General features: G+C 64.7%; 51 protein-coding genes (1 of these 51 running past the window's edge). 32 read left to right on the top strand and 19 right to left on the bottom strand.

Going from position 1 to position 57,385, the window contains the following annotated elements:
• From J2Y48_RS01605 to J2Y48_RS01590, 4 genes are all read right to left on the bottom strand, one after another.
• On the bottom strand, positions 1–364 hold the start of the coding sequence (locus J2Y48_RS01605; RefSeq protein ID WP_405030141.1) for a potassium channel family protein. 437 nt of this gene lie to the left of the window's left edge; 364 of the gene's 801 nt are visible here — the first part of the coding sequence; it begins with the start codon at positions 362–364; the stop codon falls past the left edge of the window.
• A 157-nt stretch (positions 365–521) separates the two neighbouring features.
• On the bottom strand, positions 522–1,844 hold the full coding sequence (locus tag J2Y48_RS01600; RefSeq protein WP_310411688.1) for a calcium-binding protein: 1,323 nt from the start codon (positions 1,842–1,844) through the stop codon (positions 522–524).
• 95 nt (positions 1,845–1,939) lie between these two features.
• Complete coding sequence (locus J2Y48_RS01595) at positions 1,940–3,028, bottom strand: helix-turn-helix transcriptional regulator (RefSeq protein WP_310411685.1); 1,089 nt, start codon at positions 3,026–3,028, stop codon at positions 1,940–1,942.
• Between the two features lie 448 nt (positions 3,029–3,476).
• Positions 3,477–4,583, bottom strand: a complete 1,107-nt coding sequence (locus J2Y48_RS01590) for a hypothetical protein (RefSeq protein ID WP_310411681.1) — start codon at positions 4,581–4,583, stop codon at positions 3,477–3,479.
• A gap of 448 nt (positions 4,584–5,031) precedes the next feature.
• On the opposite strand from J2Y48_RS01590, the gene J2Y48_RS01585 reads away from it, so the two are divergent.
• Both J2Y48_RS01585 and J2Y48_RS01580 read left to right on the top strand, forming a co-directional pair.
• A complete protein-coding gene (locus J2Y48_RS01585; RefSeq protein WP_310411679.1) occupies positions 5,032–6,426 on the top strand; it encodes a selenium-binding family protein in 1,395 nt (464 codons plus the stop codon).
• 107 nt (positions 6,427–6,533) lie between these two features.
• The gene (locus tag J2Y48_RS01580; RefSeq protein ID WP_310411676.1) at positions 6,534–7,160 is read left to right on the top strand and encodes a hypothetical protein; all 627 of its coding nucleotides are present in this window, start codon (positions 6,534–6,536) and stop codon (positions 7,158–7,160) included.
• A gap of 15 nt (positions 7,161–7,175) precedes the next feature.
• On the opposite strand, the gene ubiB is transcribed toward J2Y48_RS01580, so the two are convergent.
• Together ubiB and ubiE are read right to left on the bottom strand one after the other, a co-directional pair.
• A complete protein-coding gene (gene ubiB, locus J2Y48_RS01575; protein ID WP_310411673.1) occupies positions 7,176–8,750 on the bottom strand; it encodes a 2-polyprenylphenol 6-hydroxylase in 1,575 nt (524 codons plus the stop codon).
• Positions 8,751–8,835: 85 nt separating this feature from the next.
• The gene (gene ubiE / locus J2Y48_RS01570; protein ID WP_310411671.1) at positions 8,836–9,615 is read right to left on the bottom strand and encodes a bifunctional demethylmenaquinone methyltransferase/2-methoxy-6-polyprenyl-1,4-benzoquinol methylase UbiE; all 780 of its coding nucleotides are present in this window, start codon (positions 9,613–9,615) and stop codon (positions 8,836–8,838) included.
• Between the two features lie 175 nt (positions 9,616–9,790).
• Here ubiE and mutM point away from each other — a divergent pair, with 175 nt between their 5' ends.
• The 3 genes from mutM (at position 9,791) to dnaA (ending at position 13,655) form a co-directional block, all read left to right on the top strand.
• Positions 9,791–10,681, top strand: coding sequence for a bifunctional DNA-formamidopyrimidine glycosylase/DNA-(apurinic or apyrimidinic site) lyase (gene mutM, locus J2Y48_RS01565; protein WP_310411668.1), 891 nt, complete (start codon positions 9,791–9,793; stop codon positions 10,679–10,681).
• 286 nt (positions 10,682–10,967) lie between these two features.
• Positions 10,968–11,234 (top strand): 30S ribosomal protein S20, encoded by a 267-nt coding sequence (rpsT, locus tag J2Y48_RS01560; RefSeq protein ID WP_310411665.1) that lies wholly within the window; start codon positions 10,968–10,970, stop codon positions 11,232–11,234.
• Positions 11,235–12,101: 867 nt separating this feature from the next.
• Positions 12,102–13,655, top strand: a complete 1,554-nt coding sequence (gene dnaA / locus J2Y48_RS01555) for a chromosomal replication initiator protein DnaA (RefSeq protein WP_310411662.1) — start codon at positions 12,102–12,104, stop codon at positions 13,653–13,655.
• 341 nt (positions 13,656–13,996) lie between these two features.
• Here dnaA and J2Y48_RS01550 read toward each other — a convergent pair whose 3' ends face one another.
• On the bottom strand, positions 13,997–16,282 hold the full coding sequence (locus J2Y48_RS01550; protein ID WP_310411659.1) for an NADP-dependent malic enzyme: 2,286 nt from the start codon (positions 16,280–16,282) through the stop codon (positions 13,997–13,999).
• Positions 16,283–16,406: 124 nt separating this feature from the next.
• On the opposite strand from J2Y48_RS01550, the gene mutS reads away from it, so the two are divergent.
• The 3 genes from mutS (at position 16,407) to murJ (ending at position 23,722) form a co-directional block, all read left to right on the top strand.
• Positions 16,407–19,151, top strand: coding sequence for a DNA mismatch repair protein MutS (gene mutS, locus J2Y48_RS01545; RefSeq protein WP_310411657.1), 2,745 nt, complete (start codon positions 16,407–16,409; stop codon positions 19,149–19,151).
• Positions 19,152–19,292: 141 nt separating this feature from the next.
• On the top strand, positions 19,293–22,130 hold the full coding sequence (locus J2Y48_RS01540; protein WP_310412690.1) for a [protein-PII] uridylyltransferase: 2,838 nt from the start codon (positions 19,293–19,295) through the stop codon (positions 22,128–22,130).
• Positions 22,127–23,722, top strand: a complete 1,596-nt coding sequence (gene murJ / locus J2Y48_RS01535) for a murein biosynthesis integral membrane protein MurJ (RefSeq protein WP_310411654.1) — start codon at positions 22,127–22,129, stop codon at positions 23,720–23,722. Before J2Y48_RS01540 ends, murJ begins: the two co-directional genes overlap by 4 nt.
• 36 nt (positions 23,723–23,758) lie before the next feature.
• Here the strand turns inward: murJ and J2Y48_RS01530 are convergent, their stop codons facing one another.
• A complete protein-coding gene (locus J2Y48_RS01530) occupies positions 23,759–24,247 on the bottom strand; it encodes a DUF882 domain-containing protein (protein ID WP_310411651.1) in 489 nt (162 codons plus the stop codon).
• Positions 24,248–24,533: 286 nt separating this feature from the next.
• On the opposite strand from J2Y48_RS01530, the gene trpS reads away from it, so the two are divergent.
• From trpS to J2Y48_RS01455, 15 genes are all read left to right on the top strand, one after another.
• The gene (gene trpS / locus J2Y48_RS01525; protein WP_310411648.1) at positions 24,534–25,598 is read left to right on the top strand and encodes a tryptophan--tRNA ligase; all 1,065 of its coding nucleotides are present in this window, start codon (positions 24,534–24,536) and stop codon (positions 25,596–25,598) included.
• 162 nt (positions 25,599–25,760) lie between these two features.
• A complete protein-coding gene (locus J2Y48_RS01520) occupies positions 25,761–26,252 on the top strand; it encodes a universal stress protein (protein ID WP_310411646.1) in 492 nt (163 codons plus the stop codon).
• A gap of 132 nt (positions 26,253–26,384) precedes the next feature.
• Entirely contained in the window at positions 26,385–26,954 is a 570-nt protein-coding gene (locus tag J2Y48_RS01515) for a NifU family protein (protein WP_310411643.1), read from the top strand.
• A gap of 30 nt (positions 26,955–26,984) precedes the next feature.
• Positions 26,985–27,644 (top strand): tRNA (adenosine(37)-N6)-threonylcarbamoyltransferase complex dimerization subunit type 1 TsaB, encoded by a 660-nt coding sequence (gene tsaB / locus J2Y48_RS01510; RefSeq protein ID WP_310411640.1) that lies wholly within the window; start codon positions 26,985–26,987, stop codon positions 27,642–27,644.
• A gap of 5 nt (positions 27,645–27,649) precedes the next feature.
• On the top strand, positions 27,650–28,141 hold the full coding sequence (locus tag J2Y48_RS01505) for a GNAT family N-acetyltransferase (protein WP_310411637.1): 492 nt from the start codon (positions 27,650–27,652) through the stop codon (positions 28,139–28,141).
• Between the two features lie 64 nt (positions 28,142–28,205).
• Positions 28,206–28,634 (top strand): Fur family transcriptional regulator, encoded by a 429-nt coding sequence (locus tag J2Y48_RS01500; protein WP_310411635.1) that lies wholly within the window; start codon positions 28,206–28,208, stop codon positions 28,632–28,634.
• A 38-nt stretch (positions 28,635–28,672) separates the two neighbouring features.
• Positions 28,673–29,461 carry a 1-acyl-sn-glycerol-3-phosphate acyltransferase gene (locus J2Y48_RS01495; protein WP_310411632.1) on the top strand — a complete coding sequence of 263 codons (789 nt, stop codon included), beginning with the start codon at positions 28,673–28,675 and terminating at the stop codon, positions 29,459–29,461.
• A 41-nt stretch (positions 29,462–29,502) separates the two neighbouring features.
• Positions 29,503–30,903, top strand: coding sequence for a tRNA (N6-isopentenyl adenosine(37)-C2)-methylthiotransferase MiaB (gene miaB, locus J2Y48_RS01490; RefSeq protein WP_310411629.1), 1,401 nt, complete (start codon positions 29,503–29,505; stop codon positions 30,901–30,903).
• 28 nt (positions 30,904–30,931) lie between these two features.
• A complete protein-coding gene (locus tag J2Y48_RS01485; protein ID WP_310411625.1) occupies positions 30,932–31,987 on the top strand; it encodes a PhoH family protein in 1,056 nt (351 codons plus the stop codon).
• Between the two features lie 16 nt (positions 31,988–32,003).
• The gene (ybeY, locus tag J2Y48_RS01480) at positions 32,004–32,510 is read left to right on the top strand and encodes an rRNA maturation RNase YbeY (RefSeq protein ID WP_310411622.1); all 507 of its coding nucleotides are present in this window, start codon (positions 32,004–32,006) and stop codon (positions 32,508–32,510) included.
• Between the two features lie 9 nt (positions 32,511–32,519).
• On the top strand, positions 32,520–33,680 hold the full coding sequence (locus J2Y48_RS01475; RefSeq protein WP_310411619.1) for a hemolysin family protein: 1,161 nt from the start codon (positions 32,520–32,522) through the stop codon (positions 33,678–33,680).
• 145 nt (positions 33,681–33,825) lie between these two features.
• A complete protein-coding gene (gene lnt / locus J2Y48_RS01470) occupies positions 33,826–35,412 on the top strand; it encodes an apolipoprotein N-acyltransferase (RefSeq protein ID WP_310411616.1) in 1,587 nt (528 codons plus the stop codon).
• A 145-nt stretch (positions 35,413–35,557) separates the two neighbouring features.
• Entirely contained in the window at positions 35,558–35,974 is a 417-nt protein-coding gene (locus J2Y48_RS01465) for a helix-turn-helix domain-containing protein (protein WP_310411612.1), read from the top strand.
• Positions 35,975–36,150: 176 nt separating this feature from the next.
• Positions 36,151–37,410 (top strand): methionine adenosyltransferase, encoded by a 1,260-nt coding sequence (gene metK / locus J2Y48_RS01460; protein ID WP_310411604.1) that lies wholly within the window; start codon positions 36,151–36,153, stop codon positions 37,408–37,410.
• A gap of 121 nt (positions 37,411–37,531) precedes the next feature.
• Complete coding sequence (locus J2Y48_RS01455) at positions 37,532–38,233, top strand: tRNA (guanosine(46)-N(7))-methyltransferase TrmB (protein WP_310411603.1); 702 nt, start codon at positions 37,532–37,534, stop codon at positions 38,231–38,233.
• 105 nt (positions 38,234–38,338) lie between these two features.
• Here the strand turns inward: J2Y48_RS01455 and J2Y48_RS01450 are convergent, their stop codons facing one another.
• Together J2Y48_RS01450 and J2Y48_RS01445 are read right to left on the bottom strand one after the other, a co-directional pair.
• Positions 38,339–38,596, bottom strand: a complete 258-nt coding sequence (locus J2Y48_RS01450; RefSeq protein WP_310411600.1) for a DUF1150 family protein — start codon at positions 38,594–38,596, stop codon at positions 38,339–38,341.
• A gap of 140 nt (positions 38,597–38,736) precedes the next feature.
• Positions 38,737–39,168 carry an Hsp20 family protein gene (locus tag J2Y48_RS01445; RefSeq protein ID WP_310411597.1) on the bottom strand — a complete coding sequence of 144 codons (432 nt, stop codon included), beginning with the start codon at positions 39,166–39,168 and terminating at the stop codon, positions 38,737–38,739.
• Between the two features lie 179 nt (positions 39,169–39,347).
• On the opposite strand from J2Y48_RS01445, the gene J2Y48_RS01440 reads away from it, so the two are divergent.
• On the top strand, positions 39,348–40,292 hold the full coding sequence (locus tag J2Y48_RS01440; protein ID WP_310411595.1) for a nucleoside hydrolase: 945 nt from the start codon (positions 39,348–39,350) through the stop codon (positions 40,290–40,292).
• Positions 40,293–40,397: 105 nt separating this feature from the next.
• Here the strand turns inward: J2Y48_RS01440 and J2Y48_RS01435 are convergent, their stop codons facing one another.
• The gene (locus J2Y48_RS01435; protein WP_310411592.1) at positions 40,398–42,719 is read right to left on the bottom strand and encodes a methyl-accepting chemotaxis protein; all 2,322 of its coding nucleotides are present in this window, start codon (positions 42,717–42,719) and stop codon (positions 40,398–40,400) included.
• A gap of 233 nt (positions 42,720–42,952) precedes the next feature.
• On the opposite strand from J2Y48_RS01435, the gene J2Y48_RS01430 reads away from it, so the two are divergent.
• A complete protein-coding gene (locus J2Y48_RS01430; RefSeq protein ID WP_310411589.1) occupies positions 42,953–43,621 on the top strand; it encodes a phosphoribosyltransferase family protein in 669 nt (222 codons plus the stop codon).
• A gap of 103 nt (positions 43,622–43,724) precedes the next feature.
• Here the strand turns inward: J2Y48_RS01430 and J2Y48_RS01425 are convergent, their stop codons facing one another.
• The 6 genes from J2Y48_RS01425 to J2Y48_RS01400 all read right to left on the bottom strand — a co-directional run bounded on the left by J2Y48_RS01425 (position 43,725) and on the right by J2Y48_RS01400 (position 48,437).
• A complete protein-coding gene (locus tag J2Y48_RS01425) occupies positions 43,725–44,363 on the bottom strand; it encodes a DUF1236 domain-containing protein (RefSeq protein ID WP_310411586.1) in 639 nt (212 codons plus the stop codon).
• Positions 44,364–44,463: 100 nt separating this feature from the next.
• Positions 44,464–45,267: a phosphodiesterase gene (locus J2Y48_RS01420; protein WP_310411583.1), complete on the bottom strand. Its 804-nt coding sequence runs from the start codon at positions 45,265–45,267 to the stop codon at positions 44,464–44,466.
• Between the two features lie 103 nt (positions 45,268–45,370).
• Entirely contained in the window at positions 45,371–45,784 is a 414-nt protein-coding gene (locus tag J2Y48_RS01415) for a hypothetical protein (protein WP_310411579.1), read from the bottom strand.
• Entirely contained in the window at positions 45,781–47,154 is a 1,374-nt protein-coding gene (gene accC / locus J2Y48_RS01410; RefSeq protein ID WP_310411576.1) for an acetyl-CoA carboxylase biotin carboxylase subunit, read from the bottom strand. Before accC ends, J2Y48_RS01415 begins: the two co-directional genes overlap by 4 nt.
• 46 nt (positions 47,155–47,200) lie before the next feature.
• Complete coding sequence (gene accB / locus J2Y48_RS01405) at positions 47,201–47,650, bottom strand: acetyl-CoA carboxylase biotin carboxyl carrier protein (RefSeq protein ID WP_310411573.1); 450 nt, start codon at positions 47,648–47,650, stop codon at positions 47,201–47,203.
• A 13-nt stretch (positions 47,651–47,663) separates the two neighbouring features.
• On the bottom strand, positions 47,664–48,437 hold the full coding sequence (locus tag J2Y48_RS01400) for a 5-oxoprolinase subunit PxpA (protein ID WP_310411570.1): 774 nt from the start codon (positions 48,435–48,437) through the stop codon (positions 47,664–47,666).
• Positions 48,438–48,618: 181 nt separating this feature from the next.
• Here J2Y48_RS01400 and pxpB point away from each other — a divergent pair, with 181 nt between their 5' ends.
• The 4 genes from pxpB to J2Y48_RS01380 all read left to right on the top strand — a co-directional run bounded on the left by pxpB (position 48,619) and on the right by J2Y48_RS01380 (position 52,132).
• Complete coding sequence (pxpB, locus tag J2Y48_RS01395) at positions 48,619–49,287, top strand: 5-oxoprolinase subunit PxpB (RefSeq protein ID WP_310411567.1); 669 nt, start codon at positions 48,619–48,621, stop codon at positions 49,285–49,287.
• Positions 49,284–50,294: a biotin-dependent carboxyltransferase family protein gene (locus J2Y48_RS01390; protein ID WP_310411564.1), complete on the top strand. Its 1,011-nt coding sequence runs from the start codon at positions 49,284–49,286 to the stop codon at positions 50,292–50,294. Before pxpB ends, J2Y48_RS01390 begins: the two co-directional genes overlap by 4 nt.
• A 4-nt stretch (positions 50,295–50,298) precedes the next feature.
• A complete protein-coding gene (locus tag J2Y48_RS01385; protein WP_310411561.1) occupies positions 50,299–51,333 on the top strand; it encodes a proline racemase family protein in 1,035 nt (344 codons plus the stop codon).
• A 178-nt stretch (positions 51,334–51,511) separates the two neighbouring features.
• On the top strand, positions 51,512–52,132 hold the full coding sequence (locus J2Y48_RS01380) for a FecR family protein (protein ID WP_310412686.1): 621 nt from the start codon (positions 51,512–51,514) through the stop codon (positions 52,130–52,132).
• 28 nt (positions 52,133–52,160) lie between these two features.
• Here J2Y48_RS01380 and J2Y48_RS01375 read toward each other — a convergent pair whose 3' ends face one another.
• On the bottom strand, positions 52,161–54,026 hold the full coding sequence (locus J2Y48_RS01375; protein ID WP_310411559.1) for a CHASE2 domain-containing protein: 1,866 nt from the start codon (positions 54,024–54,026) through the stop codon (positions 52,161–52,163).
• A gap of 5 nt (positions 54,027–54,031) precedes the next feature.
• Positions 54,032–54,736: a Crp/Fnr family transcriptional regulator gene (locus J2Y48_RS01370; protein ID WP_310411556.1), complete on the bottom strand. Its 705-nt coding sequence runs from the start codon at positions 54,734–54,736 to the stop codon at positions 54,032–54,034.
• A gap of 235 nt (positions 54,737–54,971) precedes the next feature.
• Here J2Y48_RS01370 and J2Y48_RS01365 point away from each other — a divergent pair, with 235 nt between their 5' ends.
• The 3 genes from J2Y48_RS01365 to J2Y48_RS01355 all read left to right on the top strand — a co-directional run bounded on the left by J2Y48_RS01365 (position 54,972) and on the right by J2Y48_RS01355 (position 57,249).
• Positions 54,972–55,412 carry a DoxX family protein gene (locus tag J2Y48_RS01365; protein ID WP_310411553.1) on the top strand — a complete coding sequence of 147 codons (441 nt, stop codon included), beginning with the start codon at positions 54,972–54,974 and terminating at the stop codon, positions 55,410–55,412.
• A 147-nt stretch (positions 55,413–55,559) separates the two neighbouring features.
• Entirely contained in the window at positions 55,560–56,258 is a 699-nt protein-coding gene (locus J2Y48_RS01360; RefSeq protein WP_310411550.1) for an orotate phosphoribosyltransferase, read from the top strand.
• 64 nt (positions 56,259–56,322) lie between these two features.
• Positions 56,323–57,249 (top strand): carbohydrate kinase, encoded by a 927-nt coding sequence (locus tag J2Y48_RS01355; RefSeq protein WP_310411547.1) that lies wholly within the window; start codon positions 56,323–56,325, stop codon positions 57,247–57,249.
• The last annotated feature ends 136 nt before the right edge of the window (positions 57,250–57,385 follow it).

Here is a 57,385-nt window from a genome sequence, read left to right as displayed (position 1 = left end):
GCGCCCGCAGGAAGGCGAAGTTGGCGAGTTGGTTGGGAAAGAGCAGCGTGGCGAGGATGAAGAGGTCGACCCAGGTCATCGGCCGGCCGAGCCAGTAGCGCAAGCTCGGCGCCACCAGCATTCGCGCGACCAGCTCGAGCGCGATGATGACGGTGACGACGTAGTCGACCAGCAGATAGGCGTTGCCGGCGCGCAGGTACGGACCCATCAGGAAGAAGACGATGATGGCGAGGTCGACCATCATCATGACGAACTGGAACGCAAGCGCGCGGGGGTGGCTGCCGTAGTAGAGACTGCGCAGATGACGACGAAGTGCTGCCATCAACGGCACGGCCGCCTCGTCAATGTTCCGTCGCTCAGCCATGCAGCCAATCTAGCCGTCGCCGTATCCCGGTCAAGCGGGCCCGCCGGGATGCGCGGGTCTCCGTAACCTCGCTCCGGATGTCGTTGGATCCGATTACCCGGGCCTGCGGCCCCCGGCGCTCCCTGCATCGAGGGCCTGAGCGCAATGCGTCTCGACCTCAGAGGATGAAGTCCGACTTGCTCATCGCCAGGCTCAAGTCGAGCATGATGGAGATATCGGCCTTTCCATCGCCGTTGACGTCGCCATAGATAAAGGTGTCGCCGTTCTTATTTTCGTAGCGCAGCTCACCGGCGGTCTTCGTGAATTTCTTGGTCCCGATGAAATCGAAAGCCTGGTTGCCGGCGCCCTTGGTGCTGGCGTCGATCACGGAAAGATCGATCTTGTCCTTCTGGGACCTGCTGAAGTCGTAGATCGTGTCCCGACCGGAAGACGATACCGTCGAATCCTTGACGGACTTGAAGACGAATGTGTCTGCGCCGGCGCCCCCGTAGAGCTTGTCGGCGCCGAGGCCTCCTTCGATCCGGTCGTTTCCAGCGCCGCCCTTGAGAACATTGTTGCCGCTGTTGCCTACTAGCGTGTCGCTGCCCTGGCCGCCGGTGGCATTCTCGAAGTTCCGGATCAGGAAGTTACCGTAGCCGGACTTGACGGTGTAAGCACCGTTGAGGTTGACCGCCACTTTCGAGGAGAAGGCGGAGAAGTCGACCGTATCGAAATCCTTGTGCGACGGACTGGAAATCTGAGAGCCGCCGTCAATCACAACCGTCATGGTCTTGTCGGCAAGGCGGCTGAGCCTGATCGTGTCGGAATCGCGCCCGAGGCTGACGTAGCTGGCGCCGCCGCTGCCCAGCACGACCGTATCGTTACCCCGGTCTGCGTCGATCGTGCCGACCCAACCCGCACCCGTCCGGATGGTGTCGTTTCCGTGGCCGGCAAGCAGACTGTCCACATCTCCGGCGACCGCGATATTGTCTTGGCCCGTTCCGGCGAAGATGATGCCCGCACCGCCAGTTCCAACGGTAACGGTGTTATTGCCGCCACCGACGTTGATGGTTTCGACAAAGCCGCTTCTGGTGACCACGGTGTCATTGCCCTCTGCGAGATGCAGGGCTCCGACGAATGTCGCGCCGACGGTAATCTTGTCGATCCCGGAACTGCCGGTGATGACGCCCACATGCGCCTTGTTGAGAGTGACCGTATTGCCGCCCGCGTTGCTCAGGGCGATGTGCTCGATGTGCCTGTCCCCACCGGTGGTGGCGTCATTGATGACGGCCCGTGCGTTGCCGGCAACGCGCAGGAGCGCGATGCCCCAATCGGAACCGTCAAGGGTAAACGTTGCGGTGCTTGCATTCGCGTTCAGTGGGATCCAGACGTCGGCGATAAGGAGATGGCCGTCAGCACTCCAGGAATAGGCATCCGCCCCGATCGAAAAGCTCGAAGAGCCATTCAGTTCTATTTCCACGTTCGATGAAATCTGCCCCATCTGCAATCCTCTCAGAACCATGCCGCGCCGATCGTTGCGTTAGATTGCATGCCGATCGACGACACATCCCCCGATCGGGGGATGCTTGGCTCTGCTTATCGAGAGATACCCGCGGCAAGCCGTATGATGTCCTTTTGGCTCGTCGTTCCCGTCTTGGTGAAGATCGATTTCAGCTGCGAACGGATCGTTTCGCGTTTGACGCCGGCACTTCGGGCTATTTCTGTGATGCTCTGGCCGCCCACGATCCCGGAAAACACCCGTGTTTCGGCCAGGGAAAGTCCATGGGACGCTGCGACCTCCAGAAGGGTCGGCTTCAGGTTGCCGCGCGCGTCGCCGATCAAAATGGCGACCATCGGTCCCGCAAAAAACTGCAGAACTCGGCTTCCGCCAAACCGTATGAAGCGCATACCGGGTTGCGGCGCGTAAGTGACCTCTGTCGTCTGCCCGGAGCGGCCGTGATTAAACATGGCCTGCAATGACGTCTGCAGATCACGATCCTGGAATCGTATCCGACCCATCACATCGAGGCCAACCGGCTCACCGGCAGCAAGCACCTGTTGGCCTGCAGCCGAAGCCCTCACCACTCTCAGATCGTCATTGACGACAATCAGTCCCAGACCGCTGGCATCGCCGACGCCTTCCCCGAGATCCAGTGCTGCGGCGTGGAACTCACCCGAGCGATAATAACGAAACGCCCGCTTCAAATGTGGCGCGATCTGCGTGAGCGTGTCGGCGCGGGCAAGGTTGCGGTCAACATCCTTGTCGTCTGTCAGCGTGCTCAGCAGGAAGTAGCAGGCGTTGTCCCTGTGCAGGGTCAGGCCGAGGCCGGTCTCAAGTCCGTTGCGGCGAATGTAGTCATTATAATATTCACTTCGATTGAATTCGTCGCGGGACACAATCGCTTCACCGATGATACCCCTGCCGATTGGAGTTACAGCGACCTTTCTCATCCACGGATTGAGATTGCTGTAGTAGCTCTCATAGTCGCCCAGAGCCTTCTCGCGACCCTCCGATCCGGATACGTAGGCCATGGCCCCGGCGTTCGCGCGCATGTCATGAAAGAACAGGGTGGAAAGCGCCCCGGGAGAGGCGCCGTTCAGTTCGTCCAGAAAGCTCTGCCAGCTTGTTTCCCCCAGTAGCGCCGCATAGATCGTCGCAACCAGTTCATCTGTCCGTCCTTCCACACCTCTCAAATCTTCTACCCTCCGCAGAAGCGTGTTGCGCTCTGGGTTCCTGACGCCCAACGCAGCGATCACGCGAACAGTTCGTCAAAGTCACGCCAGATTCGCGACTTTACTTTAAATTGAAATAAGGTGTGGTCGACAATCAAATTGACGAGGGCCAGACGATCGAACGGGATCGCGCGTGTCAGCAAGATTCGTTGTCTTCAAGGAGGCGGCATACGGCGCATCTGCTTGCTGAACGGCTCCCCGGCAGCACGGGGCTAAACTCGTCGCGCAACCAGATGCCTGATCCCAAGCCGGACGCCCACAAGGCGATTGCCAAGGTGGGCCCCTGCTGGGCAGTTCGCGGCTTCAACTCCCGGAAAAAAACGGCAGGGGCGCGTTTGCGCCCCTGCCTTGGTGGTCCGTGGTTCCCGCCTGCAGCCGGGATGACCGGCATAGGCCGGTGCTATTCGACAATGGCCGCCTGTTCGGTTTCCGTGGGCAGGTCGGTGCCCGGCTCGGTCGGTTGCTCGACGACGTCTGTCGGTTGTTCGACGTCCGGCTCGGTCGGTTGCTCGACGACATCTGTCGGCTGTTCGACGTCGGGTTCGGTCGGCTGCTCGACGACGTTTGTCGGTTGCTCGGTGTCCGGTTCGGTCGGCTGCTCCACGACGTCCGTCGGCTGCTCGGGGTCCGGCTCGGTGACCACATCCGTTGGCTGTCGGGATGCCAGTTCCTCGCGCACCTGGTCGATCTTGCCGACCGAGGGGCCGACGCCGAGAACGCCCTTCGCCCAGTCCATCACTTGCGGATCGACAACCGCCGGTTCGCCCGGAAGCGCCGTATTGATGTTCTTGTTGGTGGCCGAAAGCAGGGCGGCGCTCAGGGCCTCGTCGCTCAGCGCCGGATCGACCGGCACGGCGTCAACGCCGTTTACCAGCTCGAATTGTGCATAGGCCGTCACATAGGCGCGGATTGCGGCCATGCGCGGATCCTGCGAATTCATGTAGGCGTGGTAGTTGCGCTTCAGCGAATTCAGGCTGCCAAGCTTGGCCGACAGCGGTTTTTCCGCCGGCGCCTGTTTCAGCTTGGCGGTCGTCGTGGTGGGGCTTGTCGCCTTCCCGACCGACTTGGACGGTTTGGATTTTTCCACCGACGCCAGCTTGGTCTTTCCCTTGGCGTCATCTTTGCCGAAGAGCTTGCCGAACGCCCTGGCGATCGGATCCTTCTTTTCCTTGGTGTCGGCCCTTGCGTGCGCGGTTTCGGACTTGCCACGGGCGGAAGTGTTCTTGCTGCCGCTCTTTTCGCCGCCGCGGCCCTTGTCGCTACCGCCGCTCTTGTCGCTGCCGCCGCTCTTGTCGCTGCCGCCGCTTTTAGAGCCGCCATTGCCGCCGCTTTTACCGCCGCCATTACCGCCACCATTACCACCACCATTACCACCACCGTTGCCGTTCTTGGCGAAGGCGGATGTGGTTGTGAGCTTGGACGGATCCTTCAGGTCGAGACCGACCGGCACGGCGGCAAGCGTCGTCGAGATGCAGGCCGCGAGGGCGAGGTTACTGATTCTGCGCATGGCGCATTCCTCCGAATCATGGTGTTGCACGCCCCGGTGGCATTGGAGCGGCATTTGTTGCCGAATTTGTGGCGGGCCGATGCGGTGCGCGCTGCCCGTGACGAATCGAAGCCTGCTCCCTGAACCGCGACCAACTCGATAATATGAAACTGTTAATTTTAGCGATCTCGAAGTTAGTAAATCCGCAAGGAAGAAAGGCAGTCGACGCAAGCTGCGGTCGCGACGACACCGGCGCTGCGAGGCTTCCGCCAGAACGCGGAAAAAGGTTGCCGAAGGCCGCGCTAATCTGAGACAATCGCAAGTGGGAGATCCCGGCGCCCAGGCGCGCCTTCAGGACGCATCCCGGTATCCTGTTGAAGCATCGCTGATCCTGCCGTCCCGCAATGCCGGAGCGGCGGACAGTCGGCATTCCAGTTGTTTTGCAAACGCGAAGCCAGGAGGCCTTCACATGGTCACGTGGAAACCCGATCCAAGCTTCTATCCCTCGCCGCGCATGGCGATGAAAGCCGCACCCGAGACGCTGGCCTATGTGGCCGCGTTCGACCCGAAGCGGGCCGTCCCGGACGAACTTGCCGTCGTCGACGTCGATCCGGCATCGTCGACCTACGGGCAGATCGTTCACACGGTTCCGATGCCCAATGTCGGCGACGAACTGCACCATTTCGGCTGGAACGCCTGCTCCTCCTGTCTCTGTCCCAACGCGCCGCATCCGCACGCCGAACGGCGCTACCTGGTGGTGCCGGGGCTGAAATCGTCGCGCATCCACATCCTCGACACCAAGCCTGACGGTCGCAGGCCGGCGATCGTCAAGGTGATCGAGCCGGGCGAGGTGGCCGAGCGGGCCGGCTACACGCGACCCCACACCATTCACTGCGGCCCGGAGGGCATCTATGTCGCAGCGCTCGGCAACCGCGAGGGAAAGGCGCCGGGCGGCGTCTTCCTGATGGATCACGAGACGTTCGAGGTCCGGGGACAATGGGAAATGGACCGCGGGCCGCAGGAGCTTTCCTATGATGTCTGGTGGCACCTCGGCCACGACACGCTCGTCACCAGCGAGTGGGGGACGCCCGACACCTTCGAAAACGGTCTCGTGCCGGAAATCCTGCTCGGTGCGAAATACGGGCGCCGGCTGCATTTCTGGGACCTGCACAAGCGCAAGCACCTGCAGACGATCGATCTCGGCGACAAGTACCAACTGGTGTTCGAGCTGCGTCCGGCGCACGACCCGACCAAGGCCTATGGCTTCGTCAATTCCGTGGTGTGCCTGGAGGACCTGTCCTCCTCGATCTGGGTCTGGCATCGCGACGGCGACAAGTGGGCGGTCACCAAGGTGATCGACATCCCCGCCGAGCCGGCCGATCCGGCACAGCTGCCGCCGATGCTGCAGGGCTTCAAGGCGGTGCCGCCGCTCGTCACCGACATCGACCTGTCGATGGACGACCGGTTTCTCTACGTCTCCTGCTGGGGCACCGGCGACCTGCTGCAGTATGACGTCTCCGATCCGTTCAAGCCGAAGCAGACGGGCAAGGTGCGGATCGGCGGCATCGTCTCGCGCGCATCCCATCCGGGCGCCAAGAACGGTGGCCTGAACGGCGGGCCGCAGATGGTGGAAATCAGCCGCGACGGTCGGCGCGTCTATTTCACCAACTCGCTCTACGGCGCAATCGACGAGCAGTTCTATCCCGACGGTGTCTCCGGCTGGATGGTCAAGCTCGACGCGGGGCCGGATGGCGGTATAGCCTTCGACGAAAAGTTCTTCGTCGAATGGCCGAAGTCGCATCGGCCGCACCAGGTTCGCCTGCAGGGCGGCGACTGCTCGTCGGACTCCTACTGCTACCCCTAGAGCATGTCTTCCGAAATTGGGAACCGGTTTCGGGACAAAGACATGCGAAAGAGCCTAGAGCGTGACAAGCGTATCTGCGCGACACACTTTAAAGCGAGAAGCTGGCGATGAACGTTCTGTGGCCATGGCTGCTGCTGGCGGGGCTCGGGGCCTTTCACGGCCTCAACCCGGCGATGGGCTGGCTTTTCGCCGTCGCGCTCGGCCTGCACCGGCAAAGCGCGGCGGCGGTGGTGGGGGCGGTGCCGGCCATCGCCCTTGGCCATGCGGCTTCGGTCGGCCTGGTCGTCGGAGCCGTGGTCATGGCGGGCCTGTTCGTCGACCCGACGTTGGTGCGGACGGCAACGGGAGCCGTCCTCGTTGGCTGGGCCGTCTGGCATTATCTATTCGGGCATCGCCAGCGCGTGCGCGTCGGCATGACGACGGGGCTGGCGGGGCTGGCGCTCTGGTCCTTCCTGATGGCGACCGCGCATGGCGCCGGGCTGATGGTGCTGCCGGCGCTGACGCCGATCTGCCTTGCGGCCTCGCCGTTGGCGGCCGCGGGCGGCGGAAGCACAGCGGCGATGCTGGCGGCAGTCGCCGTGCACACCGGCGCGATGCTTTGTGCCATGGGCCTGACCGCGCTTGCCGTCTACCGCTTCGTCGGGCTCGGCATCCTGCGCAGCGCCTGGGTCAATGTCGATGCCGTCTGGAGCGCGGTGCTGCTGCTGACGGGGGCGATGCTGATTCTATGGTAGCCGCGACGGCCACCGCTACCCGACCACCCAGGCAATATAGATGAGTGCGGCTGCGATCACCCAGAGGGCGATCCGGCCCGAGCGGCTGTAGCGAGCCTCGGACTTGCCGATCGCCTCCGCCGTGGCTGCGTCGAAGCGCAGGCCGCTCTCGGCCATGGCGGTGAGGTCGCGGGAGAATTTTTCGGTCTTGGCGGCGATCTCGGGTGCGGCCTCGGCCAGCCGCAGAGCGGCATGCGCGCCTTCGCGCAGGTCGGCGAGGATGCGCTTTGGCCCGAGATTGTCGCGGATCCAGCCGCCGACGACAGGCTCCGACGCCTTCCACATGTTGAAGCGCGGGTTCAGCGTGCGCGCCACGCCCTCGACGACGACCATCGTCTTCTGCAGCATGACGAGCTCGGTGCGCGTCTCCATGTCGAACAGTTCCGTCACCTCGAAGAGGAGCGTCAGCAGCTTCGCCATCGAGATCGTTTCGGCCGGCTGGCCGTGGATCGGCTCGCCGATCGCGCGGATCGCCTGCGCAAAGCTCGACACGTCGTGGCGCGCGGGCACGTAGCCGGCCTCGAAATGCACGTTGGCCACCCGCACATAGTCGCGGGTGATGAAGCCGAAGAGGATTTCGGCGAGGAAGCGGCGCTCCTTGTGCCCGAGCCGGCCGACGATGCCCATGTCGACGGCGACGATATGGCCTTGCGCATCGACGAACAGATTGCCTTGGTGCATGTCGGCATGGAAGAAGCCATCGCGCAGCGTGTGGCGCAGGAAGGACTGGATCAGCGTGTCGGCGAGCGCGTCGAGGTTGTGGCCGGCGGCGCGCAGTCCTTCGATGTCCGACATCTTCACGCCGTCGATCCATTCCATGGTGACGACGTCGCGCCCTGTGCGCTCCCAGTCGACAACAGGTACGCGGAAGCCGGGATCGTCCTTCGTGTTTTCGCCAAGCTCCGAGATGGCGGCGGCCTCCAGCCGCAGATCCATCTCGACGCGCGTCGTCTGCTCGAGCGTGCGCGTCACCTCGACAGGCTTCAGCCGTCGCGTCTGCGGCAGGAAGCGCTCCTGCAGGTGCGAGGCGGCGTACATCGCCTGAAGGTCGTGGGTGAAGCGCTGGCGCACGCCGGGGCGAATGACCTTGACAGCGACGCGACGCTCGCCGGTCGCGTCGCGGACGGTCGCTGGATGCACCTGGGCGATCGAGGCGGCGGCGATCGGTTCGCCGAAGCTTACATAGAGGTCGGAAACCGGACGGCCGAGCGAGCCCTCGACGGTGGCGACGGCGTCCGCCATCGGGAAGGTCGCCATGCGGTCCTGTAGCGCCGAAAGGTCGTCGGCGATGGCGACGCCGACCACGTCCGGCCGGGTGGCGAGAAACTGACCCATCTTGACGTAGGACGGGCCGAGCCGTTCGATCGCGTGCGCGAGCCGGGCGCTGCGGCCTTCCTTGGTCGAGCGGCGGCGGGCGAACAGGCCGGCGACCTTCGAGAGGAACCGCGCCGAGGGCGGCATTTCCTGTACCGGCAGCTCCGAGACAACGCCTTCGCGCAATAATACCCAGCCGACGCGGGCCAGGCGGAAATAGGCGGCAGGCGGGGTCATGCGCGGCCACCGCGGGCGTCGGAGGCGCGGATGCGCGCGCGGCGCGAGAGGAGCGAGGCGGTCGACGTGACGAAATCTGACCGCATCAGAGCTTCCAGCCGGAATGAAGGGCGGCGATGCCGCCGGTATAGTTGGTGAAGGAGACCCGCGAGAACCCGGCCTTGCGGATCATCTCGGCAAAGTCCTGCTGGTTCGGAAACTTGCGGATGGATTCGACCAGGTACTGGTAGGGCTCGGCCTCGCCGGTGATCATCTTGCCGAACTGCGGGATCGCCTTGAACGACCAGGCGTCGTAGAAGCGGTCGAGCAGCGGCACCTCGACTTCGGAGAATTCCAGCACGAGCAGCCGGCCGCCGCGCTTGAGCACGCGGTGGGCCTCCGAGAGGGCGACGTCGATGCGCGGCACGTTGCGGATGCCGAAGGCGATTGTGTAGGCGTCGAAGGAATTGGCCTCGAAGGGCAGTTCCTCGGCATTGGCCTCGACGAAATCGAGATTGGCGGAAAGCCCCTTCTTCGCCGCGCGATCGGCGCCGACGGCGAGCATCGAGCCGTTGATGTCGAGCACGGTGGCGTGCGCCAGCCGATCCGAGGCCTCGATGATGCGAAACGCGATGTCGCCGGTGCCGCCGGCGACGTCGAGCGTGCGGTAGGCCGGGTCCTTGCGCGGGTTGAGGGCGGCGATCATTGCGTCCTTCCAGGCCCGGTGCAGGCCGGCGGACATGATGTCGTTCATGATGTCGTATCGCTTGGCGACCTTGTGGAAGACGTCGTTGACGAGCGCCTGCTTCTCGCCCGCACCCACCTGGCGGAAACCGTAGGAAGTTTCCATGCCGCCATTCGCCGACGTGCGTTCCCGATCGCTCATGCCTGTCTCCACCTGATGCGCCGCCGGCGGTGTGCCGCTCGCGCCGCGGTTGCGCGCCGGCGCGATTTCGGCCTGCGGCATCGTCGCGCTGGTATATAGAATAAAGATGGGCGATAGGGAATTGCCGGGCTGCGGCAAATGCGCCGCACGGTTAAATCCCTTCAAGGAGCTGACGATGCCGGAATTGCCGGAGGTGGAGACGGTCAGGCGCGGGCTGGCGCCGGTGATGGAGGGGGCGGTGATCGCGCGCGCCGAGCTTAGGCGACCGGACCTGCGCTTTCCGTTTCCCGATCGTTTCGCCGAGGTCGTCACCGGGCGAAGGGTGCTCGCGCTTGGGCGACGGGCGAAGTATCTGCTGATCGATCTCGAGGGTGGCGATGTCATCATCGCCCATCTCGGCATGTCGGGCTCCTTCCGCGTGGTGGAGGAAAGGGGCGAGGCGGTGCCCGGCGATTTCCATGTGCCGCGCGGCAAGGACGAGCGGCACGACCATGTGGTGCTGCATCTTCAGGCCGAGGGTGGCCCGCGCCGTGTCATCTATAATGACCCGCGCCGCTTCGGATTCATGGATCTCGCCCGGCGCGAGGCGCTCACCGAACATCCCTATCTGCGCGATCTCGGCGAGGAGCCAACCGGCAACGCGCTCGACGCGCTCTATCTCGCCGCGCGCTTCCGCGGCAGGAGCCTGCCGTTGAAGGCGGCGCTGCTCGACCAGAAGACGATCGCCGGCCTCGGCAATATCTATGTGTGCGAGGCGCTGTGGCGGGCGCATCTGTCGCCGGAGCGGGCCGCAGGCACGCTGGTGACGGCGGCGGGCAAGCCGAGAAAGGAACTCTCGCTCTTGACGGAGGCGATCCGCGCGGTGATCGCCGAGGCAATCGAGGCGGGCGGTTCGACGCTCCGCGACCACATCCGCGCCGACGGCTCGCTCGGCTACTTCCAGCACTCGTTTTCGGTCTACGATCGGGAGGGGCAAGCCTGCCGCACGCTCGGCTGCAAGGGCACCATCGGCCGCATCGTCCAGAGCGGGCGCTCGACATTCCAGTGTGCGGCCTGCCAGAAATAGCGTCTTGGTACGGACAAAAGGCGGCTCGGTTGGGCGGCAGTCGTGCCGCCCGGCCAAAAGTGCAGAAAAGCCCGAATTCTGAATCGGTCCAGCGCGTATGCCGGTGTGGCATTTCTTCAATTTGCGCGTTGACGTGCCTGCCAATTCCCGCTATACGCCGGCCACAGTTTTGGAAAGCCCCTTCCAAGGTTTTCCGATATTGCTCCCGAATTGCTTGAATGACAGGTCGCAGTGACCCGGCACGGCGAAGGCGGAGTTTGTGTCTGGTATCTGAAGAGAGGCATCCATGGCCAATACCACTTCGGCGAAGAAGGCGACCCGCAAGATCGCTCGCCGCACCGCAGTCAACAAGGCTCGCCGTTCGCGCGTCCGCACCTTCGTCCGTCAGGTCGAGGAGGCAATCGCCTCCGGCGATGCTGCCGCGGCCGCTGCGGCGCTGAAGGCAGCCCAGCCGGAATTGATGCGCGCCGCCACGAAGGGCGTGCTGCATTCCAACACCGCTTCGCGCAAGGTTTCGCGACTCGCCAACCGCGTGAAGGCCCTCTCGGCCTGATATCACAGCGCGAGCTATGCAAATTTGGAGGAGCCCGGCGGATTCGCCGGGCTTTTTCTTTGCCTTTTTGTCGCCGCTATGGTTAACGTGCAAAGCTGCTCCATGTCAGCGTGATGACAGAAGAAATGCTTTAAAAACAATAGCTTGCACGAGGATGTTGGTTGCGATGCCACCTGAGGTGGGGGCAATTGCGGCGGCTTATGAGTCAAGCGAATAATTATTTTTTTTGATTCGCGCAGTCGTTGAAACCCCGGAAAAATCAAAGCCATTGATTCATAACAGATTCTTCGAAACGCCCGGTTTCCTGAGTCAAATTGCGTCACCAGAGTCAACGGCCACGGCTTAATTTTGCGTAAAATAGGGCATTGATTCTACCGTTTGATCCTGCCTAAATGCCTTCCACAGGGGGCGCACACGCAAGCATATAGAAACGCCAAACACTGCTCGTTCGGGTGGTGGGGGACGGTTCGACCCTGTAGCGGAGTGCATAGCTCCGTCTCATCTGACACCGGAAGCAGCTGACCGGCCGCCGCGCAAAGGGGGCCGGAACGGTAATTTTTTGCCGTCCAACAGCTGTGTCCGGTGGAGCCGCGAGGACGGCAGCCACGAGGAGGCCGGATGAGGGAATGCCGCGCGCGATCGGTACGAGGAGTTCGCGTCGTGGAAGGGCAGTTTGGACGGCGCGACCGATGGCCGCGACCGCTGGATCTGCCCAAAAAATGTTGGCCGCGTCCGGCAGTGGGGGCGACGCGACCGGCAATAACCGAGACCGCCTGCCGATGGCTCCGGCAGAGGCGGTGGAGGATGGACATTAAAGGGTGCCGGCATGACTTGCCGGCGCATCGACTGAACTTGAAAGGCGGCAAAATGCAAACGAACACGGCTACGTCTGTAGGTGCATTCGGAAACGGGGATCACGCACTTAATGCAATCGCGGAAGGAAGCGATAAGCCAGGGGACAAGTCCGAGACCAAGCATGACGCCCTCTTTGAGCGGGTCAGCGCGCGCCTCAAGGCGCAGGTCGGCCAGGATGTCTATGCCAGCTGGTTCGGCCGGCTGAAGCTTCACTCCCAGTCCAAGAGCGTCGTGCGGCTGTCCGTGCCGACGACCTTCCTCAAATCCTGGATCAACAACCGCTATCTCGACCTCATCACCTCGCTCTTCCAGCAGGAAGACGCGGAAATCCTGAAGGTTGAAATCCTGGTCCGTACCGCGATGCGTGGCACCCGCCCCGGCGCGGAGGAGGTTGCGACGGCAACCGAAGTCGCGCCGGCCGTCCAGCCGCGCCGCGCCGCCGGTCCGCAGCCGATCGCCCAGGTCGCCGCCGGTATCACGCCGCCGGCCGCGCCGCAGCGCCAGCCGACGCAAGCCGGCACGCTCTTCGGGTCGCCGCTCGACCCGCGCTACACGTTCGATGGCTTCGTCGAGGGTTCGTCCAACCGGGTGGCGCTCGCCGCTGCCAAGACGATCGCGGAAGCCGGCGCCGGTGCCGTGCGGTTCAATCCGCTGTTCATCCATTCCAGCGTCGGCCTCGGCAAGACCCATCTCCTGCAGGCGATCGCCAATGCGGCCCTTTCGAGCGCCCGCAGCCCGCGCGTCGTCTACCTGACCGCCGAATACTTCATGTGGCGCTTTGCCACCGCGATCCGCGACAACGACGCGCTGTCGCTGAAGGAGACGCTGCGCAACATCGACCTGCTGGTCATCGACGACATGCAGTTCCTGCAGGGCAATTCGATCCAGAACGAGTTCTGTCACCTGCTCAACATGCTGCTCGATTCTGCCAAGCAGGTCGTCGTCGCGGCCGATCGGGCACCCTGGGAACTGGAATCGCTCGACCCGCGCGTGCGCTCCCGCCTGCAGGGCGGCGTGGCGATCGAAATGGAGGCGCCGGACTACGAGATGCGTCTTGATATCCTCAAGCGTCGCCTCGAAGTCGCCCGCCAGGAGGACGCATCGCTCGACATCCCGGCCGACATCCTCAGCCATGTCGCCCGCAACATCACCGCGAGCGGCCGCGAGCTTGAGGGAGCCTTCAACCAGCTCCTGTTCCGCCGCACCTTCGAGCCGCAGCTGACAGTCGAGCGCGTCGACGAGCTGCTGGCGCATCTGGTTGCCGCCGGCGAGCCGCGCCGGGTGCGCATCGAGGACATCCAGCGGGTCGTCGCCAAGCACTACAACGTCTCGCGCCAGGAACTGGTGTCGAGCCGGCGCACGCGCGTCGTCGTGATGCCGCGCCAGATCGCCATGTATCTGTCGAAGACCTTGACGCCGCGCTCCTTCCCGGAGATCGGCCGGCGTTTCGGCGGTCGTGACCACACGACGGTGCTGCACGCCGTGCGCAAGATCGAGGATCTGATCGCTGGCGACACCAAGCTCAGCCACGAGATCGAGCTGCTGAAGCGCCTGATCAACGAATAAGTCGGAGCCCGCCTGGGGGTGCGGCCCTTGAGCCCGGGGAGTACGAGGCCCCGGGCTTCTTTTTGCCTATTGCTTGCATAGCCGGCTAAAAGCGCGGAGAGTGGAGCCCTTCTGGGCTGGTCGCCGCGTTTTCGATTTCTTTGGCTTGTCGCACGTCTCGTCCCAAACCGGCTGCACTTTCGGCGGCATGCCTTGGCACCGGAGGTCTGCGCGCGAATCTGGCTGTTGTTTGCTGTCGCCTGCGACGGACGCGGGTCGCAGCAACCGGGCGCAATCGCTTGCGCCCGGGCTGGTGGGAACCGTTACGCCCTCGTCTCACCAGACGGGGCGGCCGCCAGCGGTCAAACGCCTGCGTTATAGGCGGCCAGCGCCGCCATGTTGACGATGTCGCTATCCTTTGCGCCCATCGAGACGATCTGGACCGGCTTGTCGAGGCCGACCAGCAGCGGGCCGATCACGGTCGAGCCGCCGAGTTCCTGCAGCATCTTGGTCGAGATCGATGCGGAGTGGAACGCCGGCATGACCAGCACGTTGCCAGGCCCGGAGAGGCGGCAGAACGGATACTGCTCCATGATCTTCGGGTTCAGTGCCACGTCGGCGGCCATTTCGCCGTCGAATTCGAAGTCGACGCGGCGCTTGTCGAGGATCTTCACCGCTTCGCGCACACGCTCGGAACGCTCGCCCGTCGGGTGGCCGAAGGTCGAATAGGCGAGCATGGCGACGCGCGGCTCGTAGCCGAGCTTGCGGGCAAGGCCGGCGGCCTCCTCGGCGATGTCGGCCAGTTCCTCCGCCGAGGGCATGTCGTGCACGGCGGTGTCGGCGACCAGGACGGTGCGGCCGCGGCAGAGCGCCAGCGAGGCGCCGATCACGCGGTGGCCGGGCTTGGGGTCGATGCAGCGACGCACGTCCTCGAGCGCGGTGGAGTAGTTGCGCGTCAGCCCGGTGACCATCCCGTCCGCATCGCCGAGCGCCACCATGCAGGCGGCGAAATGGTTGCGGTCGTTGTTGATCAGCCGCTGAGCGTCGCGGAAGAGGTAGCCCTTCCGCTGCAGGCGGGCGTAGAGGTAGTCGGTATAGGCGTCATTGCGCTTGGAGATGCGGGCGTTGAGCAGTTCGATCCCCGGCCGGTCGAGAACGATGCCGGCCTTTTCGGCGACGCTGCGCATGCGATCCTCGCGGCCGAGCAGGATGGCGGTACCGAGCTGCTGGTTGGCGTAGGAGACGGCCGCCCGCATCATCTGCTCTTCCTCGCCCTCGGCGAAGACGACGCGCTTCGGATGCCGGCGCACGCGGGCGTAGATGTTCTGCAGGGTCGAGGCGATCGGATCGCGTCGTGCCTTCAGCTCGCGCGCATAGGCGTCGAGGTCGAGCAGCGGCCGGCGGGCGACGCCCGTGTCCATCGCAGCCTTCGCCACGGCGACGGGAATGGCCGAGATCAGGCGCGGGTCGAACGGAACCGGGATGATGTATTGCGCGCCGAAGCGCGGGCGGTTGCCCTGATAGGCGGCGGCGACGTCGTCGGGCACGTCCTGCTTGGCCAGGCTCGCCAGCGCCTCGGCCGCGGCGATCTTCATCGCGTCATTGATCGTCGTGGCGCGCACGTCGAGTGCGCCGCGGAAGATATAGGGGAAGCCGAGGACGTTGTTGACCTGGTTCGGATAGTCCGACCGTCCCGTTGCGACGATGGCGTCGTTGCGGATGCGGGCGACCTCTTCCGGGGTGATCTCCGGATCGGGGTTGGCCATGGCGAAGATGATCGGCTGCGGCGCCATCGACTTCACCATCTCCGCCGTCAGCGCCCCCTTGGCCGACAGGCCGAAGAACACGTCGGCGCCCTCCAGCGCCTCTTTCAGGCTGCGGCGGTCGGTCTTGACCGCATGCGCCGACTTCCACTGGTTCATGCCTTCTTCGCGGCCCTGGTAGATGACGCCCTTGGTGTCGCAGAGGATGACGTTGTCCGGGGTGAAGCCCATCGCCTTGATCAGCTCGATGCAGGCGATCGCCGCCGCTCCGGCGCCGTTGCAGACGAGCTTCGTCGTCTTGAAGTCGCGCCCCGTCAGCGCCAGCGCGTTGATCAGGCCGGCAGCGGCGATGATGGCGGTGCCGTGCTGGTCGTCGTGGAAGACCGGGATGTCCATCAGCTCGCGCAGTCGCTGCTCGATGATGAAGCAGTCCGGCGCCTTGATGTCCTCGAGGTTGATGCCGCCGAAGGAGGGGCCGAGATAGCGGACGCAGTTGATGAACTCGTCGACGTTCTCGGTGTCGACCTCGAGATCGATCGAATCGACGTCGGCGAAGCGCTTGAAGAGGACGGACTTGCCTTCCATCACCGGCTTGGAGGCGAGTGCGCCGAGATTGCCGAGGCCGAGGATCGCCGTGCCGTTGGAGATGACGGCGACCATGTTGCCACGCGTCGTGTAGTCATAGGCCCGCGAGGGATCTTCGGCGATCGCCTTGACTGGAGCGGCGACGCCCGGCGAATAGGCAAGCGACAGGTCGCGCTGCGTCGCCATCGGTTTGGTCGGCGTGATTTCCAGCTTTCCGGGCCGGCCATGGACGTGAAAATCCAGTGCTTCCTGATCGGTTACGCTCGCAACTGCCCGTTTCGTCTTGCTGGTGTCCGCCATCGGTCTCCCCATGTCTTGAAGTAAGCTCCTGTGGGAAGCGTGCGTGCGACACCCCTCAGGTGTTGTGTTCTATAGCGACCCGCGGCTAGGGTGACACTTCTTTTTTTCGTTGAACAGTCTTTCCGTGAACGACCAAATCCTGCGTAACAGCGACATACTGACGACCGCCGAGCTCGCCAGCCAGGCAAGCCGCGCATCGGCGACGCCGATGATGGAGCAGTATATCGAAATCAAGGCGAACAATCCCGACAGTCTGCTCTTCTACCGCATGGGCGATTTCTACGAGCTGTTCTTCCAGGACGCCGTGGACGCGGCGCGGGCGCTGGGGATCACCCTGACAAAGCGCGGCCAGCACATGGGGCAGGATATCCCGATGTGCGGCGTGCCGATGCATGCGGCCGACGATTACCTACAGAAGCTGATCGCGCTCGGCTTTCGCGTTGCCGTCTGCGAGCAGGTGGAGGATCCGGCCGAGGCGAAGAAGCGCGGTTCGAAATCGGTGGTCCGCCGCGACGTGGTGCGGCTCGTCACGCCCGGCACGCTGACGGAGGAGAAGCTACTCTCGCCGTCGGACGCCAACTACCTGATGACGCTGTCGCGTATCCGCGGCGGCGCGGAACCGGCGCTTGCGCTGGCCTGGATCGACATCTCGACCGGTGTTTTCCGGCTGGCCGAGACCACGCAGCAGCGGCTGCTCGCCGACATCCTGCGCATCGAGCCGCGCGAACTGATCGTGCCCGACACGCTGTTCCACGATCCGGAATTCCGCCCGGTGATCGACGTGCTTGGCCGGGTCGCCGTGCCCCAGCCGGCGGTGCAGTTCGACAGTGCCACGGCGGAAGCGCGGATCGCCCGTTACTTCGACGTCGGCACGCTCGACGGCTTCGGCACATTCTCGCGCGCCGAGCTTTCGGCGGCGTCCGCGGCGGTCGCCTATGTCGAGAAGACTCAGATTGCCGAGCGCCCGCCGCTGGGGCCGCCGGAGCGCGAAAGCTCGGCCTCGACGCTCTTCATCGACCCGGCGACGCGGGCCAACCTGGAGCTGGTGCGTACGCTGTCGGGCGAAAAGAGCGGCACGCTGCTGAAGGCGCTCGACCGTACCGTGACGAGCGGCGGCGCCCGGCTGCTGGCCGAGCGGCTGATGTCGCCGCTGACCGACCCGGAGCCGGTCAACGAACGGCTCGATTCGATCGCCGCGCTCTTGGAGCGGCCGTCGTTTGCCTCCGACCTTCGCGATATGCTCAAGCTCTTGCCGGACATGCCGCGGGCACTGTCGCGGCTGGCACTCGGCCGCGGCGGACCGCGCGACCTCGGCGCCCTGCTGCACGGCCTGCGGGCCGCGGATGCCGTGGCGCGGATGATGGCCGGGCAGGGGCTGGAAGGGGAACTGGACGCAGCCCTGGCCGCGATCGCCGCACTGCCCTCTGCCCTCACGCAGCAGCTTGAAGCCATGCTCGGCGACGAGCTGCCGCTCCTGAAGCGAGACGGCGGCTTCATCCGCGAGGGCGCGGATGCAGAACTCGACGAGATGCGGGCCTTGCGCGACCAGTCGCGCCGGGTGATCGCCGGGCTGCAGCTGCAATATGCCGAGGAGACCGGCGTCAAGTCGCTGAAGATCAAGCATAACAACGTGCTCGGCTATTTCATCGAGGTTTCGGCGGGCAACGCTTCGGCGCTGACGGATGGCGACGAGGCGAAGGCCCGCTTCATCCATCGCCAGACGATGGCCGGCGCGATGCGCTTCACGACGACGGTGCTCTCCGAACTGGAGACGAAGATCGCCAATGCGGCCGACCGGGCGCTGGCGATCGAGCTTGCCGCCTTCGATGCTCTCACCGCGGCCGTCGTCGCCGAGGCCGATGCGATCAAGGCAGCAGCGCGTGCCCTTTCGGTGGTCGATGTCTCGCAAGGTCTGGCGGTGCTCGCCGAGGAGCAGGCCTATTGCCGGCCGGTCGTCGACCGCTCGAAGATGTTTGCCATCGTCGGTGGCCGCCATCCGGTGGTCGAGCAGGCGCTGCGCAAGCAGGCCGGCAATCCCTTCGTCGCCAATTCCTGCGACCTGTCGCCGAAGGGCGGCACGGGTACCAAGGGGGATGGTGCGATCTGGCTCCTGACCGGTCCGAACATGGGCGGTAAGTCGACCTTCCTGCGCCAGAATGCGCTGATCGCCATCCTGGCGCAGATGGGCTGCTACGTGCCCGCCGAAAGCGCGCATATCGGCATTGTCGACCGGCTGTTTTCGCGCGTCGGCGCCTCGGACGACCTGGCACGCGGGCGCTCGACCTTCATGGTCGAGATGGTCGAGACGGCGGCGATCCTCAACCAGGCGACCGAGCATTCGCTCGTCATCCTCGACGAGATCGGACGTGGCACGGCGACCTTCGACGGGCTTTCGATCGCCTGGGCGGCAGTCGAGCACCTGCACGAGGCCAACCGCTGCCGCGGCCTGTTCGCCACCCATTTCCACGAGCTGACGGTGCTGTCGGAAAAGCTCGCCCGCCTTTCCAATGCCACGATGCGGGTGAAGGAGTGGGACGGCGAAGTGATCTTCCTGCACGAGGTCGGACCGGGTGCGGCCGACCGCTCCTACGGCATTCAGGTGGCCCGGCTTGCCGGGCTGCCGGCGTCGGTGGTCGCGCGCGCCAAGGACGTGCTCGCCAAGCTGGAGGACGCCGACCGCAAGAACCCGGCAAGCCAGCTGATCGACGACCTGCCGCTGTTCCAGGTGGCGGTGCGCCGCGAAGAGGCGAAGAGCGCCGGCGTGTCGAAGGTGGACGAGATGCTGAAAGGGCTCAGCCCGGACGACATGTCGCCGCGCGAGGCTCTGGAGGCGCTCTATGCCCTGAAGCGGGAGGTCGGCAACGGGTAGGTGTCGAGCCCGGTTGCCCCCAGCGCCGGGAACGACTGTCGCGGCGCGCCGAAAAAGGCTATACGCCTTGCACACCCAGGGGCGATGACCTGGCACTGAAGGGTGACGATGGAGCAACAGAAAGCGGGCGACCGGCATTCGATGGACAGCAAGGTTACTGCTCCGGGCCATTCGGGCCTGCTCGATATCGCCGCTCTCAAGGGGCGTTGCGAATTCATCGCAAGCGCGCATGCCGACTACCGCGACCAGATGCGCAAGGCACTCCTTGGCGAACTGAAGAAAGCCTATACGGAAGGGCGCGAGCAGGCGCGCGAACTGCTGTCCGTCGATGGAAGCGGCCTTGCGTGTGCCGCGCGGCTCTCCTGGCTGCAGGACCAGATCATCACGGTGCTGCACGATTTTGCCTTGAACCACATCTTCAACGCCGCGATGGCGCCCGAGGCCGCGCGCATCACTGTGACCGCCGTCGGCGGTTACGGACGCGGCACGCTGGCGCCCGGCTCGGATATCGATCTTCTCTTCCTGCTGCCGGCCAAGCCGGCGTCGTGGAGCGCGCCGGCGATCGAGTTCATGCTCTACATCCTGTGGGACATGGGGTTCAAGGTCGGCCATGCGACCCGCAATATCGAGGAGAGCGTCCAGCTCTCCAAGGGGGACATGACGATCCGCACCGCGATCCTCGAGGCCCGCTATCTCTGCGGCTCGCGCCCGCTGTTTGACGAGCTGTGGACGCGCTTTACGCGCGAGATCATGCGCGGCACCGGCCCGGAATTCATCGCCGCCAAGCTCACCGAACGGGACGAGCGGCATCGCAAGGCGGGCGACACGCGCTACCTGGTGGAGCCGAACATCAAGGAGGGCAAGGGAGGGCTACGCGACCTGCACACGCTCTTCTGGATCGCCAAGTACCATTATCACGTCCGCGACACCGAGGAGCTGGTGAAGCTCGGCGTGCTCTCCCGTCACGAGTTCAAGCTGTTCCAGAAGGCGGAAGACTTTCTCTGGGCCGTGCGCTGCCAACTGCACTTCCTGACGGGCAAGGCCGAGGAACGGCTTTCCTTCGACGTCCAGCCGGAAATCGCCGCCTCCCTCGGCTATCAGCCGCACCCCGGCTTGTCGGCGGTGGAGCGCTTCATGAAGCATTATTTCCTGGTGGCCAAGGACGTCGGCGACCTGACGCGGATCTTCTGCGCCACGCTGGAGGACCAGCAGGCCAAGGAAGCGCCGGGGATTTCGGCGGCGATCAATCGCTTTGCCCGCCGCAACCGCAAGATCCCGGGTACGCTCGATTTCGTCGACGATCGCGGGCGCATCACCATCGCCGACCCGGAGGTGTTCAAGCGTGATCCGGTCAACCTGATCCGGCTGTTTCACATCGCCGATATCAATGGGCTCGAGTTTCATCCCGACGCGCTGAAGCTCGTCACCCGGTCGCTGAAGCTGGTGAACAACGCGCTGCGCGAGAACGACGAGGCGAACCGGCTGTTCCTGTCGATCCTGACCTCGCCGCGCGATCCGACGCTGAGCCTCAGGCGCATGAACGAGTCGGGCGTGTTGGGCCGCTTCATCCCCGATTTCGGCAAGATCGTCGCGATGATGCAGTTCAACATGTATCACCACTATACGGTCGACGAGCACCTGATCCGCTCCGTCGGCGTGCTGTCTGCGATCGACCAGGGCCGCGAGGCCGAGGCGCATCCGCTCACCGCGCAGATCATGCCGGCGATCGAGGACCGCGTCTCGCTTTATGTGGCGGTGCTGCTGCACGACATCGCCAAGGGCCGGCCGGAGGACCATTCCGTTGCCGGCGCCCGGGTGGCGCGCAAGCTCTGCCAGCGCTTCGGGCTTTCACCGAAGCAGACCGAGACGGTCGTCTGGCTGATCGAAGAGCATCTGGTCATGTCGATGGTGGCGCAGACGCGCGACCTCAACGACCGCAAGACCATCGTCGACTTCGCCGACAAGGTGCGCTCGATGGAGCGGCTGAAGATGCTGCTCATCCTGACCGTCTGCGATATCCGCGCGGTGGGGCCCGGCGTCTGGAACGGCTGGAAGGGCCAGTTGCTGCGCACGCTCTACTACGAGACCGAACTGTTGCTTTCGGGCGGCTTTTCCGAAGTCTCCCGCAAAGAGCGCGCCAGGTTCGCGCGCGAGAGGCTGCACGAGGCGCTGGTCGACTGGAGCCAGAAGGATCGCGATGCCTATACCCAGCTGCACTACGATCCCTACCTTTTGACTGTGCCGCTGGAGGACCAGGTGCGCCACGCCGCGTTCATCCGCGGCGCCGACAAGGTGGGCCAGGCGCTCGCCACAATGGTGCGCACCGATTCCTTCCACGCCATCACGGAAATCACGGTACTGTCGCCGGACCACCCGCGGCTCTTGACGGTGATCGCCGGCGCCTGCGCCGCAGCCGGGGCAAACATCGTCGATGCGCAGATCTTCACCACCTCGGACGGGCGCGCGCTCGACACGATCCTGGTCAACCGCGAGTTTCCAAACGATTCCGACGAGATGCGCCGCGCCGCCAGCATCGGCAAGATGATCGAGGACGTGCTCTCCGGCCGCAAGCGGCTGCCGGAAGTGATCGCGACGCGAACGCGCGGCCGCAAGCGCGCCAAGACCTTCGTTGTTCCGCCGGCGGTGACGATCTCGAACACGCTGTCGAACAAGTTCACCGTCATCGAGATCGAGTGCCTCGACCGTCCGGGCCTGCTCTCGGAGGTGACGGCGGTGCTCTCCGACCTGTCGCTCGACATCGCCTCGGCGCACATCACCACCTTCGGCGAGAAGGTGATCGACACCTTCTACGTGACCGATCTGCTCGGCCACAAGATCACCAACGAGAACCGGCAGAACAACATCGCCGCCCGCCTCAAGGCCGTCATGGCCGAGGAGGCGGACGAGGCGCGCGACCGGATGCCATCCGGCATTCTCGCGCCGGTCGGTACGCAGGCAGGGACAAGAACCAAAGAATGAGTCTGGTCAAGAAATTCGCGACGGTCGGCGGGGCAACGCTCGGCAGCCGCATCCTCGGCTTCGCCCGCGAGACCCTGATGGCCGCCGCCCTCGGCACCGGCCCGATGGCCGACGCCTTCTATGCGGCGTTCCGCTTCCCCAACCTCTTCCGCCGGCTTTTTGCCGAAGGCGCTTTCAATGCCGCCTTCGTGCCGCTGTTCGCCAAGGAGATCGAGGCGGGCGGCATCGAGGGCGCCAAGCGCTTCTCCGAGGAGGTGTTCGGCGTCCTGTTCACGGTGCTGATGATCATCACCATCGCCATGGAACTGGCGATGCCGTGGCTGGTGGCCTGGATCATCGCGCCGGGCTTCGTCGGCGAACCGGAAAAGTTCGACGTGACGGTGGAACTGGCGATCGTCATGTTCCCCTACCTGATGTGCATGTCGCTGACGGCGATGCTGTCGGGCATGCTGAACTCCCTGCATCATTATTTCGCCGCGGCCGTGGCGCCGGTGTTCCTCAACGTCGTGCTGATCGGTGCGCTCGGCCTTGCGCTCTACACCGGGGCCGCGCCGCTCGAAACCGCCTGGTATCTGTCCTGGGGCGTGCTTGCGGCCGGCGTGCTGCAGATGGCGGTGCTCTATGCCGGGGTGCGGCACGCAGGGATGCGCATCGGCTTCCGCCGGCCGCGGATGACGCCCAACGTCAAGCGGCTCCTGTGGCTGGCGCTGCCGGCGGCGGTGACTGGCGGCATCACCCAGATCAACCAGATCATCGGCCAGATGATCGCCTCCACCAAGGACGGGGCGATCTCGGTGCTGCAATATGCCGATCGCGTCTACCAGCTGCCGCTCGGCGTCGTCGGCATCGCCGTCGGCGTCGTGCTGTTGCCCGAGCTGGCGCGGGCGCTGAAGGCGGGCCATGAAAAGGAAGCCGGCAATCTGCAGAACCGCTCGATGGAGTTCGTGCTGTTTCTGACGCTGCCGGCGGCCGGCGCGCTCTGGGTGATCTCCGACGAGATCGTGCGGGTTCTCTACGAACGTGGTGCGTTTTCGCCGGAAACGACCTCCGTCGTTGCCGGGACGCTCGCGATCTACGGTTTGGGACTTCCCGGCTTCGTGATGATCAAGGCGCTCAATCCGGGCTTCTTCGCCCGCGAGGACACGAAGACGCCGATGCGCATCACCATGGCCTCGGTCGTCGTCAACTGCGTGCTCGCCGTGTCGCTCTTTCCCTTCTTCTACGAGCGCGGGATTGCCACGGCGGAGGCGACCTCCGGCTGGCTGACGGCGATCTTTCTGTTCGCAACCCTTGTCCGACGCGGCCACTGGCCGCTGGAGAAGGCGCTGGCCTGGCGCGTGGCGCGGCTTGTGATCGCGACGGTGATCATGGCGGTCTGCCTCGACTACGCCTCCGAGGCGCTCGCCGGCTGGCTGGCGCCGACGTCGCCGCTGCTCGACCAGGTCACAGCGCTCGGTGCGCTGGTCGCGCTTGCCATGGGGGTCTATTTCGGCGTGGCCTTCCTCATCGGCGGCGCCGATCTCGGCATGATCCGACGCAACATCGGGCGCAAGGCCGCGACAAAGCCGGACGCGCCTAAAGGCGGCAACTGAGGGCAGATCGCCCCTCATCGCCCCTGCCGCGCTTGCTTAACGCATGGCCACCGTCGTCGTTGTCTTCTGCTTCTTCGAGCGCGCCCGACCGCCGCCGCAATAGTTCCAGCGCCGGCTTGGTCCGACGTCGACATGGACGAGGCCATTGCAGTAGGTCCCGATGCCGCCGATGCCCGGCGCCGCCATCGCCGCGGCGACGATCTTGCTCACCGAGACGCCGGGGACCCGGATGTCGGCCGCCATGCATTTGCGGTGATAGGAGCCGCGCCGCCCGCCGGTGCGATGACCGGAGGTAACGAGCGGGCGCCGACCGGTCTTGGCGGAGATATACGCCAGGACCGCCTGCAGTTTGCCCGGGAAGCAGCTGTGCCGAACGCGTGGCGTCTGTGTCGCATAGGCCAGCGTGACCCGGGCCTTCGGCGTTCGCAACGGTGCCTTCGTGTGTTCGCCGGCCTGCGCCTCGCCCATGACGAGCGACGAGAGCGTGAACAGACCAGCCAGCAGGATGGAACAGGCATTTCGCATGATACCTCTCCCTTTGCCCGTCAGGCGTGCTGATCGGAGTCCCCCTTCTGCCCAAGCGAGAACTAAAATCCAGAAAAAGGCTTTTCTGCGGATAAAATTGCTAATATTAGATAATACTTAAGAAGTAGATTAAACGCGGTGTCCGCTTGGCGCGATTACGCGCGCGGCCGGTGTTCTCTCCCAAGTGTCGCCCCTTGATTGTGGCTTTGTCGCCGTGCATAAGCGCCGGCGTGAACCTGTTGCAGCGATCGCTGCTTGGGCCCTCCACCAGCCTCACGAGGACAACATGACCACTTTCAAGCCGCTCGTCTTTTCCGGCGTCCAGCCGACGGGCAATCTCCATCTCGGCAACTACCTCGGCGCGATTCGCAAGTTCGTCACCCTGCAGGAAAGCAACGACTGCATCTACTGCGTCGTCGACCTGCATTCGATCACCGCGCAACTGGTCCACGACGACCTGCCCGGCCAGATCCGCTCGATCGCCGCCGCCTTCATTGCCTCCGGCATCGATCCGGAAAAGCATATTGTTTTCAATCAGTCAGCGGTGCCGCACCATGCCGAACTGGCATGGGTCTTCAATTGCGTCGCCCGCATCGGCTGGATGAACCGGATGACCCAATTCAAGGACAAGGCCGGCAAGGACCGCGAGAACGCCTCGCTCGGCCTGCTGGCCTATCCGAGCCTGATGGCGGCCGACATTCTCGTCTATCGCGCCACCCACGTGCCGGTCGGCGACGACCAGAAGCAGCATCTGGAGCTGGCCCGCGACATCGCCATGAAGTTCAACCTGGACTTCCAGGAGAAGATCCGCCGCACCGGAACCGGCATCGACATCACGGTCGGCGACGAGCCGGTGCATGCCTATTTTCCGATGGTCGAGCCGCTGATCGGCGGGCCGGCGCCACGCGTCATGAGCCTGCGCGACGGTACGAAGAAGATGTCGAAATCCGATCCGTCCGACCTGTCGCGCATCAACCTGATGGATGATGCCGATACGATCTCGAAGAAGATCCGCAAGGCCAAGACCGATCCGGACGCGCTGCCGAGCGAGGTCGAAGGACTGAAGGGCCGCCCCGAGGCGGAGAACCTCGTCGGCATCTACGCCGCCCTTTCCGACCGATCGAAGGCGGACGTTCTGGCTGAGTTCGGCGGCCAACAGTTTTCCGCCTTCAAGCCGGCGCTGGTCGACCTCGCCGTCAGCGTACTTTCGCCGATCACGGAGGAGATGCGCCGGTTGATGGATGACACCAGCCACATCGACGCCATCCTACGTAGCGGCGGCGAGCGAGCGCGCGAGCGGGCGGAGAAGACAATGGGCGAAGTCTCCGACATCATCGGCTTCTTGCGCTGAGGCTGCAGTGCCTGCGCCCTTTTCCGGCGTGCCGGGAGAGGGCGAGGCTGGGCGTCGAAGGCAAGCGCTACGTGGCCGGTCGCCTGACGTTGACGCTTGCCAATTCCCATTGTCGCGATTTGGTATAAGCTGCAATGGAATCGGCCGGAAGGTGAATGCACAATGGTATCGCAACGACTTTCACGCCTGGACGGCCATCGCCGGAAGTTCCTGGCGATCGTCGACGAAACGCCCGAGTGCCGGCGTGCGACCCACTATGCCGCCTCACGGGCGAAGAATTCCAACGGTGCCGTGGTGCTGCTCTACGTCATTCCCGCCGGCGATTTTCGCGAGTGGCTCGGGGTTGAAGAGATCATGCGGGCGGAAGCGCGCGAGGAAGCCGAAGCAATCCTTGCAAAGGTCGCCCAGTCGCTGCGCGAAACGCTCGGCATCGAACCGGAAACGGTGATCCGCGAGGGAAACGCAACCGAGCAGATCAACGCCCAGATCGAAGACGACCGGGACATCGCGATCCTGGTGCTGGCAGCCGGCGCGACGAAGGAGGGGCCGGGGCCGCTGGTCTCCTCGCTCGCCGGTCGCAGCGCGACCTTTGCGATCCCCGTGACGGTCATTCCGCAAGACCTGACAGACGAGGAGCTCGACGCGCTGAGCTGATCGGCTCACGGCTGGCGAGCGCGTGAATTTGCCGCCGGTCCCTTGATGCGGCGCAGGGAAAAGTCTATCTTTCTTTTGAATAATTCTAAACAGTTCGCCGCGGGCACGGCCCAGCAGCATGGAGACGAAACGATGTTCATCCAGACCGAAACCACGCCGAACCCGGCGACCTTGAAGTTCTTGCCCGGCAAGATCGTGCTGGAGCAGGGCACGGCCGAGTTTCGCAGCGAGACGGAAGCCGCCGCCGCCTCGCCGCTCGCCGCGCGCCTATTTGCCGTACCGGGCGTCACCGGTGTGTTCTTCGGCTACGACTTCATCACGGTGACCAAGGAAGACGCGGACTGGCAGCATCTGAAGCCGGCGATCCTCGGCACGATCATGGAGCATTTCATGTCCGGGCAGCCCATTCTTGCCGATGGGGCGTTGGGTGCCGAGGAGAACGAGGAAGGCGAATTCTACGACGAGGGCGACGAGGCGATCGTTGCCACCATCAAGGAGTTGCTGGCCACTCGCGTCCGTCCCGCGGTCGCGCAGGACGGCGGCGACATCACCTTCAAGGGTTATCGCGACGGCCGCGTCTATCTCAACATGAAAGGCGCCTGCTCCGGGTGCCCGTCGTCCACCGCCACGCTGAAACACGGTGTGCAGAAGCTGTTGCACCATTTCATACCGGAAGTTCAGGAAGTTGAAGCTGTCATGTAAATTCCGGCACCCGCCGACCGGGTGCCTCCGATGATCCTGCTGGCAATCGACACCTCCGGCAGCGGCTGCAACGCGGCCATCTACGACAGTGATGCGGACAAGACGCTTGGCGCTGCCGGCGAGGATATCGGCCGCGGCCATGCCGAGCGCCTGATGGAGTTCATCGACCTGGCGCTGGGCAATGCCGGTGTCGACCTGCCGCAGATCGAGCGGGTCGCCGTTACGATCGGCCCGGGTTCCTTCACCGGCATTCGTGTGGGGGTCGCGGCCGCGCGCGGCCTGTCGCTGGCGCTCGGCATTCCCTCCGTCGGCGTCACGACGCTCGCCTGTCTGGCCGCGCAGCATCTGCGTGACCGGCCGGGGATGCCGGTGTTCGTCGCGATCGACGCCAAGCGCGGCGAAGCCTATTGCCAGCCCTTTTCGGCCGACGGCCAGCCCGGCGGCCAAGCGGCCGTGCTCTCCCTCGATGAAGCACGGATCGCTGCGGCCAAGGCAGGAGGCGCCGTCATCGGTTCGGCTGCGCCGCTGCTCGGCGACGGCGCCACGGTCGGCTCCGCGGACATTCTCTCCATCGACATGGTCGCGCGGCTTGGCGCGCTTGCCGATCCCGCGGCCGATCGGCCGAAACCACTCTATCTTCGCGGCCCGGACGCCAAGCCCCAGGCCGGCTTTGCCATTGCGAGGGCCTGATTGCCGTGGCGCTGACCGACTTTTTCATTCGCAAGCCGGAGTTCGAAATCTTTCCGATAGCGGTGGGCGATCGCGGCGTGGCAGCAAGCCTGCACAAGGCGCGCTTCGCCCGCGCCTGGAGTGACGGTGAGTTTCATTCGCTGCTCGCCCAGGACACCGTCTTCGGCTTCGTCGCCTGGCAGGTGAACACATCCGGTCGGTCGGCCGGCGGCTTCGTGCTGGCGCGGGCCGCGGCAGGCGAGGCGGAGATCCTGACGATTGGCGTCGATGCGCGCTTCGAGCGCGCCGGCCTCGGCTGGCGGCTGATGCTGGCGGCATTGCGCGAGGCGCGCATGCGCGGCGCCGACGAGATTTTCCTCGAGGTGGATGAGGGCAACATCGCGGCGCTGAGGCTCTACGACAAGCTCGGCTTCATCAAGGTCGGCGAACGGAAAGCCTACTATGAGGGGGCCGGCGGACGGTCCACGGCGCTTGTCATGAGGCGCGATCTTCGCTAGTCCCCTTGTGAGCGGTGTCGCATTTCGATGCACACCGGCATGCTTGCGACGGGAATAATGCGAAATGACAGAACCGGAGAAAACGCTGGAAGAGCTTTGCGTCGAGCGCGGCATGCGCATGACCGAGCAACGCCGCGTCATCGCCCGCGTGCTGGAGAGTTCTGCCGACCATCCCGACGTGGAGGAACTCTATCGCCGCTCGGCGGAGGTCGATCCGCGCATCTCGATCTCGACGGTCTACCGCACGGTGAAGCTGTTCGAGGATGCCGGCATCATCGAGCGTCATGATTTCCGCGACGGACGGTCGCGCTACGAGACGGTTCCCGAGGAACACCACGATCATCTAATCGACCTGAAGAGCGGCCGGGTGATCGAGTTCCACTCTCCGGAAATCGAGGCGCTGCAGGAACGGATCGCGCGCGAGCATGGCTTCAAGCTCGTCGATCACCGGCTGGAGCTTTATGGCGTGCCCTTGAAGAAGGAGGGCGAGTAGGGCGGTCTGACGAGGCGCCGTCTGCTCGCAAGACCCGCTTGATCGCCTGGCTCCGCATCGTCCTTGCCCTTTCCTGCCTGGCGCTCGTGACATTGGCGCTGCTGCCGGTCCAACTCGTCGCCCTCCGCTTCGACCTGAAACTCCGCCGGCGCATTCCGCGGCTCTGGCATCGCGCAGCTTGCCGGCTGATCGGGCTGCGGGTGCGCGTGCACGGAACGCTGGAGCGGCGCCGGCCGCTGATGCTGGCGGCAAACCATGCTTCCTGGAAGGATATTCTTGTGCTCGGCTCGCTCGCCGACGTCGTCTATATCGCAAAGGCCGAGGTGCGAGACTGGCCGGTCTTCGGCCTTCTCGCCCGTCTCCAGGCATCGATCTTCGTCGTGCGCGAGGAGAAGCGCAAGACCGGTGAGCAGGTCAACGACATCGCCGGGCGTCTCGCCGGCGGCGAGATTGTCGTCCTGTTTCCGGAGGGCACGACCTCGGACGGCAACCGGCTCTTGGAGATCAAGACCTCGCTGTTCGGTGCCGCCGCCACCGCCGCCTCCGCAGCACCGGGCGGTACGGTCTTCATCCAGCCGGTATCGATCGCCTATACCGGTGTTCACGGCATGGCGATGGGGCGCTATCATCGCCCGATCGCCGCCTGGCCCGGCGACATTGCCATGATCCCGCATCTGCTCGGCATCCTGAAGGAGGGTGCGCTCGACGTGGATGTCGATTTTGGCGAGATGATCGTCTACGGCCCGTCGAGCAACCGCAAGGTCGTCAGCCGCGAGGTGGAGGCACGAATCCGCAAGATGCTCGGCGATCGGCTGCGTGGGCGGTGAAAGGGCTTCATTTTCCGGGCCATTTCGACTAAAGAGCCGCCATGACCGACCAGATTTCCGCCACCGAGGTGACCGAGCAGCAGCCGCCAGCGATCGCCAACACCCGCAAGGTGTTCGTGAAGACCTATGGCTGCCAGATGAACGTCTACGACAGTGAGCGCATGACGGATGCGCTGTCGAAGGACGGCTACGAGGCGACAACCACGCTCGAGGACGCCGATCTCGTCCTGCTCAACACCTGCCACATCCGCGAGAAGGCGGCGGAAAAGGTCTACTCGCAGCTCGGCCGCCTGCGCGACATGAAGAAGGCGCGCGCCAAGGAAGGCCGCGAATTCATGATCGGCGTCACCGGCTGCGTCGCCCAGGCCGAAGGCGACGAGATCCTGCGCCGCGCCCCGGCGGTCGATCTCGTCATCGGCCCGCAGACCTATCATCGCCTGCCCGAGGCGCTCAAGCGCGCCAAGCAGGGCGAGCGCGTCGTCGAGACCGACTATGCGATCGAGGACAAGTTCGACCACCTGCCCGCACCGCAGAAGGCACAGACCCGCGCGCGCGGCGTCACGGCGTTCCTGACGGTGCAGGAGGGCTGCGACAAGTTCTGCACCTTCTGCGTCGTGCCCTATACCCGCGGCTCCGAAGTCTCCCGCCCGATGGCCAAGATCGTCGCCGAAGCGGAGAGACTGGTCGAGGCCGGCGTGCGCGAGATCACCCTGCTCGGCCAGAACGTCAATGCCTGGCACGGGATCGGCCCCGACGGCGTCGAACTGGGGCTCGGCGCCCTGCTTGGCCGCTTGTCCGAGATCGACGGGCTGGCGCGCATCCGCTACACGACCAGCCATCCGCGCGACATGGACGACGCTTTGATTGGCGCCCACCGCGACCTGCCGAAGTTGATGCCCTATCTGCACCTGCCGGTGCAGTCGGGCTCGGACCGCATCCTCAAGGCGATGAACCGGCGTCACACGGCGGCCGAGTATGTCGCGCTGATCGAGCGCATCCGTGCCGTCCAGCCCGATCTCGCCATTTCCGGTGACTTCATCGTCGGCTTCCCCGGCGAGAGCGAGGTGGACTTCGAGGACACGATGGCGCTCGTGCGCAAGGTCGGCTACGCGCAGGCCTTCTCGTTCAAGTATTCGACCCGGCCGGGCACACCGGGCGCGGAGATGGACGGGCAGGTCCCGGAAGGTGTAAAGTCCGAACGCCTTGAAAGATTGCAGGCCCTGCTGTTCGAACAGCAGACGGCCTTCGCCGCAGGTTGCGTCGGCAAGAACATCGACCTTCTGCTTGAAAAACCGGGGCGCATGCCCGGCCAACTCGTCGGACGTTCGCCCTGGTTGCAGCCTGTTAATATTGATGCAAAAGGTTCCGAAATCGGTGACATTATAAGGGTGCGAATCACCGGTGCCGGCCCCAACAGCCTCTTCGCTGAGGCGATCGGTTGATGGGCGGACAACTAGGGAGCCTTGCCGCTTGAACGGACACGAATTGATGACGACATCGCCGCGCCAGTCGAAGCCGCCTGCGACAGACGCAAATCACTTCGTGCTAACCTTCGAGAATAATCGATACGCCAGCGAGCTGTTCGGCCAGTTCGACCAGAATCTGAAGCTGCTGGAACAGCGGCTGCAGATCGACGCCCGCGCCCGCGGCAACTCCGTCGTCATTTCCGGCGACGTGGTGGCGACCAACCAGGCCCGCCGCGCGCTCGACTATCTCTACGGCCGGCTGCAGAGCGGCGGGTCGGTGGAGCTGTCCGACGTCGAGGGCGCGATCCGGATGGCGGTCGCCGCCGATGACCAGCTTTCCTTGCCGACGATGGAGCGCAAGGCCAAGCTGACCATGACGCAGATTTCCACCCGCAAGAAGACGATCGCGGCGCGCACGCCGATGCAGGATGCCTATATCCGTGCGCTGGAGCGTTCCGAGCTCGTCTTCGGTGTCGGGCCAGCCGGCACCGGCAAGACCTATCTGGCGGTCGCTTATGCCGCCCAGCTTCTCGAGCGCGGCGCCGTCGACCGGATCGTCCTGTCGCGACCGGCCGTGGAAGCCGGCGAACGGCTCGGCTTTTTGCCGGGCGACATGAAGGAGAAGGTCGACCCCTACCTTCGCCCGCTCTACGACGCGCTTTACGACATGATGCCCGGCGACAAGGTCGAGCGGGCGATCGCGGCCGGCGTCATCGAGATCGCGCCGCTGGCGTTCATGCGCGGGCGCACGCTCGCCAATGCGGCGGTGATCCTGGACGAGGCGCAGAACACCACCTCCATGCAGATGAAGATGTTCCTCACCCGCCTCGGCGAGAACGGGCGCATGATCGTCACCGGCGATCCCAGCCAGATCGATCTGCCGCGCGGGATGAAGTCCGGCCTGGTGGAGGCGCTGCACATTCTGCAAGGGGTCGAAGGCGTGTCGGTGGTGCGCTTCAAGGATGCCGACGTCGTTCGCCATCCGATGGTGGCGCGCATCGTCCGGGCCTACGAATCCCAGAGCGCCGTCCAGGACGAAAGCGAGCTGATGGACCGCTGAGGCGGTCCCTTGTCCCATGACTGAAATCGACATCCAGATCAGCGTCGAAGGGGGCTCCTGGCCCGACGAGACGGCGCTCCTTGCCCAGAGCGCGCGGGTGATCGGCGCGGCAGCCGGCCATCTGGCCAGGGCGGAAGGGCAGCCCTTCCCAAAACAGCCGCCGGAACTGTCGCTGCTTTTCACCGACGACGCGTCGATCCAGGCGATCAATGCCGAATGGCGGGGGCAGGACAAGCCGACGAACGTCCTGTCTTTCCCTGCCTATCCCCTGGCGCCCGGCGACACGCCCGGCCCGATGCTGGGCGATATCATCCTGGCATACGAGACCTTGCAGCGGGAGGCCGGCGAACTGGGCAAGCCGTTCGACGAGCATCTGACGCATCTTCTAGTGCATGGATTTCTGCACCTCTTCGGTTATGATCATATGGAAACCGACGAGGCCGAAGAAATGGAGGGGCTGGAGACTCGCATTTTGGGCGAGCTTGGCCTATCTGACCCCTACGGGGACGACCCGGTTCAATAGTTTGGAACGATGAGCGATTTGAGAACACAGCCGCTGACGGCTGACACGAACGAGGCCGGCGCCTCAGAGCAGGACGACGGGGGCAGTACGCCCAAGCCGGAACCTCAGTCGAGACCGGCACGATCCTTCTGGGCGCGCGCCACGCGCTTCTTCCGCAACCAGGACGCTTCGACGCTGCGCCATGACCTGGCTGAGGCGCTGAAGACCTCGGACCTGTCCGACGACGCGGCCTTTTCGCCCGAAGAGCGGGCGATGCTGCACAACATCCTGCGCTTCCGCGAGATCCGCGTCGAGGACGTGATGGTCCCGCGCGCCGACATCGAGGCAGTGGAGCAGGACGTCACCATCGGTGAGTTGATGGTGATCTTCGAGGAATCGGGCCATTCACGCATGCCCGTCTATTGCGACAGCCTCGACGACCCGCGCGGCATGGTGCACATCCGCGACCTTCTCGCCTATGTGACGAAGCAGGCGCGCAACAAGCGGCGCAACGGAGCGAAGAACGGCGCCGCCACGGCGGTCCCGGCTGCCGCCGGTGAAAAACCGGCCAAGGCGCCGAAGCCGCAGTTCGATCTCGCCCGAGCCGACCTGAGCAAGACGGTGCTGGAGGCGGGCATCATCCGGCCGGTGCTGTTCGTACCACCCTCGATGCTCGCATCGGACCTGATGGGACGCATGCAGGCCGCCCGCACGCAGATGGCGCTCGTCATCGACGAATATGGCGGAACTGACGGTCTTGCGTCGCTGGAAGACATCGTCGAGATGGTCGTCGGCAACATCGAGGACGAGCACGACGACGACGAGGCGATGATTACGCCGGTCTCCGACGACGTCTTCATCGCCGACGCGCGGGCCGAACTCGAGGAGTTGGCCGAGACGATCGGCGGCGATTTCGACATTCGCGAGCAGCTTGAGGATGCCGACACGCTGGGTGGCCTCATCTTCAACTCGCTTGGTCGCATCCCGGTTCGCGGCCAGGTCGTGCAGGCCTTGCCCGGCTTCGAGTTCCACGTGCTCGACGCCGATCCCCGTCGCGTCAAGCGGGTGCGGATCACCCGCAAGCGCCCGCCCGCCCAGCGCCGCCGACAGGCGAAGCCGGAGAGCGAGAATGTTGTCGCCGTACCCGAGCACGCCCCTGTTGAAGGCGACAAGACCCAAGGCAACGCCTGACCCGGCGTATTGTGCTGAATTGGCGTGTCAGGGGCCTTTCGCCGTCGATCTTTTGCCATCTTCCCGACATCTAGCGGTGCGCGACAAGTGCGCCGTTTTTTGAAAGACTTGGCGCGCTGATTCGCGCGAGGTTCGAGGGAGCGGTATGGAGCGACTGGCAGGCAAGGTCATGCTGATGTCCGGTTGGACTCGGGCATTGGCAGCATTCCTGGCGGGCCTGGTCGGGGTGCTGGCGCTGCAGCCGTTTGGCTTCTTTGCCGCCCTGTTTGTCTCGTTTTCGGTCCTGGTCTGGTTGATCGACGGGGCGAGCGGTGATCCGGACGCCGGCCTCCTGCGCCGGCTGGCCCCGGCCTTCCGCATTGGCTGGTGCTTCGGGTTCGGCTATTTCCTCGGTGGGCTTTGGTGGCTCGGCAATGCGTTGCTGGTCGAGGCGGATGAGTTTGCCTGGGCGCTGCCGCTGGCGGTGCTGGGCCTGCCGGCATTCCTTGCCTTCTTCTACGGCCTTGCGGCGGCGCTGGCGCGGCTCTTCTGGTCCGACGGCCTGGGGCGCATTTTTGCGCTCGCCGCCGCCTTCGGGCTTGCCGAGTGGCTGCGGTCCTGGATGTTCACCGGCTTTCCCTGGAATGCGGTCGGTTACGGCGCAATGCCGGTGGCGCTGATGATGCAGCCGGCGCGCATCGTCGGCATTGCCGGCATGAACGTTTTGGCTGTTTTCGTCTTCGCTGCGCCTGCGCTTTTCTGGACCGGCCGCGGCAAGCGGCTGGGTCTTTCGCTGGCGGTCCTGCTCCTGGCGCTGCAGACCGGATACGGCTTCTACGTGCTGCACCTGCAGCCCGATCCGGCCGATACGGATGTGACCATCCGGCTGGTGCAGCCGATGATCGACCAGTCCGTCAAGCTCGACGACGGGCAGCGGGCCGCGGTGTTCGAGAAGCACCTGGCGCTGACCGCCGCACCTCCTTCCGGCAAAAATCGCCCCGACATCGTCGTGTGGCCGGAGACGTCGATCCCCTTCATCCTGACCGACAATCCGGATGCGCTCGCAAGGATCGCCGACGTCCTCGATGATGATCAGGTGCTGATTGCCGGCGCGGTGCGCGCGGAGGAGGGGGGCACCGGCAAGCCGCCGCGCTACTACAACTCGATCTATGCGATAGACGGCACAGGGCAAATCCTCGGTGCGGCCGACAAGGTCCATCTCGTCCCCTTCGGCGAATACATGCCGTTCGAGGAGGTACTCAATTCATGGGGGATCAATGCCGTCGCTGCCTTCCCGGGCGGCTTTTCGGGCGCGCGCGCTCATCAGGTGCTGACCCTGCCGAAGGGACGCTCGTTCTACCCGCTCATTTGTTACGAGGCGATATTCCCCGGCGAGATCGACCCGACCGCCTATGCGACCGACGCACTGCTCAACATCACCAATGATGCCTGGTTCGGCGACACGCCCGGACCCTACCAGCACTTCCATCAGGCGCGGGTGCGCGCGGTTGAGACCGGTCTGCCGCTCGTGCGGGCCGCCAATAATGGGATCTCGGCGGTTGTGAATTCCAGGGGCGAGGTTGCATTAGGGCTTCCTTATGATAGGAGTGGATTTGTCGATGCAGCCATCCCGGGAAAAGTCGCCCCCTTTCATGATATTGTGTCACAAAACCTCTGGTTTTGGTGTCTAGTTGCAATCTTTTTCGGATCTGCGGTGATTTCTCGCCATGGTTTTATCAGGCGAGCGAATTGACCAAAAACCCCTAAAATTGCATAGTGACCTTCACCGGCATCATAGTCGTATATCAAGTCCGGAAAATTTTCGGGTACAACGTGACGTTAGGTCTAAAGGTCGATGCCGGATGACAGGCCAATTCGCGCGTTAGGAAACAGCAAAGATGGAAAACAAGAAGAAGCCGAACCCGATCGACATTCATGTCGGTAGCCGGATCCGCCTTCGCCGCACCATGCTTGGCATGAGTCAGGAAAAACTGGGCGAAAACCTGGGAATCACTTTCCAGCAGATCCAGAAATACGAGAAAGGCACGAATCGCGTCGGCGCGAGCCGTCTGCAGAACATTTCCAGCATACTGAACGTGCCGGTTTCCTTCTTCTTCGAGGATGCCCCGGGCGATGGCTCGGGCAATCAACCCGGCATGGCCGAGGCCTCCAGTTCGAACTATGTGGTGGATTTCCTCTCCTCCTCGGAGGGGCTGCAGCTGAACCGCGCCTTCGTGAAGATCGCCGATCCCAAGGTGCGTCGCAAACTCGTGGACCTCGTGAAGGCGCTCGCGGCCGAGGCGGAAGTGGAATAGCCTCTCGCGTCGCTTGACAAATCGTGCGCAAGAAAACGGCTCCTTTTGGGGCCGTTTTCTTTTGCGGTGGCTCAGGTGAAATAGTTGGACATAAAGATATGTTTATGTCGTTCTGCGCTTGTTTTTCGGAGCCGAACTGACTAAGACGGAAGCGTCTTCATTGAGGGAACTCCCGTATGCGCAGCAACTATTTTTTCACCAGCGAGTCCGTGGCCGAGGGGCATCCCGACAAGGTCTGTGACCGGATCTCCGATGAAATCGTAGACTTGGTCTACCGCGAAGCGAACAAGACGAAATTCGATCCCTGGATCGTTCGCATTGCCTGCGAGACGCTTGCGACCACCAATCGGGTGGTCATTGCGGGCGAGATGCGGCTGCCGCCGAGCCTGATGAAGAAGGACAAGCACGGCAACGACGTCATCAACCCCGCGAAGTTCAAGGCAACTGCGCGCAGGGCGATCCGCGACATCGGCTATGAGCAGGACGGCTTCCATTGGAAGAACGCAAAGATCGATGTGCTGCTTCACGGGCAATCCGCCGATATCGCCCAGGGCGTCGACAATGCCGCCGACCAGCAGGGTGACGAGGGCGCCGGCGACCAGGGCATCATGTTCGGCTATGCCTGCCGCGAAACCGAGGAACTGATGCCGGCGCCGATCTACTATTCGCACCGGGTTCTCCAGCTTCTGGCCGAAGCCCGCAAAAAGGGCGATGGCGACGTCGCCAAGCTCGGCCCCGACGCCAAGAGCCAGGTGACGGTGAAGTATGTCGACGGCAAGCCGTCGGAAGTCACCTCGATCGTCCTGTCCACCCAGCACCTCGACGACAGCTGGGATTCGGCCAAGGTCCGCAAGGTGGTCGAGCCCTATATCCGCGAGGCGCTGCACGACATCAAGATCGCCGACGACTGCAACTGGTACATCAACCCCACCGGCAAGTTCGTCATCGGCGGACCGGACGGCGACGCCGGCCTGACCGGCCGCAAGATCATCGTCGACACCTATGGCGGTGCCGCGCCGCACGGCGGCGGCGCGTTCTCCGGGAAGGATACGACCAAGGTCGACCGCTCGGCGGCCTATGCGGCGCGCTATCTGGCCAAGAACGTCGTTGCGGCCGGCCTCGCCGACCGCTGCACCATCCAGCTGTCCTACGCGATCGGCGTTGCCCAGCCGCTGTCGGTTTATGTCGACCTGCACGGAACCGGCAAGGTGAGCGAGGATCAGGTCGAGACCGCGATCCGCCAGGTGATGGATCTGTCGCCCTCCGGTATCCGCCGGCATCTCGACCTGAACAGGCCGATCTACGCCAAGACCGCCGCCTACGGCCACTTCGGTCGCAAGGCTGGCCGCGACGGGTCGTTCTCCTGGGAGAAGCTGGACCTGGTCAAGCCGCTGAAAGAGGCGGTGAGGACGGCGGAGACGCTTAAGGCGGCCTGATCGGCCTTTTCCGAGGCGTCGTAAGATTGTAAAGCGGGCGTCTTCCTGAAGAACCGGTTCCCCCGTGGGGCCGGCTTCAGGAAGGCACCCGCTTTTCGCTTTTATCGTGAGAGACCAGCCCATGACAGAACAGCAGCGCCCGAGCCGCGCCACGGAAGCCTTCTTCGGACGCCGCAAGGGCAAGCCGCTGCGTGAACGGCAGGCGCGGCAGCTGGACGAGGTGTTGCCGACTCTGGTGCTCGACCTGTCGCAGCCGGCCCCGGATCGGATCGAGGACCTGTTCGCCTTCCCGCCGGCCCGCCTGCGCCTGGAAATCGGCTTCGGCGGCGGCGAGCACCTGATACACAGAGCGCTCGAGCAGCCGGATACCGGCTTCATCGGCGTGGAACCGTTCGTGAATTCCATGGCCAAGCTGGTCGGCCGGATCGAGGAGACCGGCGCGCGCAACATTCGCCTGTACGACGACGACGCGACCGAGGTTCTGGATTGGCTGCCTGCGGCCTCGATCGACCAGATCGACCTGCTCTATCCCGACCCGTGGCCGAAGCGGAAGCACTGGAAGCGTAGGTTTGTCTCGAAGGTCAATCTCGACCGGTTCGCCCGGGTGCTCAAGCCCGGCGGGCACTTCTGCTTTGCCTCCGACATCGACACCTATGTCAACTGGACGCTTCTGTACTGCGGCGCGCACCCGGCCTTCGAATGGACGGCAGGCAATGCCGCCGACTGGCTGACGCCGTTTGCCGGCTGGCCCGGAACGCGCTACGAGGCCAAGGCGCGGCGGGAAGGGCGGAGCTCCGCCTACCTGACCTTCCGGCGGGTCTGATCCCGCCGGCGTATTTCTCCCGAAACCGGTGACCGGCTTCGGGACGGAGACGTGCGAAAAGCGGAAGGAAAGCTCAGCAAGCGAGCCTGGAAGACGGCCGCGGGATCAGTGCAGGCTGACCGTGCGCAGTTCGTCTTCCGCGGCCTTGTAGAAGGTGCTGGAGCGATTGTCGGTCAAAAGGATCGGCGTGCCGTCGGCGCCAAACAGCGCCCACAGGTCGAGGTTCGGATCGATGTCCGGCGCTTCCGGGAAGCAGCGCGAAACTTCGTCGGCCCGCATCTTGCGGATATAACCGACTTCGCCCGCGCCCAGATGCGCAAGGTCGGCTTTGGTGAATTGAGGAGTGATTGTCTTCAGTCCCATGTTTGCCTCCTGGCAATTCGCCGGATTGGTTACCGGCCTGCCCGGATGCCCGCTGTCGTCATGACCCGTCGGTGCGTCCGGTTTAGATCAGACTATCCGTGAGCATTTCCGCGGCGCTTCCGCCGCAATGATCGCTTGGCCTAGTCTGGTACGGAAATGTTAATTTTCTTTACCAAACGCTCCGGTTCGGGGCGTACGAGGTCTATCGAAAGAAGGCCGTTGCGCAGTTCGGCGCCGAGCACCCGCATTCCGTCGGCAAGGACGAACATGCGTTGGAACTGCCGGGCGGCAATGCCCCGATAGAGGAAGTCTCGCTCGCTGGTGTCGCTCTGCCGGCCGCGGACCACCAACTGGTTTTCCTCCGTCGTCACCTCGAGATCGTCCTCGGCAAAACCGGCCACGGCGAGCGTGATGCGCAGCCGTTCCGGATCGCCGGAAGCGATGTCGGAGCGAATCCGTTCGATATTGTACGGTGGGTAACCGTCGTTGCCCTTGGCAATCCGTTCGAGCGTTTTTTCCATCGCGTCGAAACCGAGAAGGAGCGGGCTGGCAAAGGGCGTGATGCGGCTCATTTCATTAGTCCTTGCTTTCAAGCGACCGTCGCAGGACCCGAATTTTCAGCATCCTGCAGAGCGCAATATGGGGACTGTCCGGCAGAGGCGCAAGACGCTTGCCTCGCGGCCTCCGGCAAATATAGTCGGCCCTTTGCCGGAAGGACGGCACTGCAGATGATTCGGGAAGGTGAAGACCTATGTCGCAACGAAGAAAAATAATCATAGACACAGATCCGGGTCAGGACGATGCGGCGGCCATCATGCTGGCACTCGGCAGCCCCGATGAACTTGACGTTCTCGGCATCACCACGGTCGCCGGAAACGTGCCCCTGACGCTCACCGCGCGCAATGCCCGCATCCTCTGCGAGCTGTGTGGACGCCCCGACGCAAAGGTCTTCGCCGGTGCCGACGCACCGTTGGTCCGCCCGCTCGTCACCGCCGAGCACGTGCACGGCAAGACCGGGCTCGATGGTCCGGACCTCGATGAGCCCAACATGCCCTTGCAGGCCATGCATGCGGTCGACTACATCGTCGATACGCTGCGGAGCGAGCCTGCAGGCACGGTGACCCTGTGCACGCTCGGGCCGCTGACGAACGTCGCGCTGGCGCTGCAGAAGGCACCGGATATTGCCGGGCGGGTCGCGGAGATCGTCATGATGGGTGGCGGCTTCTTCGAGGGCGGCAACATCACGCCGGCTGCGGAATTCAACATCTATGTCGATCCGGAGGCCGCCGATATCGTCTTTCGCGCCGGCGTCCCGATCGTGATGATGCCGCTCGACGTCACGCACAAGGTGCTGACGCTGAAGACCCGGGTCGAGAAGCTCCGCGCCATCGGCTCGCGCCCGGCGATCGCCCTGGTGGAGATGCTGGAATTCTTCGAGCGCTTCGACGTCGAGAAGTACGGCTCCGACGGCGGACCGCTACACGACCCGACCGTCATCGCCTATCTGCTGCGTCCTGAGCTGTTCGACGGCCGCGTCTGCAACGTCGCGATCGAGACCGCTTCTGAACTGACCGCCGGCATGACCGTCGTCGACTGGTGGCAGGTCACCGACCGCAAGCCGAACGCCCGGGTCATGCGCGACGTCGACTCGCACGGGTTCTTCGAGCTTCTGACGGAGCGCGTCGCTCGGCTGTGAGGTGGTGTGCCGTCCGCGGGTGCCGCTGAGCGGCACCACCACCAAACTGAAAATGCGAACGGCGCCACGAGGGCGCCGTTGCCGTTTTCTGCCATGCCGTTCGGATCAGAATTCTTCCCAGTCATCCCGGGCAAGCGCCGCATTTCCGGAGACCTGCGGGATTGCGCGAGCCGGAGCAGGGCGGCGGACCGGCATTTGCACCGCGGCCTGGACCGGACGCTGCGGCTGCCGCGCCACGACCGGCTGGCCGCGCTCGGTGCGGAAGCGGGCGACGAGCGACTGCAGCGTCTTCGCCTCCTCGTTCAGCGCAACGCTGGCGGCGGTGGTTTCCTCCACCATCGCGGCGTTCTGCTGGGTCACCTGGTCCATCTGGTTCACCGCCGAGTTGATCTCCTTCAGGCCGACGGCCTGTTCGGATGCCGAGGAGGAGATCTGACGGATCAGCTCGTTGATGTGCATGACCTGCTCGGCGATCTTCTCCAGCGCGCTGCCGGCATTGCCGACGAGGTTGACGCCCTCGCGTACCTGCGTTTCCGAGGCGTTGATGAGGTTCTTGATCTCCTTGGCGGCGTTGGCGGAGCGCTGGGCGAGCTCGCGCACCTCCTGGGCGACGACGGCAAAGCCCTTGCCGGCCTCGCCGGCGCGCGCCGCCTCGACACCCGCATTGAGCGCCAGAAGATTGGTCTGGAAGGCGATCTCGTCGATCACGCCGATGATGTTGGAGATTTCGGCGGACGACTTCTCGATGCCCTTCATGGCGGCGATTGCCTTCTGCACGACCTCGCCCGACTTGCCTGCGTCGTCGCTCGCAGTGGCGACCGACTGGGCGGCGGTGCGGGCATTGTCGGCGCTCGAGTTGACCTGCGAGGTCAGTTCGTCGAGCGCGGCTGCGGTCTCCTCAAGGCTTGCCGCCTGCTGTTCCGTGCGGTGCGACAGGTCGGCAGCGCCATTGGAAATCTCGTTGGTGCCGTTGCCGATGTTGGCGACCGATGCATTCACCGTCTGGATCGTCTCTTCGAGGCTTGCCATGGCGGAGTTGAAGTCGGTCTTGATCTTGGCGTACTCGCCGGGGAACTCGCCACCGAGGCGATAGGAAAGCTCGCCGCCGGAAAGGCGGGCAAGACCGTCGGCCAGACGCGAAACGATGTCGCGCTGCACGGTGCTTGCGGCCTGCCGCTCGGCCTCCGAGCGATTGCGTTCCGACTCGCTCATCTGGCGATGGCTCTCGGCCTCGGCCTCGAGGCGCTTGGCGTCGGCGAGCTGGTGGCGGAACCCTTCAAGGGATTTCGCGACCGTACCGGTTTCGTCGCCGCGCTCCTGACCGGAAACCGGATCGGCGTAGTTGCCGTGGCTCAGCTTCTCGACGTCGCTGACGAGGCCTGCGAGCGGCTTCTGCACATACCGGCGGACGGCGACCCAGAGGCCGGCCAGCACGGCGCCAAGCACGATGAGGCCACCGATGACCATCATGAAGGTCTGCTCCTCCACCGGAGCGTTGATCACCGCGCGCGGAATGTCGACCAACACGACCCAGGTCGCATTCACGTCTGGCAGCGCAACGGGGTAGACGACCCGGTCGAAGGACGCGCCATCCTCGAACTCGAGGTTCGGGACGAAGCCGGCCTTCTGCGAGGCGAGTGCCTCCTTGATGACCTCGCTGCCGGTTCCCTCGTAGTCTTTCATCAGCAGATCCGGTTGCGGGGCGACCAACCACTTGCCGGATTGGGTCAGAACCAGAACGCGACCAGAGCCGAAGGGCTTGAGCTGGGAGACACGTTCGGCAAGCGTGGTGAGCCTGACGTCGACACCACCGACGCCGATCAGCTTGCCCTTCGACATGACCGGATAGGCGATCGACGAGATGGAAATGGCCTGGCCCGTTCCCGTTTCCAGGTAGGGTGCAGTCATCGCGCCTTTGCCGCTCTTTGCCGCGAGCTGATAGAACTCGGCGTCGTACTCGGACTCGAACGTAGAGAAGGTGATACCGTCCGCGCGCTTGGTCCAGTAGGGATTGAAGGTGCCATCCTTGGCACCACCGAACTCGCCGTTCTCGGCAAACTCGGCTGCCTTGCCGTCGAAAGCATCCTTGTCCGCTGCGAACCAGCTGCCAAAGGCAAAGTCGTTCTTCTCGACGTTGACCTTCAGGAGATCGATGACGCTCTTGCGGTCAAGCTGTCCGGTTTCGTGGCCCGTGCCAATGATGCCCATTGTCGAGCGAGCGGCACTAGCCAGCTCACCGACCGCTCCGGCGATGTCTGCGGCGATCGCACGGGCCTCGCTGTTGGCCTCGTTCAGGATCAGTGACTGCACCCGGTCCTCGGACTGGGAAATCAGGATGAAATTCGATGCTAGGAGAACGAGGGCGATCGTGCTTCCGGTTACTGCGATCAGCTTCGTCGCCAGCGACTTGGGCTGTATGTTGAACATGTGATCCTCACGAGCTGAGACGTTCGCCGGTGTTTCACGGCGATCAGACGCAATCGAAATGGGAGTGGCTCCGTCATGGAGAGGTGGAAATGCCGACCGGCATCCGGGGAGCAGCTCCAGACCCTGCGGAGTCTGCTCGTCTGTCCTATTTCAGTATCGGCAAGACATTAACGAATTTGATATGATGGGGTGCGAACTCCAGCATCTTCCTCTTGCTGTCAGTGGGTGCCGGGATGTCCGGATTCCATCAGTTTGTCGATCGAGCCGATGCAGGCCGAAGCCTGGCGGAAGTGCTGTCGCGCGAACCCTTCGAGCGGCCAGTGGTCCTTGCCATCCCGCGTGGCGGCGTTGCCGTCGGAGCGGAGATCGCCGCCCGGCTAGGGGCCGAACTTGACCTCCTTTTTGTTCGAAAGATCGGTGCTCCCTGGAACCGGGAAGTGGCGATCGGCGCGGTTGCCGGCAGTGACACGCCCCAGACGGTCATTAACAGTGATCTCGTCGTCTCCAGCGGTGCCACCCGGGCCTATATCGAGGCCGAGGTCGCTCGGCAGATCGCCGAGATCGATCGCCAGCGGAGGGCCTATCTCGGCGGCAAAACGGCCGTGGCGTTGGAGGGGCGCGACGTGATCGTCGCGGATGACGGGGTGGCAACCGGTGCCACGCTTGCCGCCGGCTTGAAAGCGCTCCGTCTGCAAGGCGTACGCTCGGTCACGCTTGCCATCCCGGTTGCCCCGCCGGAGGCGATCGAACTCCTGACGCCGTCCGCCGACCGTGTCGTCTGCCTTCGTGAGCCGCGCGACTTCCGCGCCGTGGGGCTGCACTATCTCGATTTTGCGCAGGTTTCCGACGGCGAGGTCATCGAGACGCTGAAGCGTGGAGGCGGTGAGGCGGGGCACGCCTGAGGCGCGTCGCGGCGTAAAATGCCCTTGAGGCGGCCCCCTTCAGCGACATATGCAGAAGCGGCCCGCCACGAGGAGCGGGCCGCCAATTCATGGAGCGGGAAGGTCAGCGCACCCAGACGACTTTCCGGGTGTTGCGCTCGATGAGGACCGGGCGCTCGTCCACGTAGATGTAGCCGTAGGCGGGACTGTCTGGCACGGCGACGAGGTCGACGTTGTCGGGAATGACGGTTCCGGCCGCGACGGGTCCCTCAAGCACGACCGGGCCCACCGGGTGGCGCTCGATATAGGTGATCGTTGTTGGCGGCACTTCGCGAGCGATGCTTCCGGTCGTCTGCACATCCTGCGCATAGATCACCCGCCGGTCGTGGGTTCGCACGATCACCGGGCTGCCATCGACATAGATGTAGGCCAGATCGGGATGATCGGGAATGGGTGTCAGCACGACGTCCTGCCTCAGGCGCGTTTCGGCCGTGACCGGCCCTTCGAGCACGACCGGTTCGACGGGATGCTCTATCACGTAGGTTCGTGCTGCCGGCGGAACGGAGGCGGCCGCACCAAGCGTCGCACCGGCCACACCGCCGATCGCAGCACCGACGGGCCCGCCAACGAGTGCGCCGGTCAAAGCACCTGCCGCCCCGCCCGTGGCGGCGCCGAGCCCGGGGTTGTTCTTCTTTTCTTCAGCGTGGACGGTCATCGCACCTGCCAATGCAAGCGCAACGCCAGCCATGAGAATCCTGTACATAACCTTTTCCTTTCGAATTGGGTCTGTCGGTCCCTTCACCATGGCAAAACGCCTGCCGGTGGATTGGGTTCCGACATCCAAAAGGGGGCGTCACGAACCGTCACGCGATCGCGCTGTCGCGTCGGGCGATTTCGTAGTCCTCGTTGTGCACCTGCAGGCCCTCCGGCGTCAGCACCACGATCCCATAGGCGCCGGGCTCATCGACCGACAGCGAGGCGTTCGGGGCGTCGAACGGCATTGGCTGCTGGTGCACCGGGCTCTTGAAGATCGAAAAGGGAATGCCGTGGTGCGAGCCGCCGATCGTGCGGTGAACGTGGCCTGCAAAAATGTGGCGCACGTTTCCGTGGCGCAGCACCAGGTCGTAGAAGGTGGCTTCGTTGGTCAGGCGGATCGAGTCCATTCCGGTGAACCCGGTGGGATGCGGCGGGTGGTGCATGAAGAGCAGCACGGGCCTTTCCGCCTTCGCCAGCTTCCGGTCGAGCCAGGCGAGGCGTTGGTCGCAGAGAAGGCCGGAATGGCTGGCGGGATAGTCGTATGGCGGGGCGAACAGCGTATCGAGCAACAGCACCCGGCAGTCGGGAAAGTCGATTGCCTGCTGGACGAAGCCGCCCTCGTCCGGTGCGACATGGTCGAAGACGTCGAGGAAGCGTTCGCGGTTGTCGTGGTTGCCGATGGTGATCGCCGCCGGCGGCACCAGGGTGGCGAGGAGACCCTTCAGCCGCAGGTAGGAGGCATGGTCGGCGCGGTGCGTCAGATCGCCGGTGAAGATGACGCGGTCGGCATCCGGATGGTGAAGGTTGACGTGCTCGATGCCCTTGCGCAGGCGCTCGTAGGGGTCAAGGCCGATGATGGTGGTGCCCTCGGGCGTCATGTGCAGGTCGGTGAAGACGATGAGCTTGGTCATGGAAAAAGCATCCAAACGAGAAAATGGCGGGTGAAATCTCTCCGGCGGCGATGCGCCGGTCAAGAGCCGGATTGCGAAAGTCTTGTAGTGAAGCCGGGGCGTTTCATGGGGATGGCAGAACGCCAGTCTCAACCACCTCGAACAGCGGGTCGCCATAGCCGATCTCAGCCCCGTCCGCCGGCAACTGCGCGGCGAGCACGGCATCGCGCTCGGCAAGGATGGGACGCAGGAGCGGGCCGATCGAGACATAGGCGATGATCTCGCCGCGCCGGACCCTGCGGGGCAGGACCGGTGGTGCAACGGCGCTTGCCGGATGCGACAGATGCAGCGTGCCGAAGCTGGTCGAGCGAAAGATCGAGGCGGCGCCTGTGCCCCTGCCCGCAATATCACTTGGCGCCTGGGGATGGGATGCGCGATGGCGCAGGCTTAGCCGCAGGCCGCCTTCCTCGATGTCGAGTTCGGCGATGCCGTAGCGCATCATCAGCTCGTCCAGCCGGCTGGCGAGTTCGTCCGTCATCGCGCCGCGCCTCCGAGGGGGCCACCTTCGAGCAGCCGTTCCAGATGGTGGATATCGAAGCCTCCCTCAACGAAGCCCAGCTCGTCGAGCAGCTTCAGGTGCAGCGGGATGTTGGTGCGGATGCCATCGATCGTTGTTTCCGCGAGCGCGCGCCGCATGCGGACAAGCGCCTCCTCGCGGGTCGCGCCATGGGCGATGATCTTGGCGATCAGGGAATCGTAGTTGGGCGGCACCTCGTAGCCGGTGTAGAGGTGGCTGTCGACGCGGATGCCGAAGCCGCCCGGCGCAACGAAGCGTTCGATCCACCCCGGCGACGGCGTGAAGCGGAACGGGTCCTCTGCATTGACGCGGCATTCGATCGCGTGTCCTTCCAGGCGAATATCCTGCTGACGGAAGTCGAGCGGCTCGCCCTGCGCAATGCGCAACTGTGCCTGAACGATATCGATGCCCGTGATCATTTCCGTGACCGGGTGTTCCACCTGGACGCGGGTGTTCATCTCGATGAAGAAGAATTCGCCGTCCTGGTAGAGAAACTCGAAGGTGCCGGCGCCGCGATAGCCGATGGCAAGGCAGGCCTCGGCGCAGCGCCGGCCGATCGTCTTGATCAGGCTTCGCTCGATGCCCGGCGCCGGCGCTTCCTCCACGACCTTCTGATGGCGGCGTTGCGCCGAGCAGTCGCGCTCGCCGAGATAGACGGCGTTGCCGTGCGCATCGGCCAGCACCTGGATCTCGACGTGGCGCGGCTGCTCCAGGAAGCGCTCGACATAGAGCGCCGGGTTGCCGAAGGCGCGGCCGGCTTCCTCGCGGGTCACGGCGACGGCGTTCGCAAGATCTTCGGGGCGGCGCACGACGCGCATGCCGCGACCGCCGCCACCGCCCGCGGCCTTGACGATCAGCGGATAGCCGGTGGCCTCAGCGATTGCCCGGATCTCGGCCGGGTCGTCGGGCAGGGCGCCGTCGGAACCGGGCACGCAGGGCACGCCGGCGGCGCGCATCGCCGCCTTCGCCGAAACCTTGTCGCCCATCAGCGCAATCGCCTGCGACGGCGGGCCGATGAAGACGAGGCCGGCATTCTCCACCATCTTCGCAAAGGTCGCATTCTCCGAGAGAAAGCCGTAGCCGGGATGGATGGCATCGGCGCCCGAATGGCGGGCGGCGAGCAGAAGCGCGTGCATGTCGAGATAGCTTGCGCTCGATGGTGCGGGGCCGATGCAGATCGAGCGGTCGGCAAGCTCGACATGCCGCAGGGTCCGGTCGGCCTCCGAATGCACGGCGACGGTGCCAAGGCCGAGTTCCCGGCAGGCGCGCAGGATGCGAAGCGCGATCTCGCCGCGATTGGCGATGAGCACGGTGCCGAAACGCCGGGTCATGACGCGATCCAATCGAGAACAGGGCGAGTGGATTGGCGGGACATGGTCAGCCGGCCACCTTGCGGATGCGAAACAGCGGGGTTCCGGCCTGCACCGCTGCGGCATCCTCGAGCAGGATCTCCAGCACGGTGCCGTCGCAATCCGCCTCCACCGGGTTCATCATCTTCATGGCCTCGACGATCGCGATCTGCTGGCCATCGCGGATCTCGTCTTTCGCATTGACGAATGGCGAAGCGCCCGGTGCCGGGGCGCGATAGAAGGTGCCCGGAAGGCCGGCCACGATCGTGTGCACGTTGCTGTCGACGGCGACGGAAGGGTCGTCCGGCAGGGTCGGCGACTGCTGACGGTGACCCTTCGAGGCAGCGGCGCTGGCGTTTCTATGCGCAGCCGCACCCTTCGCAAGCCGGATGCGCAGGTTGCCCTCCGTCACATCCAGTTCCTCGACATCCGAATTCGACAGCATCTGCATCAGCCGTTCGATGACTTCGAGATCCATCCCCGTCTCCCGCCTATTTCAGAAAATTGCGCACGGTGATGCCGTCCGCCTCAAGGGCATCGCGAACGGTTCGGGCGATCGTCACGGCGGCCGGTGTGTCGCTGTGGACGCAGATCGAATCGATCGGCGTCTCGATCCACTTGCCGGTCACGGTCTCGATCGCGCCGGCGCGCACCATGCGCACGACGCGTGCGGCGGCTTCGACCGCGTCATGGATGACAGCGCCGGCCTGGCTGCGGTGAACGAGATGGCCTTCCTCGGTATAGGCCCGGTCGGCGAAGATTTCCGAGGCGGTGGCGAGCCCCATCTCGTTTGCCTGGCGCTGCTGATGGCCGAGGGCGATGACGAGGCAGACGAGTTTCGGATCGACGGCCTTGATCGCCCGGTTGACCGCCATCGCGACCTCGGCATCCTGCTGGGTGAGATTGCCGAGCGCGCCATGGGCTTTTACATGGGTGATCGGATGGCCGGCATAGGTGGAGAGCGCCTGGGCGGCGCCGATCTGGTAGGCGACCAGCCGCTCGATCTCGCCGGCGGAGAAGGGAATATTGCGTCGGCCGAAGCCCCACAGGTCAGGAAAGCCGGGATGTGCGCCGACGGCGACGCCTCGCTCGCGCGCCAATGCGAAGGTCGTCGCCATGATTTCCGGGTCGCCGCCGTGGAAACCGCAGGCGATGTTGGCGGAGGTCACGACGCGCAGGATCGCGTCATCATCTCCCATGCGATAGGCGCCAAAACCTTCCGCCATGTCCGAGTTGAGATCGACGCTCAGGGGCTTGTCGGTCATTTTCGTCTCCTCCCGCTTCCCTCTTGGTTCTAGGATGATTTTCTCCATCTGTCCCGCCCAAAGCGCAGTTGATGCGATGCGGTCGCCGACGCATGATGAAAGCAGTTGGATTGCGGTCCGCTCTGATATATCAGGGCCGTCATCGTCAATCCTGTAACGCCGTCCGGATTGGATCCCCCGTTTGACCAACAGAAGCGAAAATCCGGTAATCAGCATGGAGGGTGCGGGCTCGGTGCTGCTCGACGCGGCGGATGCGGTTTTCTCGCCTGCGACACAGGAGCGGATCTGGGCGGTGGCCAAGGCGATGCGCGCGGTGGACGGCGTTCGCGAGACCGTGCCGGGCATGAACAACCTGATGGTCGTCTTCGATCCGGTCGCGATCGCGCCGGATAAGCTGGAGCGAAAACTCGACGCGGCCTGGCACGACATCGTCCCAGACGCCATCGCCGGCCGCGAGATCGAGGTGCCGGTTGCCTATGGCGGCGCCACGGGCGAGGACCTTGCCGCCCTTGCGCAGCATTGCGGCCTGACGCCGGAAGAAGTCGTGCGGCGGCACTCGGAGGCTCACTATTCCGTCGCCGCCGTCGGCGCCATGCCGGGCTTTGTGTATCTGTCGGGGCTCGATCCGAGCCTTGCCATGCCGCGCCGGGCCGTGCCGCGCATGAAGGTGGAGATCGGTTCGGTGATCATCGGCGGTGCGCAGGCCGGCATCATGCCGGTGACGGCGCCGTCCGGCTGGCACATCATCGGGCGGACGGAGATGACGCTGTTCGACCCGTCACGCGAGCCGCCAGCCGCCTTCCGCCCGGGCGACCGGATCCGCTTCCGCGCAGAAAGGATCGAGCTGTGATCGAGATTCTTTCGACCGGCGCGGTCAACAGCGTGCAGGATTTGGGCCGGCCCGGCTTCCTCGACGTCGGCGTCGGCTGGTCGGGCGCCATGGATGCCCCGGCGCTCGCGGCCGCCAATCTTCTGCTCGGCAACGCGCCCAATGCGGCCGGCATCGAAGTCTCGCTCTTTCCCTTCCGGCTGCGGTTTCTGCGCGACACCGTCTTCGCCGTCACCGGTGCGGACTGCCCGATCACCCTCGGCGACCGGTCGCTGCCGTCCTGGTGGGCGGAGACGGCCCGGGCCGGCGAGACGCTGAAGCTCGGCCTGCCGCGCGCCGGCGCTCGCGCCTATCTGGCGCTTGGTGGCGGTGTCGACGTGCCGAAGGTGCTCGGTTCGCGCGCCACCGACTTGAAGAGTGGCTTCGGCGGATGGCAGGGGCGGGGACTCAATCGCGGCGACCAGCTGCCGCTCGTGGAACGTGGCGCGCTTCTCGAAGGCGGCATCGGCATTGATCCGACGAACTTGCGCGACGGCGGGGCGCCCACCGAGAGCCCGGTCGTCCTGCGCGTCCTGCCGTCGGCGGAGCACCTGGCCTTCACCGAGGCCGCGCTGGAAGCCTTCTTTTCGACCGAGTGGAGTGTCAGCAACGAGGCCAACCGCATGGGCTACCGCCTGAGCGGACCCGAACTGGCATTGACGCGGAAACTCGAACTCTTTTCGCACGGCATCATGCCGGGCACCGTGCAAGTGCCGCCGTCGGGGCAGCCGATCATCCAGCTTGCCGAGGCCAACACCTGCGGCGGCTATCCGAAGATCGCCAATGTCATCGAGGCCGACCTGTGGCGGTTGGCGCAGGCGCCGGTCGGCGCAACGCTGAGGTTCGCGTTGATCGACAGGGAGGAAGCGGTCGCGGCAATCGTTCGCCAGCGCCGGGCGCTCGACGACATTGCGGCGCTCGCATCGCTTGCCCGCAAGGACGAGCAGAGCGTGCGGCGCCACACATCCAATCACATGAGTGGAGTATGATACGATGAGATGGAAACGTACGATCCAACTGCTGGACGTTCATTGCGAGGGTGAGATCGGCAAAGTCGCGATCGGCGGCGTGCCAAAAATCCCCGGCAACACGATCGCCGAGCAGCTGAACTACATCAACACGGTCGATGACAGCCTGCGGCGGTGGCTTTGCCTGGAGCCGCGCGCGGCGGCGACCGGTTCGGTCAACCTGCTGCTGCCGGCCAAGCGCCCGGAAGCCGATGCCGGCTTCATCATTCTGCAGGCCGACCAGGCGCACGCGTCCTCCGGCTCCAACTCGATCTGCATCACGACGGCGCTGCTGGAAAGCGGCATCATCGAGATGAAGGAACCGGAAACGATCGTCACGCTCGATACGGCTGCCGGTCTCGTCAGGGCGACGGCGACCTGCCGCGACGGCCGCTGCGAGAAGGTGAAGCTGACGATGGTGCCGTCCTTCGCCCATGAGCTCGATGCCGAGATCGATACGCCCGACTGGGGTCGCGTGCGCTTCGACATCAGCTATGGCGGCATCTTCTATGCGCTGGTCGATGTCGACCAGATCGGCACGAAGATCGAAAAGGCCAATGCCCGCAAGCTGGTCGACGCCGGCATGGCGCTGAAGGACTTGATCAACAAGGCGATGCCCGTCGTCCATCCGGAAATCCCGGAGATCAACGGCATCGCCTATGTGATGTTCCGCGACCGCGAGGAAGACGGCACGATCCGCACCGCCACCACCATGTGGCCGGGCCGCGTCGACCGCTCGCCCTGCGGCACGGGTAATTCGGCCAATCTTGCCACGCTGCACGCCCGCGGCAAGGTCAAGGTCGGCGATACCTTCAAGTCGCGCTCGATCATCGGCTCCGAATTCGAGGTCGGCCTGCAGGCGGAGACGGAAGTCGCCGGCCGCAAGGCGATCATCCCGACCATCACCGGTCGCGGCTGGACCTTCGGCCTGCACCAGGTCGCGCTCGACCCGACCGATCCGCTGGCGAACGGCTTTGCCATGACCGACACCTGGGGTCCGCAGGCCGGCGAGATCGTCTGACGGCGTTACCTGAGAGCCATTCTCGGGAAGTGAACATGATCGGCCGCCGCCTTTCGTTCGAAAGGTTGCGGCCGATATGAAGAAACGGACCAGCCAAACCGTTTCCGAGGTGATGGCCGCTCTCATCGGGCGGGTTATCTCCCAACGGAAGAGGTTGGTGATGCAGGTACGAGACTTTTTGGGCAGGCTGCCGGTGGGCCGCCGTGAATTCGTCGCAGGAAGCCTGCTCGCGATCGCGTCGATCGCCTCCAGGGCCGCCGCGGCCAATGCCATCATCGGTGCCGCTGATGAGGTGCGCGGCACGGTCAGCCGCAAGATCGGCGGCAAGAACGCTCCGATCCATGCCGGCGCCGACATCATGGACCGCGATTTCATCATCACCGGCGAGGAGAGCTTCGCAGCGCTGACGCTCGGCAGCGACACCAAGCTTCTGCTCGGCAGCCAGACCCAACTGCTGGTCGATAGTTTCATCGCCGGCCAGGGCGGCACGATCGAGCTGGGCACGGGCCGGCTGATCTTCGATCGGCCGCAGGGCGCGCCAAAGCTGGACCTCGCCCTGCGCACCGCCTTCGGCATGATCGGCGTGCGCGGCACCAAGTTCTTTGCCGGGCCGAACCGCGGAGCCTTCGCCGTCTTCGTCGAGCACGGGTCCGTCGACGTCACCGGCGGCGGCGTGACGCGCCGGGTCGGCGCGGGAGAGGGCGTCGACATTGCGGCCCCGGGCGCGGCGCCTGGGCCAGTGCGGCGTTGGGGGCAGGCCCGCATCAGCGAGGCCTATGCCAGCGTCGGCGTACGCTGAAGGCAGTCGCCGGCCGTAGAAATCGCCGCTATTGCGGCGCGTCCGGGGTGAAGAGTTCCATCGAGCCAATCCCGCGGATCTCGCGACGGCCGAGTGAGCGCAAAAGGCGCGAGGTTTGCGCGGCGGCGGCGGGGCCGATGCAGATGTCGGTTCCAAGCATCTTGTTTTCTTCCTGCAGCCGCGCGGCAACATTCATCGCCTCGCCATGGGCGGTGTAGTCGAGCCGTCCGCCGGTTCCGACCTCGCCGAGCACCACCAGGCCCGTTTCAATGCCGATCCGCGTCCGGCCGAAGGCGGCGGCGGCAAATGGCGGGCGCCGGCGCATCTCTTCGGTCAGGTCGTGGATCGCGACGGCGCACCCGATCGCCTTGTCGACGTGGCGGTCGAGGTCGTCCGGCGCGTTGAAGAGAGCGGTCACCGCATCGCCGACGATCTTGTTGACCATTCCGCCCTGCCGCTCGACCAGCGCGTTGACCTCGCGAAAGTAGATGTCGAGCAAGGGGACGAGGCGCTGCGGACCGATGCGGTGGGAGAGCGCGGAGAAGCCTTCGATATCGGTGAAGAGGGCAGTGACCTGCCGTTCCTCGCCGGCGACGCGGTCCAGGCCCGGATTGTCGAGGTAGCGTGAGACGACGGATTCCGGCAGGTACTGCGCAAAGCGCTGGCGGGCGGTCTGCTCGGCGCGGCGAACCTGCGAGAACTGCAAGATGCCGGTCACCAGCAGGACGGAAGTCAGCGCCAGAACGATGCTGACGGCATCGACCAGGAGGGCCGTCTGCCGGTAGATCAGTGCCGCCGCAGCGATGGTCGCGACCAGGAGGACAAGCCCGAGCGCGGCGGCAGGCATGGGCCGCAGCCGTGTGATGGAAAATGCAATGCCGATCCCCGCAAGCAGCGCAAACGCTGCCTCCCAGACAATCAGGCGCTGGTCCCGTGTCGGGACGAAACCCGTCAGGATCGCGGTGGCGAGGTCGGCGTGGATCTGCACGGAAGGCTCGAGCGGCATCGAGGCGCTGGCCCTCAGGCCCCCGAGCGCCGGCATGCTGCTGCCGATCAACACCATCCTGCCGGCGATGCGTTCCGGTGCTATGACGCCGCGCAGCACGTCGACGGCGGATGCCGTCCGGCGCGCGATGCGGGCGGCGTCCGCAGCGACGAAGCGCAGGCTGCCGCTCTCGTCCGGATGAAGAATGCGTGTGTCTTGCCGGATCCAGGCGGGCGTGCCGCCGAGCACCGGCGTCCCCGCGCCGGCAGCGCGGCGCGCCACCTCGACGCCCAGGGCCGGATAGGCGGCATTATCGACGATCGAATAGGCCTGGACGCGGCGCACCAGTGCGTCCGCGTCGCCGACGAGAAAGGCCGAAGCCGCCGCGGCGGCGCGATCCTGGAACATCGGGCAGGACGTCTCCGTCCCGTCGACGAACCAGGAAGCCGGGACGTCCACCGGCCGTTGCACGGCCAGACCGGGCACGGGTCGGGGCGTCGGAAGCGGGCGATCGCCGATCAGGAAGCCCAGCACGGCCGGGACGCCGCCGATGGCATCCGCCAATGCCCGGTTCGCCGGATCGGTGGCGTCGCAATTGCCGCTGAAGACGAGATCGAGCGCCAAGCCGACGGGCTTTGCCGCCGCGAGTGCGGTTATCAGTTCCGCCGTTTGCGCGCGTTGCCACTCGCCGCCGGCCACCGACTGGAAGGAGCGGTGGTCGATATCGACCACGAGCAACCCGTCCCTCTCCGGCGCCGGAACAGACTGGGTCAGCGTGTCGAAGAACAGCTCGCGCGGCGTTTCGAGCGCGCCGCGGGGAAGGGTGTAGATCAGGAGGGCGCCGAGGAGGCTTGCCAGAACCCCGACAAGAAGCGGCTTGGAGCGCAACTGTCGGAATTCGGGGGCCACGGCCGCTACTCGTCTTCAGGCTCGGCAATGCCGCGCAGCTTGCCGATATGGCAGAAGATGATGCCGTCCGTGCGGCGGATCGCCCCGGCCTCCTCGAGCGTCAGGATCGAGCGGTTGATCTTGGGCCGGCTTGCGCCGACGATGCTGGCGATCTCCGTCTGGCTCAGCCAAAGCTGCAGGTTTGCGCTTTCCGGCAGCTCGTTGCCGTGGATCTGGCGAAGCGTTGCCAGAAAGAAGCGGGCGACGCGGGCGTCGAGGTCGTAGAGGGCGATCGTTTCGAGCTGCTCCGTCGTTTCGCGCAGCTTGGTGCAGAGATAGTGGATGATGGCCTGATAGGCCTTGGGGTTGCGCTCTAGCACCTCGAGGAAATCGCGCTTGCTGATGATGTAGCCTTCGGCGACGGTCATGGCCGTGGCGTCGGCCGAGCGCGGCTGGCCGTCGAGGATCGCCATCTCGCCGAAAATCGAACCGGCCTCCAGATGGCGCAGCGTCAGTTCCTTGCCTTGCGGGGTGATCAGCGAGATCTTGATACGGCCGGAGACGACGACGATGAGATAGCTGCCTTCGTCGCCGCGCTGGAACAGTACGTTGCCCGCGTTCCATTTGCGGTAACTTGCGATCCCGGCGACATCGGCGATCGTTTCCTTGCTGAAGCCCTCGAAGATCGGAAACGACCGCCAGAAAGCGGTGCTCCTGCTGATCTCGTTCATGCCTTGACGCTCCCCGTGCCCCATCTTCCAGGAATTCTTCCCGCACTCCGAGGTCGCTTGCAACAGAAAAGTCGGGGGGTGAAATTGCGAGGCCGCGGCCGCAAATACGTGGACCGCCCTCGACATTGTGCACAAATGTTGAACGATGTGTAGCTTGATGGCAGGCTAGTGTAGACGTGGCGTTCTGGTAAAAATGGTTGCAAAGATCCGCTGCAACTCTTTCAGGAGCCATTCCATGCCCCAAAACGTCGTCATCCTCGTCGGACGCATCCTGCTTTCGGCCATGTTCATCCTCGCCGGCTACCCCAAGCTGCTCGATCCCTCCGGCACCGCTGGCATGATCGCCGGCGCTGGCTTGCCGGCTGCCACTGCGCTTGCCTATCTCGCCGGCCTGTTTGAACTCGTCGCCGGTCTGTTCATTCTTGTTGGCTTCCAGACGAAGATCACCGCCTACCTGCTCGCCGCCTTCTGTGCCTTCACCGCGCTCGTCTTCCATGGCAGCCCGATCAACGTTCCGGACTTCCCGGACGGCGCCAACATGATGCTCAGCATGTTCAACAGCCTGATGATGATGAAGAACCTGACGATTGCCGGCGGCTTCCTCGTGCTGGCCGCCTTCGGTCCCGGCGCGCTCTCCGTCGACGCCCGCCGCGGTTCCGCCCCGGCCGTCGCCTAAGACGCTTGTCTTTTCGCGAATGACACAAGCCTCCCCGGCGCACCGGGGAGGCTTTTTTGCTTCTGCAGCCTGCTGTGATCGCCGGTCCGTATGGCAAATGCCGCGTCTTGCTGGTATTCGCTCGCAATCACCAGCAGGAGGGTTGTCATGTTTTCCAATTCGTTTCCGGATCGCGACACGATGGCGGAGCTGCTCGCCCGCATGCTGTGGGAGATCAAGGCCGTCCACTTTCGGCCCGAGGAGCCCTACAAGCTCGCGTCGGGCATGGCGAGCCCGGTCTATATCGACTGCCGCAAGCTGATCTCCTATCCGCGCATCCGCTCGGCTGTCATGGACTTTGCCGCCGCCACCGTGCTGCGCGGCGCGGGTTTCGAGCAGTTCGACGTGGTGGCCGGCGGCGAGACGGCCGGCATTCCCTTTGCCGCGCTGCTTGCCGATCGCCTCGGCCTGCCGATGATCTACGTGCGCAAGAAGCCCAAGGGGCACGGCCGCAACGCGCAGATCGAGGGGCACATGCCGGAAGGCGCGCGTGTGCTGGTGATCGAGGACCTGACGACGGCCGGCGGCTCGATGTTCACCTTCATCGATGCAATCCGGCAAGCCGGTGGCGTCGTCGATCACGGTATGGCGCTGTTCTACTACGGCATCTTCTCGGAGGCCGAGACGCGGTTCGCCAACGGAAAGGTGAAGCTGCACCACATCGCCACCTGGCGCCATGTGCTTGCCGCCGCCCGGTCGGAAAAGCTCTTCGACGAAGCAACGCTCGCCTCGGTCGAAGCCTTTCTCAACGCACCGCTCCTCTGGTCGGCCGATCACGGCGGCGTCAACGCGCTTCCGACGACCTGAGCAAAACCACTGGCAATTTCCGCGGCACTCGATTAAATCGATTGAATAACGGAGGAGGGCTCTCATGATCCTGTGCTGTGGCGAGGCGCTGATCGACATGCTGCCGCGGACATCGACGCTCGGCGAGGACGCCTATGCGCCCTATGCGGGCGGGGCGATCTTCAACACGGCGATCGCGCTCGGGCGGCTCGGCGTACCGACTGCCTTCTTCACGGGCCTTTCAGACGATATGTTGGGTGACGTGCTGCGCAAGACGCTGGCGGCCAGCAATGTAGACTACAGCCCTTGCGCGGTCCTTTCCCGGCCGACGACCGTCGCCTTCGTCAAGCTCGTCAACGGCCAGGCGACCTATGCCTTCTATGACGAGAATACTGCCGGCCGCATGATCACGCTCGAGAATCTGCCGGTGCTCGACGACGATTGCGAGGCGCTGCATTTCGGCGCCATCAGCCTGATCCACGAGCCGTGCGGGACCACCTATGAGGCGCTGCTGGCGCGCGAGCACGACCGGCGCGTGATCTCGCTCGACCCGAACATCCGCCCCGGCTTCATCAAGGACAGCCAGGCCCATATGGCACGCATCAACCGGATGGCCGCGCAGTCCGACATCATCAAGTTTTCGGACGAGGACCTCGACTGGTTCGGCATGCACGGCAGCCACGACGACCTTGCCGCCGAATGGCTGAAGCGCGGGCCGAAAGTCGTGGTCATCACCAAGGGTGCCGAGGGCGCCGATGGCTACACGAAGGACTTCAAGGTGTCGGTGCCCGGCGAGAAGGTGGCGGTCGTCGATACGATCGGGGCCGGCGACACGTTCGACGCGGGCGTGCTGGCATCGCTGAAGCGCAACGGCCTCCTGACCAAGCAGCAGGTGGCTTCGCTCCCGGAGGCGGCGCTACGCGACGCCCTGGCACTTGCCGCGAAGGCAGCGGCGGTGACGGTGTCGCGCGCCGGCGCCAATCCGCCCTGGGCGAAAGAGATCGGGCTCTAACGTTTGTTTGGCATTGCCCGTCCCCTGACCCTCTCCCCGCGAGCGGGAGAGGGAATGAGGTCGCGATCGCCATGCCGGAGGTAGTCGGGGCGGGCGATGCAATCGTCCTTCGCCCCGCTTGCGGGGAGAAGGTGCC

The organism is Mycoplana sp. BE70 (assembly GCF_031455855.1).
In the GTDB taxonomy this organism is placed as follows: Bacteria; Pseudomonadota; Alphaproteobacteria; order Rhizobiales; family Rhizobiaceae; genus Mycoplana.
Note: the sequence above shows the minus strand (reverse complement) of the source record. Positions and strands in the feature narration are given on the sequence as shown.

Coding starts and splice junctions, on each gene's coding strand:
- miaB (WP_310411629.1), top strand. CDS start 29,503: ATGACCGACCAGATTTCCGCCACCGAGGTGACCGAGCAGCAGCCGCCA.
- J2Y48_RS01425 (WP_310411586.1), bottom strand. CDS start 44,363: ATGTACAGGATTCTCATGGCTGGCGTTGCGCTTGCATTGGCAGGTGCG.
- J2Y48_RS01585 (WP_310411679.1), top strand. CDS start 5,032: ATGGTCACGTGGAAACCCGATCCAAGCTTCTATCCCTCGCCGCGCATG.
- accB (WP_310411573.1), bottom strand. CDS start 47,650: ATGGATCTCGAAGTCATCGAACGGCTGATGCAGATGCTGTCGAATTCG.
- J2Y48_RS01400 (WP_310411570.1), bottom strand. CDS start 48,437: ATGACCGACAAGCCCCTGAGCGTCGATCTCAACTCGGACATGGCGGAA.
- J2Y48_RS01370 (WP_310411556.1), bottom strand. CDS start 54,736: ATGAACGAGATCAGCAGGAGCACCGCTTTCTGGCGGTCGTTTCCGATC.
- accC (WP_310411576.1), bottom strand. CDS start 47,154: ATGACCCGGCGTTTCGGCACCGTGCTCATCGCCAATCGCGGCGAGATC.
- trpS (WP_310411648.1), top strand. CDS start 24,534: ATGACCACTTTCAAGCCGCTCGTCTTTTCCGGCGTCCAGCCGACGGGC.
- ubiB (WP_310411673.1), bottom strand. CDS start 8,750: ATGACCCCGCCTGCCGCCTATTTCCGCCTGGCCCGCGTCGGCTGGGTA.
- J2Y48_RS01590 (WP_310411681.1), bottom strand. CDS start 4,583: ATGCGCAGAATCAGTAACCTCGCCCTCGCGGCCTGCATCTCGACGACG.
- tsaB (WP_310411640.1), top strand. CDS start 26,985: ATGATCCTGCTGGCAATCGACACCTCCGGCAGCGGCTGCAACGCGGCC.
- J2Y48_RS01500 (WP_310411635.1), top strand. CDS start 28,206: ATGACAGAACCGGAGAAAACGCTGGAAGAGCTTTGCGTCGAGCGCGGC.
- J2Y48_RS01365 (WP_310411553.1), top strand. CDS start 54,972: ATGCCCCAAAACGTCGTCATCCTCGTCGGACGCATCCTGCTTTCGGCC.
- metK (WP_310411604.1), top strand. CDS start 36,151: ATGCGCAGCAACTATTTTTTCACCAGCGAGTCCGTGGCCGAGGGGCAT.
- J2Y48_RS01445 (WP_310411597.1), bottom strand. CDS start 39,168: ATGAGCCGCATCACGCCCTTTGCCAGCCCGCTCCTTCTCGGTTTCGAC.
- J2Y48_RS01550 (WP_310411659.1), bottom strand. CDS start 16,282: ATGGCGGACACCAGCAAGACGAAACGGGCAGTTGCGAGCGTAACCGAT.
- lnt (WP_310411616.1), top strand. CDS start 33,826: ATGGAGCGACTGGCAGGCAAGGTCATGCTGATGTCCGGTTGGACTCGG.
- J2Y48_RS01430 (WP_310411589.1), top strand. CDS start 42,953: ATGTCCGGATTCCATCAGTTTGTCGATCGAGCCGATGCAGGCCGAAGC.
- J2Y48_RS01520 (WP_310411646.1), top strand. CDS start 25,761: ATGGTATCGCAACGACTTTCACGCCTGGACGGCCATCGCCGGAAGTTC.
- ybeY (WP_310411622.1), top strand. CDS start 32,004: ATGACTGAAATCGACATCCAGATCAGCGTCGAAGGGGGCTCCTGGCCC.
- J2Y48_RS01420 (WP_310411583.1), bottom strand. CDS start 45,267: ATGACCAAGCTCATCGTCTTCACCGACCTGCACATGACGCCCGAGGGC.
- J2Y48_RS01385 (WP_310411561.1), top strand. CDS start 50,299: ATGAGATGGAAACGTACGATCCAACTGCTGGACGTTCATTGCGAGGGT.
- J2Y48_RS01435 (WP_310411592.1), bottom strand. CDS start 42,719: ATGTTCAACATACAGCCCAAGTCGCTGGCGACGAAGCTGATCGCAGTA.
- J2Y48_RS01415 (WP_310411579.1), bottom strand. CDS start 45,784: ATGACGGACGAACTCGCCAGCCGGCTGGACGAGCTGATGATGCGCTAC.
- J2Y48_RS01465 (WP_310411612.1), top strand. CDS start 35,558: ATGGAAAACAAGAAGAAGCCGAACCCGATCGACATTCATGTCGGTAGC.
- J2Y48_RS01515 (WP_310411643.1), top strand. CDS start 26,385: ATGTTCATCCAGACCGAAACCACGCCGAACCCGGCGACCTTGAAGTTC.
- rpsT (WP_310411665.1), top strand. CDS start 10,968: ATGGCCAATACCACTTCGGCGAAGAAGGCGACCCGCAAGATCGCTCGC.
- J2Y48_RS01455 (WP_310411603.1), top strand. CDS start 37,532: ATGACAGAACAGCAGCGCCCGAGCCGCGCCACGGAAGCCTTCTTCGGA.
- mutM (WP_310411668.1), top strand. CDS start 9,791: ATGCCGGAATTGCCGGAGGTGGAGACGGTCAGGCGCGGGCTGGCGCCG.
- J2Y48_RS01355 (WP_310411547.1), top strand. CDS start 56,323: ATGATCCTGTGCTGTGGCGAGGCGCTGATCGACATGCTGCCGCGGACA.
- J2Y48_RS01360 (WP_310411550.1), top strand. CDS start 55,560: ATGTTTTCCAATTCGTTTCCGGATCGCGACACGATGGCGGAGCTGCTC.
- J2Y48_RS01440 (WP_310411595.1), top strand. CDS start 39,348: ATGTCGCAACGAAGAAAAATAATCATAGACACAGATCCGGGTCAGGAC.
- J2Y48_RS01600 (WP_310411688.1), bottom strand. CDS start 1,844: ATGGGGCAGATTTCATCGAACGTGGAAATAGAACTGAATGGCTCTTCG.
- J2Y48_RS01540 (WP_310412690.1), top strand. CDS start 19,293: ATGGACAGCAAGGTTACTGCTCCGGGCCATTCGGGCCTGCTCGATATC.
- J2Y48_RS01580 (WP_310411676.1), top strand. CDS start 6,534: ATGAACGTTCTGTGGCCATGGCTGCTGCTGGCGGGGCTCGGGGCCTTT.
- J2Y48_RS01475 (WP_310411619.1), top strand. CDS start 32,520: ATGAGCGATTTGAGAACACAGCCGCTGACGGCTGACACGAACGAGGCC.
- dnaA (WP_310411662.1), top strand. CDS start 12,102: ATGCAAACGAACACGGCTACGTCTGTAGGTGCATTCGGAAACGGGGAT.
- J2Y48_RS01450 (WP_310411600.1), bottom strand. CDS start 38,596: ATGGGACTGAAGACAATCACTCCTCAATTCACCAAAGCCGACCTTGCG.
- ubiE (WP_310411671.1), bottom strand. CDS start 9,615: ATGAGCGATCGGGAACGCACGTCGGCGAATGGCGGCATGGAAACTTCC.
- J2Y48_RS01530 (WP_310411651.1), bottom strand. CDS start 24,247: ATGCGAAATGCCTGTTCCATCCTGCTGGCTGGTCTGTTCACGCTCTCG.
- murJ (WP_310411654.1), top strand. CDS start 22,127: ATGAGTCTGGTCAAGAAATTCGCGACGGTCGGCGGGGCAACGCTCGGC.